Source organism: Ruegeria sp. BHSB196 (genome assembly GCF_059613135.1).
Map to the genome: position 1 here is coordinate 110,669 of NZ_JBXWRY010000004.1, position 44,201 is coordinate 154,869.

Genomic DNA, 44,201 nt, shown 5'->3' on the forward strand with positions numbered 1-44,201 from the left:
GACGCAGATCACCGGCACGCCCAGCCGAATGCCGTCGGTCGAAGCCAATCGACGAGCGGTGGCGCGCGCATAGAGCCGCCCGACTGGTTTGAGCATTCGCGCGCGCCAGTCGAGCCGTCCGGGCGGCGTGTTCCAGAAGTCAGGCGCCCGCATGATCAGGCCTCTGCCTGTCGAGATGATCCTGGATCAAGTCGATCAGTTGGTCGGTCTGATGTGCGCCGTCGCTGACAACTTCCCATCCGGCCAGCGCCATGTTGGCCGCCTTGTCCGGCGCCAGCAGATCGACGACGCATTGCCCTAGTTCCTCGGCCGAACGAACGACCCGGGATGCGTGAGCGTTGGCCAGACGCGCATAGGCATCGGTGTGTTTCCCGACATGGGGCCCATGAATGATGCCCGATCCCAGCGCCACGGCGTCCAGCGGGTTCTGGCCGCTGGCGCCGGATTCAAGGGAACTGCCCATGAAGGTTAGCGGCGATATCCGGTACCACAACCCCAGATCCTCGGGATAGGCGCACAGAATGACCTGGGTCGTATCCTCGATCGCGTCGCCCGCATCCCAGTCGGCGCATCGCAGGTCCATCGCTTCGAGACGTTGGCGCAGCGGCGCGATCTGGTCCGGGTCGGACACGTGCAGAACGAGCACCAGCCGGTGCAGCAGCCGCAAGGCATCCCGGTGCGCGGACAGAACCGAAATGTACTCGCGGTCTTGAACCCACGCCGCCAGCCAGACCGGACGGCTGGCAAGGGCGTGGTTGGCTTCGATCAACTCATCCTCGGGCCAGGATGGCGGGTTCGGGCTTATCTGCAACGGTGCCGAGATGGAGACCTTGGCAAACGGCACACCCAGCCTGCGGATCTGCCGTGCCTTTTCTTCGGTCGTGGCGAGAATTGCCTGAAAGCAGTCGAGTGTGTGGCGTGGGATTTCCGGCAGCCAGCGGCGGCTGCGGGGAACCACGACATTCGTGTCCGCTTCAAGCAGCACCAGCGGGACACCCCGCTCCGCCGCGTCGGACACGAGATTTGGCAAAAGGCCGCCGCCGGCCCACAACCCCATGTCCGGCCGCCAATGTGACAGGAACTTTCGCACCTCACGCCCCGTGTCTTCCGGCAGGGGAATTACGGGCCGGACGACATCGACCCATTCCGCGATATCGGCATCGGTCGGGGCGGTGAAGAGCAGCGACAAGTCGGGTCTTTGCTGCTGCAACCGCTGCGCAAGATCTTTCAACGGGTGAAGCCGGTCGCGCGAACCGGCATGGATCCACAGCAGCTCGCCATCAGGCCGCGGCAAATCCGCATCGCCATTCCGCTTCGATCCGCGCCAGGACAGAACCCGATAGGCGGCAAGGCTGAGAGAACGGGAACGCTTCATGACGGCGCCCAGCCGCTTTCGGGCTCAAGTCTGGCAAACAGCAATGCGTGAAGCGACGTGCCGGCCGCCACGACCCCGTTGAGCCGAGGATAGGCGTTGTTGAACCGCAGCGGTTGCCCGGACCTGTCGGTGCATTTCCCCTGCGCCTCGCGCAGGATCAGGTCTCCGGCGGCGATGTCCCATTCCCAACTCGGGCGCAGGGTCAGCATTCCGTCGAACCGCCCTTGCCCGACCAACGCCATTCGATAGGCCAGCGAGGGCCGATACACGCGGTGGAAATCCGGGGCATGTCCGTCACGCCAGTGGCGGCCTGCGAGGTTCGGTTTCGCGGCAAGGATCTGGGCCGTCCCAAGGTCGGTTGCCCGCGTCGTCGCGATGGGCCGGCCGTTCAGCGTTGCGCCCCGTCCCGCCGCCGCAGCATATAGCAGATCCCGCATCGGCAGATAGATCACCGCCGCCGTCACCACGCCCTGTTCGGCGACCGCAATGGAATGGGCCCAGGTTCTGGACCCTTCGGCAAAACTGCGTGTTCCGTCGATCGGGTCGATGATGAAGACCCGGTCGCGCGCCATGCGCTCGGCGCTGTCCTCTGACTCCTCGCTCAACCACCCATAGCCCGGGCGGGCCGCCAGCAGCCGATTTTCCAGCATGTCGTTGACTGCGATATCGGCCTCTGTCACCGGGCCGGCGCCCTCTGGCTTGTCCCAGCGCTGCGCGGTATGGCCGGAATAGCGGGTCGCGATCCGCCCGGCTTCCTTTGCCGCGTCGATCAGCAGGGACAGGTCAGTTGCCGGCAATGGTCATCCCTTCGATGAGGAGTGACGGGACCACGCGCGACAAGTAGCTGCGGGCGTCGTTGGCCGGGACGATGCGCAGCAGCATGTCGCGCAGGTTTCCGGCGATGGTGCATTCGTTGACGGGATAGGCGATTTCGCCGTTTTCCACCCAGAATCCGGATGCGCCGCGGGAATAGTCGCCGGTATTGGGATTGATGGTCGAGCCGATCATCGACGTGACCAAAAGCCCCGTACCCATCTCCTGCATCAGCTCGTCGCGGGAGTGCGCGCCCTGGGTCAGGCTCAGGTTCCAGTTGGCGGGCGATGGCGGGCCGGACACGCCGCGCGCGGCGTTCCCTGTCGCACCCATGTCCAGCTTGCGGGCGCTGGCAAGGTCCAGCGTCCAGCCGGTCAACACGCCGTTTTCGACGATGGCCCGGTTTCGGGTCGGCAGTCCCTCGGCATCGAACGGGCGGGAGCCGGAGACGCGCGGGCGGTGTGGTTCTTCGGTCAGCGACAAGCGTTCGGGCAGAACCTGCTCACCCAGGCTGTCCTTGAGCCAGGACGCGCCGCGCGCGATGGCCGCGCCGTTGCTGGCCGACAGCAGATGCCCGATCAGCGACGAGGAAATGCGTTCGTCGAACAGAACCGGAAAGGTTCCAGTCTTTGGCTGGCGCGCGCCGCTGAGTTGCACCGCCCGCTCGCCAGCGCGGCGGCCGATTTCATCGGCATCGCGCAGATCGCTCTGAAAGGTGCGGCTGTCGGCGTCATAGTCGCGTTCCATGCCGGTACCCTCGCCCGAGATCGCAACGCAGGAGATCGAGCGGCTGGTTCTGGTGTATCCGCCTGAAAACCCGTTGGTCGCGCTCAGGTGTACCTTGTGCATTCCGTAACCGGCCGAAGCGTCGGACACCTGCGTGACGCCACCAACCGACTTGGCCGCCGCTTCCGCAGCCAGCGCATCCTGCATCAGGGCTTCGGCCGCGGGTTCCGGTGCCGGGTCGCACAGCTGCAACGCTTCCAGATCCCAGGACTTGGCGAGCTGCGCAGGATCGGCGAGGCCGGCATAGGGGTCTTCGGGCGCTTCACCGGCCATGGCTACGGCGCGCTCGGCCATCGCCTTGAGGGTGTCCGGACGGCTGTCGGAACTGGATACGATGGCCTGCCGTTTTCCGAGAAAGACGCGCAGGCCCAGATCCAAACCTTCCGATCGCTCGGCTTTTTCCAGTGCGACGTTGCGGACTTCGACCGAGATGGACGAACCGCCGATCACGATGGCATCGGCCGCTTCGGCGCCGGCCTTTCTTGCGGCATCCAGCAGGGCATGGCTGATATCTTCTGGTGTTCCGGTCATGCGCACTCCGTTTCCTGTTCTGGACCTAGCCTTGCGCCGTTTGCGTCGCAAGGCCCGAACCGCAAGGAACCGAAGCGTATTTGACCGCCGTTTGTCGGGATTTCAACGTCCGGGCACCTTGCCGGCTTCGTATCGAAGCAATTTGAATCGGCAAGACGGCTTCAAGGAAATAGGGCCGCCGAACCGGCGGCCCCGGTAACTGCGGCGGCTGAGCCTATTTGATTCGCTGGCCGTTGGCCGAGATGTGGCCCTGTTCGTTGATCTCGATCTTGGAGTTCAGCGTATCGGGCGCATCGCCCGGAACCGCCAGCATGCCCATCATCATCCGCGCGCCCATGGCGTCGTCTTCGGACAAAAGACCCATACCGATCAGCTTGTCGATCAGGGCGTTGGCGCCAACCAGTTGCAGGTTGGCTTCTCCGGACGGCGCGGGCATGCCGTCAAAGGCTTCGAGGTTCGAATTGTCGAACTTGAAGTCGCCTGTACCCGTCAGCTTGGCGCCGACCATGGAAATGATCAGCTCGTTGATCTTCAACGTACGCAGTTCGCCCGGTGCCGCATCGGTCGCTTCCAGGGTTTCCGCAACCGCCGGGTCAAGAAAGTTCACCGCGACCTTGGCAGTGCCGCTGGCGTCCAGCGCAATGGTCGCCGGGTCGCGCGGCAGGGCGCCTGCCGGGTCGAACATGCCCCAGATGATGTCGGACATCGTGAAGTCGGTCATGCTCATGGCAAAGGAAAACGGCTGATCTTCTTCGGAAGCCTGCACCGGGATGTCGAATTTGATCCCGGCCTGCGCCATCGCCAGTTCGACGGGGAAGGGCAAGTCCTGCGCGGTCACGGCCAGTTCCACACCACGCTGAGCGATGTCGTAGCTGATTTGCTCGGCGCTCATCGCGACAGCGAACTCGCCGCCCTCGGAGCGGCTGGTCATCGCGAACTCCTCGCCTTCGCCCGCCCCCGAAATCTCACTGGAACCCGATTCGAAGGCAAAGGTGCCATCGAAGTCGAACCCGGCCTCGATCATGCTCTGGTAGTCCGCTGCGTTGAAGTCGGTCGGAATCGTTCCGGTCCCGACAAAGCTGAGCGTGTTAAGCGCGCCCTTGATCTTTCCCTTGTCGTCGGCATCCGGGTCGTCGAACGCAATGTCATAGCTGAGGGTTTCGGCCGTCATGTTCTGGTCCAGATCGCGCATCTCTCCGATCTGCATCCGCGAACTGCCGGAAACATTGGTCATTTCCATCCGCGCCGACAGCGCCTCGGGTGGCATGGTTTCGCCATCCGCCTCGATCGACGTCAGCGCGACACCCGCCCTGGCCGCCGAGTAGTCATAGGTCATGTCCTCGGGCGAGCCGGAAACGACCATGTTCATGTCGTCATGGGAATAGGTCAGTTCGACGCGAAACTCCTCGCCATCGGCCTTTCCGTCCACGATCAGCGGAAAGGACGGCGGAAAGCCGATCGTGACTGTGCCGTCGTCGTTTTCGGTCAGCGTCAGGGTCGGGATGGTCATCGAGAACTGTCCGTCTTCTTCCGGCAGCTGCATCGTCATGGCCATGTTCGTGATGGTCGTCACGGCGCCCGAACTGCTTTGGTCGCCGCTCACCACATAGCCCATGCCGCCCAGATAGGATTGCCAGTCGGCCCAGACGGTTTCGGCGGTCAACTCGGCGAACGCGCCCTGGGCTGCGACGGCATAGGCAATCACGGCGCCGCAGCTGCGGCGGAGAAGAACAGACATAAGGGAACCCTTCTTTTCAATTTTCGCGGGCATCGTCGGGGTTGTAGGGGCGGGCGTCAAGGGGGCAAGGGCTGGACCCGTTCCCCCTTTGCGGGCTACGACTTGGAGCAAGTCGAGACAGCAAGGGACATCTCCATGGATATGCAGGGCAAAACCGTATTGATCACCGGCGCGAGCCGCGGAATCGGGGCCGAAGCCGGGCGCGTTTTTGCCGCAGCGGGCGCCAACGTGGCGTTGGTGGCGCGCAGCCGCGACAAGATCGAGGCGCTTGCCGCCGCGCTCGGCGACAACGCCTTGGCCCTGGCTTGCGATGTCGGCGACTTTGCACAGGTGGAACAGGCCGTCGCCGATTGCGTGGCACGCTTCGGCGGGCTGGACGTTCTGATCGGCAATGCAGGTGTGATCGAACCGATCTTCCACCTGTCGCGCGCCGATCCCGCCGCCTGGGGCCGCGCCATCGACATCAACCTCAAGGGTGTCTTTTATGGGATGCGGGCGGCGTTGCCGGTCATGCGGGCCGCGGGCGGCGGCACGGTCCTGACGGTTTCTTCCGGCGCGGCGCACAACGCCGTCGAGGCGTGGAGCCATTATTGCGCTTCCAAGGCAGGGGCGGCGATGCTGACCAAATGCCTGCATCTGGAGGAGCGACACCACGGGATCAGGGCCATGGGCCTGTCGCCCGGAACCGTCGCGACGCAGATGCAGAAGGAGATCAAGGCCAGCGGCATCAATCCGGTCAGTCAACTGGATTGGGAGGTTCACATTCCGGCCGACTGGCCCGCGCGCGCGCTGTTATGGATGTGCTCGGAAGATGCCGACGAATTTGTCGGAACGGAAATCTCTCTGCGCGGCGAGGACATTCGCAAGCGGGTCGGGCTGACATGATCGATCTGACCAAGGAGGACGGCCTTTGGGTCGTCACGCTCAACCGACCCAACAAGGCCAATTCCTTGACCGAGGCGATGCTGACCCAGCTTGCCGACATCGCCGAGGCGGCGGTGGACGCCAAGGCCCTGATCCTGACGGGCAAGGGCAAGGTGTTCAGCGCCGGGGCCGATCTGGACGAGGCGCGGTCCGGACTCGCGACGTCAGATGTCTGGGAAAGGTTGTCCGGCGCCATCGCTGCCCTGCCCTGCCTGACCGTGGCGGCGCTGAACGGTACGCTGGCCGGTGGGGCGAACGGCATGGTGCTGGCCTGCGACCTGCGGATCGCCGTGCCCGAGGCCAGGTTCTTCTACCCGGTGATGAAGCTCGGCTTTCTGCCCCAGCCCTCGGATCCCGAACGCATGGCGGCCCTGATCGGACCCGCGCGCACCAAGCTGATTCTGATGGCCGGCCAGAAGATCACCGCCGAGGAAGCCTATCAGTTCGGGTTGGTCGACCGGATCGTGGCGCCGGAGATATTGATGGAAACGGCGCGCGCACTGACCGCGGATTGCGTGGCCGCAAAACCGGAAATCGCGGCGGGTATCGCCGGTTTGTGCAGATGAGGCTATCGGGCCTTCGTCTGCGAGCCGCGGATCCGTCAGCGCTTGCGCGGTTCTATGCGGAGGCGTTCGGCATGACCGCCCGCCGCGAAGACAATGCCTGGCGGGTGGGTTTTGAAGGCGGTCGCGATGCGGATCTGGTCTTTAAACCTGGCGGCGGCGGTTACGCGCACGACCGCGGCCAGCGATACTGGAAGATCGGCATCACAGTGCCGGACGTGGATCGTGCCGCCCTGCACCTCGAAGCTCTGGGTGTGGCCGTCAGCCCGCCGCACCAGTTTCTGGACATCGGCTACATGTGCCACCTGAACGATCCCGAAGGCTTCGTGATCGAACTGCTGCAGCACGATTTTGAGGGCAATCGGCCGGAAACCAAGCCCGCCCCCTCCAACCCGTTTGCCAATGCCTGCATCGGCCAGATCACTCTGCGCACGGGTGACATTCTGGCCGAGGAACGGGTCTGCAAGTCTCTGGGAATGCGGCTCTTGTCGCTTCAGGAAGTCGCCCCGCGCGGCTTTGACCTGCACTTCTATGCTTTCACTGACGAATATCCGCCGAACCCCGACCCGTGGTCGGTGGAGAATCGGGAATGGCTGTGGAAAAGGCCCTATACCACACTCGAGTTCCAGCACATTGCAAAGGCGTCCTTCGCGCCCGTTCCCGACTATCTGGGGCTCGAGATCGAGGGGTTGCCTGCGGCCACGCAGGACGCATTCGGAACCCCCCTGTTACCAGCCTAGCGCGGGCGGCGTTTTCCGGGCACCTTGGAGCGAAACCCGGGCGGCCGTTTCAGCACCCATCGCCGAAACTTCTCCAGACGCGGATGATTGCGCAACGCCTCGATCGAGCTGAAATCGCGGGCCAGCTCGGCCTCGGTCAGGGTTGCGTGGATTTCCTTGTGGCAGATCTGGTGCAACAGAACCGTCGGCCCGCCCTTGCCTCCTTTGAGTTTTGGGACCAGATGGTGCAGGCTGCCGTTCCCTTCGGGGATCGGGCGGTCACACAGTGGGCAGATGGGATCGGTCATGGCCAGTTCCGTTGGATGCCTGGCCAGAAGACTTCGCCGTTCCGGGCGGCGGTTGCAAGGGATGAGGGATGGCACGCGCAGCAGTGATCGGTGCAGGTCCGGCGGGCTTGATGGCGGCCGAGGAACTGGCGAGGGCCGGCCATGCGGTGGTCGTAGCCGAGGCCAAGCCCACAGTCGCGCGCAAGTTTCTGATGGCCGGCAAGTCGGGTCTGAACCTGACCAGAAACGAACCTTTCGAGCGGTTCATGCACTCCTATGACGAAGCCGCGGACTGGCTGCGCCCGATGATCGCGGATTTTGACGCGCAGGCCGTGATGAGCTGGGCGCAGGGCCTGGACCAGAAGCTGTTCACCGGCTCCACGGGCCGGGTTTTTCCGGTCGTCATGAAGGCGTCGCCACTGCTTCGCGCCTGGCTGCACCGTCTTGAAGCATTGGGTGTCCAGATCCGGACCCACCATCGCTGGAATGGGTGGGATGGTGCCGATCTGTCCTTTGATACGCCCGGAGGGCGCGAGACCTGGGCCGTCGATGCGACTGTCCTGGCGCTGGGCGGCGCAAGCTGGTCGCGGTTGGGATCGGATGGGGCATGGGCGCAGATACTGGCCGGGCGCGGCATTGCCGTTTCGGAATTTGCCCCGGCGAATGCCGGACTTTCGGTGGTCTGGTCGCCACACATGCGGCCGCATTTCGGCGCGCCGCTCAAGGGCGTGGCGCTGTCGGCCGGGAACACGACGACACGGGGCGAAGCGGTCATCTCGGAACGCGGGCTTGAAGGCGGCGGCATCTATGCCATCTGCAAGCCCGTCCGGCAGGGATCGCCCTTGCATGTCGATCTGTTGCCGGATCTGACAATGGACGAAATCGCAAGCCGCCTGGCAAGGCCGCGCGGCAAGGCCAGTCTGTCGAATCACCTACGCAAGACACTGAAACTGGGGCCGGTTCGCATGGCCCTTCTGATGGAGTTCGGCCGTCCCTTGCCGGACGGTGCGGATCTTGCGCGCCGGATCAAGGCGCTGCCGATTGCCCATGCGGGTCTTCGCCCGATGGACGAGGCGATTTCGACTGCCGGTGGGGTTGCAAGGTCCGAATTGGACGACTCCCTTATGCTGAAGGCACTGCCGGGTGTCTTCTGCGCCGGAGAGATGCTGGACTGGGAAGCGCCGACCGGAGGGTATCTGTTGACCGGATGTCTGGCGACCGGGCGCTGGGCCGGACGGTCGGCCGCAGATTGGTTGCATCAATGCCGTGGCCGTCAATCCGCCGTCGCCAAAGCGCCCATGCGCTGAAACGCGGGCCGTTGGCGCATTTCGCGCGCGTAGGCGCGCAGGACATCCGAGTTCATGGGAAAATCGGCACCGCGCGCCCAGTTCATGCAGTGAACGCAAAGAATGTCGGCAATCGTCATTGTCCCGCCTTGCAGAAACGGCCCCTCGAACCGGTCGCCCAGACGCCGAAGATTGCGGTCGAACTCCCATTTCGCCGATTCCACGATCTCGGGCACGCGCCTGTCTTCGGGCAGCACGAACATGTGCTTGGCCGCGGTCCAGAGCACCGCGTCAAACTCATCGAGAAGTGCGAAGAACGACGCATCCTGCTGGGCCCGATCCGTCGTTCCTGCCGGATAGGTGAAGGCGCCGTGCTTGTCGGCCAGATAGGTCATGATCGCGCTGCTGTCAGAAATCACCGCGTCGCCGTCCTCCAGAACCGGGATCTTGCCCGATACATTCAGTGCAAGAACCTGGGGGTCGTGCGGCCCGACATCAACAAAGTCGTAGGGCTGCCCCAACTCTTCCAGCAGCCAAAGCACGCGCGATGCCCGGCTTTTGACGCGTCCGTAAACCTTGTACATTCAGCAGCCCCCGAGAATTGCCTCTGCCCTACACCATGGCTGACGGCGCATTGCCGTCAAGCGCAACGCCCCGTCAGCGCCCGTCAGCGTGATCGCGCAAGCATGGCCAGGCGGATCATCGCCCGTTCCACCAGCGCCATGGCCGGAGCGGTCTGACCGGCCGAGCGCAGCGCGAGATCGGTGTCCGTCAGAATCGTCAGCGCGGTTTCAAGTTTCTGTGCACCCCATCCTTGCGCCTGACGGATCAGCCGGTCGCGGCGTTTGCCGAATACCGGTGGGCGCAGTCGGCCGATCCCCTGCGCGGCGCCTTTGGGGTCCGAGGCGCAGGTATAGAGCGCCCTGAAATGGCGCGTTGCACCGATGCAAAGGCTCACGGCATTCGTTCCCTGCGCCTGCAGACGACGCATCAGCGGGCCGATTTCAGCTGCGTTTCCCTCGGCAACAACATTCAAAACGTCATCCAACGCGGCCTCGGTCGAACTTGGCGCGCAGGCGGCGATGTCATCCAAGGTCAACGCGCTGTTGTCTCCATATTTGTACAGCGCCAGCTTTTCCACCGTCTGCGCAAAGTCTCCGGGCCCCAGATTCGCGGCCAGACCCACCAGCGCCGACATGGATTCCTGCGGCAGATCGGTCAGGCCGGCGCGCCTCAGCGTGCCTTCGATCTCGGACCGGGTCGGCGGATCGTCATAGATGCCCACCGCATAGGCGTTGGGATGGGATTCGAATGCCTTGCGTATCTTGGAACTGGCTTTCAATTGCCCGCCCGTGACGACAATCTGCGCGTCACCCGGCGACCATTCCCCGAGCGCGGTCAGGACCGGCTGCGCCACCGCGTCGGATGCGTCATCGACAAGCACAGCGCGTTGCCCCGGAAAAAACCCCACCGCCTTGACCGCATCCAGAAGCACGGCCGGATCACTTCGCAATTCGGTGCCGGGGATCCGTGTCAGGCGCATTTCCTCTTCGGCGTTCGGTCCCAGAAGGGCCGCGATCACCTGCTGCCGCTTCAGGGCAACCCGCATGGCGTCCGCGCCGTAGATCAGCACCCCGGTCTTGTTCACATCCGGCTTGGCGAAATAGCCCTCGGCCTCGCGCGCGTTCAGCTTCATGCCGGCGCGCCCAGCGTCGCATAGAGCTGGTTGGTCACCTGATCGGCCAGCATGTCCATCAACCGCCGGCGCGCATCCCGTTCCGAAGCCAGCGTGTCCACGGTTGAACCTGACGCGGAATAGCTCACGAAATTGTTCACCGTCCCCGAGGCCAGCACCGCGCCGGACTCGGTGCCGCTCAGGGAATAGTTCACGCGGCCGACGATGCTGTACCGGGTGGTTTCGTTGGTTGCGGTGATCGCCTCGCCTTGAACGGCGGTCGAGACATTGACGTTCAGCGCATATGCGCCGCCGGACGCCGCGCTGCGACCGAGCCTTTGTTCCAGATTCTCAACCAGCAGAAAGGAGTTCACGTCGCTGGGCGCGGAAACCACGGTCCGCCCATAGAGTTCCGAGCCGCTGCCGCCCGGCGCATAGACCGGTTGGAACCCGCAGGCCGCAAGTGCCAGCGGGACCATCAGCAGGGATCTTCGGTCAAACAACGACATTCACGATCCGGCCCGGTACGACGATCACCTTCTTTGGTGCGGCGCCATTCAGCGCCCGCTTCACAGCTTCGGTGCTGAGCGCGATTCTTTCAACCTCGGCCTTTTCCAGATCCTTGGCAACGCTGATCTCGGCGCGGCGCTTGCCGTTGATCTGGATCGGCATCGTGATCGTGTCATCGACCAGCATGGCTTCGTCGGCAACCGGCCAGGGCGCTGTCGCGACCAACCCCTCACCGCCCAGCATGTGCCAGATCTCCTCGCTCAAATGCGGGGTCATCGGCGACATGAGCTGTGCAAGCGTCCTGGCCGCCTTAGTCTTGGCCCGTGTCCCGGCCCCGGATTTCGAAAGGGTGTTCGTAAAGGCGTACAACCGGGCGATCGACGCGTTGAACCCGAAGGATTCGATGCCGACGGTCACATCGTGGATTGTTTTGTGCATCTCGCGCAGCAACACCGAATCCTCGTCATTCGGGGCAACGTCGGACTCCGCGATCTCCGAGGCGATGCGATAGACGCGGCTCAGGTGCTTGTGTGCGGCTTCGGCCCCGGCGGCGGTCCATTCCACGTCGCGCTCGGGCGGTGAGTCGGACAGTACGAACCAACGCGCGGTATCCGCGCCGAAGGCCGAGATGATCGGCACCGGATCGACCACGTTCTTCTTGGATTTCGACATCTTGGCCGAGGGGATGACTTCGACAGGTTCGCCAGTGGCCTTCAGCTTACCGTCCTCGACATCCTCGGGGAGGTGATAGACCGGTCGGCCCTTTTCGTCGCGGGTCTGATAGATCTCGTGCGTCACCATGCCCTGGGTGAACAGGGCATCGAACGGTTCGATGGCCTTTTGGGGCAAATGCCCGGTGATGTGCATCGCGCGCGCGAAGAACCGCGAGTAAAGCAGGTGCAGAATCGCGTGTTCGATGCCGCCGATATACTGATCGACGTTCATCCAGTACTCGGCCTCGGCCAGATCGGTGGGCGTTTTGGCGTGCGGCGCGGTGAAGCGCGCGAAATACCACGACGAATCGACGAAGGTGTCCATCGTGTCGGTTTCGCGCTTGGCCGGTTTGCCGCAGGACGGGCAGGCACAGTCGCGCCACGTCGGGTGACGGTCCAGCGGGTTGCCCGGTTTGTCGAAGGTGACATCGTCGGGCAGGCGGATCGGCAGGTTTTCTTTCTTTTCAGGCACCACGCCGCAATCATCGCAATGCACGACCGGGATCGGACAGCCCCAGTAGCGCTGGCGCGACAGGCCCCAGTCGCGCAGACGGTACTTGGTGACGCCCTTGCCCCAGCCGGCCTTCTCGGCAAAGTCGATCGTGGCGTCGATGGCTTCCTGGCCGGTGGCCTCGGTCAGCCCGGCGAAGTGGTTGACCCAGCGCACCATTTGTTCCTTGGGCGGTACGAAGGCGGTGTTTTCCACCGGCGTGTCGTCATCCAATGCAAAGAAGGTGTCGATCACCGGCAGGTCGTACTTGCGGCAGAAATCCAGATCGCGCTGGTCATGCGCGGGGCAGGCAAAGATCGCGCCGGTGCCGTAATCCATCAGGATGAAATTGGCGATCCAGACCGGCAGTTCCAAATTGGGGTCGAGCGGGTGCTTGACCCTGATCCCAGTGTCAAAGCCCAGTTTCTCGGCGGTCTCGATGGCCTCTTCCGTCGTCCCGCCCTTGCGGCATTCCGCAACGAATTCAGCGACTTCCGAACGCTCTGCCTCAAGTTGTCTGGCAATGGGGTGGTCCGGCGAAATGCCGACAAAGGACGCCCCCATCAGCGTGTCCGGCCGCGTGGTATAGACGGCGATCGGATCGCCGCCATCCGTGCGCGCGAAGGAAAACTCCAGCCCACGCGATTTGCCGATCCAGTTCTCCTGCATCAGTCGAACCTTGGCAGGCCAGTTGTCCAGCGTGTCGAGCGCGTCGAGGAGTTCTTCCGAGAAGTCGCTGATCTTGAAGAACCATTGCGTCAGTTCGCGCCGCTCGACTTCGGCCCCTGACCTCCAGCCCTTGCCGTCGATCACCTGTTCGTTGGCCAGAACCGTCATGTCCACCGGATCCCAATTGACCACGGCATTCTTGCGATAGACCAGACCGGCATCGAGCATGTCGAGGAAAAGCGCCTGCTGCTGTCCGTAGTATTCGGGATCGCAGGTGGCGAATTCGCGGGACCAGTCGATGGAAAGCCCCAAAGGCTTCATCTGCCCGCGCATGTCGTCGATGTTCTTGTAGGTCCACTCTTTCGGGTGTCCACCGATGGCCATCGCGGCGTTTTCCGCAGGCATTCCGAAGGCGTCCCAACCCATCGGGTGCAACACGTTGTGGCCGGTTGCCAGCCTGTGGCGCGCGATCACGTCGCCCATCGTGTAGTTGCGCACATGCCCCATGTGGATGCGGCCCGAAGGGTAGGGGAACATCTCGAGCACGTAGTATTTCGGTTTGTCCGCCGTTCGGGTGGCGGTGAAGATCCCGGCGTTGCTCCAGGCTTCTTGCCATTTTGCTTCGATTTCGTTGGCAGAGTAGCGCGACATCGTGCGGTCCTTCATGAATGAAAACGCCGGGCGGAAACCCGGCGTGGTGATAGAGCGAATTGGCGCGGGTTTCTAGAGTTTGTCGTCGGCAATTCTTAGCTGACGGGCGCGTGACAGAATTGCATCTTCGACGGCGCGCGCGGTGGCCGGGCTCACCGATCCGCCGCCATTGGTCTGCAGAGCCACGGACAAGGAACGCGCGTCAAGCGCCGGATCCTTGATGTGCACCGTCGCGCGATACGAGCGTCCGCCGCCCGGCGGACGGCCGTAGCCGGTGACGATCACGCCGGTAAACGGGTCCACGGACTGGACGGGCAGAAAGCTCAGAACATCCAGCGAGGCGGCCCAGAGGTATTTGTTCACATTGCCGGCCTGCTCGGATCGGTCAGGTCCGAAAACGTCCCAAATTGACGATCTTTCATAGGCTTGCGGCGCACTTTCTCGGTTGTTCGCGATGACGCCGCCGTCATTCGGCGGGGCGTCCGCGATGCTGATTCCACCGCCGCGCGTGCCACACGCGGCCAAGCCAAAGCCGAGGCCAAGAAGCAGGGTGATCTTGAGTGTTTTTGCGAACGTCATCCGAGGCTCCGGCCAAGCAGTGCGTGCAGAAGTCCTACAAAAGCGCGCCGATATGGGCAAGTCCGTATAAGGTGCCGGAATTGCGAAGGCGCGGCGGGTATTCAACCGGGTGAATGTCAGTGTGGCAAAGCTGCACCATCCAAAACGACTTTGGCGGCTCGTGGCGTCCGGCCCTTGCCAAAACGGGTGCGAAAGAGCGAAACCCCTGTCCATACCCACGCCGGATTCTCCGGTTTGGGCGTATGATTGAAAACCGAGGGAAACAAGATGAAAAAAGTTCTCTTCGCAACGACTGCGCTGATCGCTACCGCAAGCGTCGCAGCAGCAGACGTTCGCCTGAGCGGCTATGGCCGTTTCGGCTTGGACTACAATGACGCCAACGGCACCAACTCGAACGGTGTTTCGTCGACCACCATCACCAGCCGTCTGCGTCTGCAGGTGGACATGTCGGCCGAGACCGACGGCGGTGTCGGCTTTGACGCTCGTTTCCGTGCCCAGGCAGAAAGCCGTGACAACGCGCCGGGCGGCGCAATGTTCAACGGTGCGCGTTTCGGCGTGTTCTATGAAGGCCTGCGTGTGAACGTCGGCAACATCATCGGCGCGGTTGAAAACATGCCCGGCCTGTACCTCGAAACCCGCACCGCAGGTGTTGGTATCGACGGCGCCGGCTTCTACTCGGTCGTTGCAAACGTCAACGACGAGTTCTTCAACTGGGACGCATATTCGTCGGCAGGCACCGGCTCGAACGGTGTTGAAGCACTCTACACCGCTGGCGGCTTCGTGGGTCACATCTCGTACTCCAAGCGTAACGACAGCAACAATGGCGCAACTGCAAACGCAGCACCGGGCGCACCGGCCCGCGCAGCCATCATGCTGAGCTACAACTGGAACGACTGGACCTTCGCTGGTGCCTATCAGGACAGCGACTTCCTGTGGGAAGACAAAGGCGTTGTTGCAGTCGCTTATGACGGCGGCAACTGGGGTGCACGCGTTGCATATGCCGACAACGACGGCATCGGCAAGTGGGGCATCTACGGTAACGTCGACATCGGCGCCGCTTCGAACCTGCTGGCCTTCGTCACCGACGAAGACGCAGTTTCGGCAGCCGACGTTGCAGCCGGCCGTGGCGACAACCGTGACGGTGTTGCGGGCTCGAACGAAAACGAAGGCACCACCTACGGTCTGCACTACTCGTACGACTTGGGCGGCGGCGTTTCGTTCGAAACCGGCTGGCGCCGTGCGTCGAACGACAACGACACCTTCCAGGCTGGTGTGTACTTCAGCTTCTAAGCTGTACACCGCTTGACGGTATCGAATGTGGGCAGGTCTTCGGACCTGCCCTTTTCATTTGCGCCAACATGGTGTTTTTCTGCCCGCAAAGCGCAGATCGAGGAATTCCATGTCGCTGCAAGACATCACCGCCCGAATTTCCAAAGCCGAAGCGGAGGCTGGCCGCCCGAGCGGTTCGGTCAAGCTGATCGCCGTTTCCAAGCTTCAACCCGATGACCGCGTCGAGGAGGTTCTGAAGCTCGGCCATCGCTGCTTTGGCGAAAACCGCGTTCAGGAGGCTGCGGGCAAGTGGCCGGGCTTTTTCGAGCGATATGACGGGATCGATCTGCACCTGATCGGCCCATTGCAGACCAACAAGGCGCGGCAAGCTATGGAATTGTGCCATGCGATCCATTCGCTCGACCGGCCCAAACTGGCCAAGACCATCGCGCGCCTGGCGCAAGAGCTTGGCAAATGCCCGGATCTGTTCATCCAGATCAACACCGGCGAAGAACCGCAAAAGGCGGGCGTGATGCCGGCCGAAGCGGATGCGTTCATTGCCGAGTGCCTGGCCATGGACCTGCCGGTTCACGGGCTGATGTGCATTCCGCCTGTCGATGAGGAGCCGTCGCTGCATTTTGCTTTGCTGGCAAAGATCGCCGCACGGAACGGGTTGAACGGATTGTCGATGGGCATGAGCGGCGATTTCGAATCCGCGATTGCGCTTGGGGCAACCCATGTGCGCGTCGGGTCGGCCATCTTTGGCGAGCGGGTCAGACCGGTGGGATGATCAGGCGGGTGCCGGGGCCGATCCGTTCCGCGATCCAGCGCAGGTGATCGCGGCGGAACGCGACGCAGCCCTCGGTCGGAAACCGCGGCCGCCGCCATTGGTGCACGAAGACGGCCGACCCGCGGCCCGGTACCGCGCTTGGCCAGTTCCAATCGGTGATCAGCACCAGATCATACAGCGGGTCGGGGCGACGAAGCTGTTCGTGGCCGTACGGGTGCGGGGCTTGAACCAATTGATTGTAAAGCGGATCACGCACATCGTCCGACCAGAGATCGCGCGGCCCTATGGGTCGCGCCCAGCGCGCAGGGCGCGTCATGCGATCCGCGCGGTACAGCATGGCGGTGATCCGGTGCGTGCCGGCGGGCGTCGCCCCGTCACCCTCGCGCTTGTCGCGGCTCACGCCGCCCCGACCGATGGCACAGGGGAAGACATAGCCGCGAAACCGGGCGCCTTTCGGACACAAGACCAGATCGAAGGGCGTCACAGCAGATGGCCGGACTTTGTGGCCTTGGTCGCAAGGTACCCACGATTGTGCGCGGTCTCACCGACCTTGAGGGGCACACGCTCGGTCACGGCTATACCCGTCCGCTCCATCATGGCGATCTTGGCCGGGTTGTTGGTGAGCAGCCGGACCGATTTGAAGCCCAGCGACCGCAGGATGTCCGAGCCAAGGCGAAAGTCCCGCTCGTCATCCTCGAAGCCGAGCCGGTGATTGGCTTCGACGGTATCAAACCCCTGATCCTGAAGGAAGTAGGCGCGCATCTTGTTGGCCAGCCCGATTCCGCGCCCTTCCTGATTGAGATACAGCAGGACACCCGCGCCTTCGGCACCCATCTGCGCAAGGGCGCCGCGCAATTGCGGGCCGCAGTCGCATTTCAGGCTGCCCATCAGATCGCCGGTGAAACACGCCGAGTGCAGGCGGGCCAGAACCGGCTTCTCGCGGTCGGGTCGCCCGATCTCAACTGCGTAATGCTCTTCGCCGCCGTCATCGGGGCGGAAAACGTGCAGACGCCCGGCCTCGGACACCTCCATCGGAAGCCGGGCCGCGACGACCTCGCGCAGTGGGCTGCGATCCGCGATGTGCGGCGCAGCCTGGGCGTGATCGATGCGGGTCAGACCGTGCGACCGGGCAAATGTTGCGCCATCCTCGATCGGCAAGACCACCGCTGCGGGAAGCAGGCGGGCGGACTTGGCCAGGGCAATCGCCATGCGGTGCAGGCTGGCATTTCCTTGCCGCTCGCTGATTAGTGGGCCTTTCATGGGGGTATTCAGGTCGTCCGACGGGTCGGCCACGGCCTGCACCCAGGACATTTCGGCATCCGCCGGGATGACCACCCGGGCCAGATCGCCGTCATAGGCCCGCGCCTTGAGCGTTTCGGCCCGCCGATCCGTGATGGCCACGACCGGCACGCCGCCGAGCGCCCGCAGGTCGGCCAGCCTTTGGACGCCGAGCGTTTCCGCCGCCAGCGCCAATGCGCCATGCCCTGCATCGTCGGTCAACACGACCGGCAATCCCATACGCAGATCGGCCCGCGCGCGGGCCAGCAATTCGGTTATGTCCGGAAAGAGACTCATGCGCTTTCACCTGAAATATCCTGCGCTTTACCTATTCCCTCCGGACTCAAAAGTGAAACATTTACCGAGCGACGGACACGAGGGCGTGAGAGATTTGCAGCAAATCTTGCGAACAGACTGCGGCGCGCTCAAGTGATCAAAAAGCCAAGGAGGACTGGGATATGGCTCAGCTCAAGAAAATCCTGCTTGTGGATGACGACGAGGATCTGCGCGAGGCGCTCAGCGAACAACTCGTCATGACCGAGGATTTCGATGTATTCGAAGCTGCCGACGGGCAGGGTGCGCTGGAGCGGGCCAAGGAGGCGATTTATGACCTTGTCATCCTCGATGTGGGGCTGCCGGATACCGATGGGCGCGAACTCTGCCGCCTGATGCGCAAGCAGGGGGTCAAGAGCCCGATCATCATGCTGACCGGCCATGACAGCGACGCTGACACGATCCTGGGTCTGGATGCCGGCGCCAACGACTATGTGACCAAGCCTTTCAAGTTTCCGGTGTTGCTGGCACGCATCCGCGCGCAACTGCGCCAGCACGAGCAATCCGAAGACGCGATCTTTGTCCTTGGCCCCTACACGTTCAAGCCGGCGATGAAGATGCTGATCACCGAGGACGACCGCAAGATTCGCCTCACCGAGAAGGAAACCAACATTCTCAAGTTCCTGTATCGCTCGACCGAGGGCGTGGTGCCGCGCGACGTGCTGCTGCACGAAGTGTGGGGCTACAACGCGGGCGTCACCACCCACACGCTGGAGACCCACATCTATCGCCTGCGCCAGAAAATCGAACCCGACCCCTCCAATGCGCGCCTTTTGGTCACAGAGTCGGGTGGATATCGGCTTGTGTCTTGACTGGGCATGGATTGACCTGGATCAAAGTGATACCTTGGGCGCAACTTTAGATTTCAAGCAACCCGCGCATGTCCGGGTCATGACATGCACCTCCCTGTTGGACTGACCCCGGCTTAACGCCGGGGCCTTTTTTTGCCATACAGTCCCCGAGGCCGGGACAAGCTAAAAAAGATCGGTCAGATACCCTGCAATGGACCGCCGATTGCGGTAGCGCAGCGGCAGGCGGCACGCTAGTTTGCCGCGACCGACAACGAGGAGCGTCCCGGCCCATGCCCTTTACCCTTGCCACATGGAACATCAACTCGATCCGTCTGCGCGAATCCATCGTCTTGAAATTGCTTCAGGAAGAAGCACCGGATGTCCTGTGCCTGCAGGAGTGCAAGTCTCCGGTCGAGAAGATTCCGACGGAGAGCTTTTCGGAACTGGGCTACACGCACCTGATCGCGCGGGGGCAAAAGGGATACAACGGCGTCGCCATCCTGTCGCGCCTGCCGATCGAAGATCTGGGCGACAAGGATTTCGCCGGGCTGGGTCACGCGCGTCATGTCGCTGGACGGCTGGAAAACGGGGTGACGATCCACAATTTCTACGTTCCGGCCGGAGGGGACGTTCCCGATCGAACGGTGAACGAGAAATTCGGCCAGAAACTCGACTATCTGACCGAAATGCGCGACTGGTTCCGGTCCGAAAGGCCGGAAAAGGCGATCCTGGTCGGTGATCTGAACATCGCCCCGCGCGAAGACGACGTTTGGTCGCACAAGCAATTGCTCAAGATCGTGTCCCACACGCCCATCGAGGTCGAGCATCTCGGCCAGACGCAGGAAGCGGGACGCTGGGTCGACATCACGCGTCAGGACATTCCCCAAGGGCTGCTCTACAGTTGGTGGTCCTACCGCGCACGGGACTGGGACGCGGCGGACAAGGGGCGGCGGCTGGATCATGTGTGGGCCACGCCTGATGTTTCGAATGCCGGCCATTCCAGCCGCATTCTGCGCGACGCCCGCGGTTGGGATAAGCCCAGCGATCACGCGCCGGTCTTTGCGACTTTCGATTTGTGAGAAAACAGCGCGCGCAACTCTGCTCTTGGTTTCCGCCTCGGGCAGTTGCATATAGGGGCGAGGTTCGAACCGGAGAGTTGTTGCCATGGACATTCTGAACGGCGCAGGCGCGCCCACAGCCACCGATCTGATCAAGGATGGGACCGAGGCGACCTTTATGGCCGATGTGGTCGAGGCATCGCAGGAAACGCCGGTCATCGTCGATTTCTGGGCGCCCTGGTGCGGCCCGTGCAAGACGCTCGGCCCGATGCTGGAAGAGGCCGTGAAAGCCGCCAAAGGGGCGGTGAAGATGGTCAAGATCAACGTCGATGAATCGCAAATGATCGCCGCGCAGTTGCGCATCCAGTCGATTCCCACCGTCTATGCGTTTCACAAGGGGCAGCCGGTCGATGGGTTCCAGGGGGCGGTGCCCGGGTCCGAGATCAAGGCATTCGTTGATCGGGTGATCGAGGCCGCGGGCGGGCAAAGCCCGGGTGGCCAGTTGGACGATGCGGTTCAGGCCGCCGAAGAGATGTTGGCCCAGGGGGCGGCAGTGGATGCGGCACAGACATTTGCGGCCATCCTGGGCGAAGATCCGAAACACGCTGCCGCCTATGGTGGCCTCGTGCGCGCGCACATCGCGCTGGGCGACCTGGATCAGGCCGAAGCCGTGCTGAATGGTGCGCCGGCGGAAATCTCGCATTCGGCGGAACTGGAGGCGGCCCACGCCCAGTTGCAGCTGGCCCGTCAGGCAGCCGATGCCGGTCCAGTGGCGGATCTGACGGCCGCGGTTGAAGCCGACCCAGACAACCACCAGGCGCGGTTCGATCTGGCACAGGCGCTGCACGCAAACGGCAATGTCGAGGCCGCTGTGGAGCAACTGCTGGAACTGTTCCGCCGGGATCGGGAATGGAACGACGGCGCCGCAAAAACGCAGCTGTTCACCATTTTCGACGCTCTCAAACCCAACGATCCGGTGGTTCTGAACGGGCGACGAAAGCTCAGTTCGATGATATTTGCCTAAAGCCCGATCAGGGCTACACTCCGATACATGATGCACCCCGCCGACCTGCCGGACACGGTGTCCGTATTCCCATTGCCCGGCGCGCTCTTGTTGCCGCGGGCCCGGTTGCCGCTGCACATTTTCGAGCCGCGTTATCTCCAGATGCTGGACGATGCTCTCAAGACCTCCGAGCGGTTGATCGGAATGGTGCAGCCGAATCCGTGCCAGAGCAACGGAAGCAAGTTGCACATGATCGGGTGCGCAGGGCGCGTGACGCAGTTTTCGGAAACCGAAGACGGGCGCTATCTGATCACCCTGACCGGCATATCCAGGTTCCGGATCAAGGCAGAGCTAGATGGTTTTACGCCCTATCGTCGCTGCGCGGTGTCCTGGGATGGGTTCGAGCGGGATCTCGGTCGTCCCGAGGATGATGGGGGGTTTGACCGCTCGCGATTTCTGCGCTTGCTCGAAAGGTACTTTTCGGCCCGCCATCTGTCCACCGATTGGGACTCCCTGAAGGATGCGGATGACGAACTGCTGGTCAATTCCTTGTCCATGCTTCTGGATTTCGATCCGGAGGACAAACAGGCCCTGCTCGAGGCGCCTTGTCTTTCGACACGGCGTGAGACCTTGGTGACACTGATCGAATTCGCCTTGCGCGGCGGATCAAGCGAGGAAACCCTGCAATGACGGATACCCAAATCGGATTCGACCGCCACATGCTCGAGGCGCTGATCTGTCCGCAGACGCATACGACACTTGAATACGATTCCGAGCGGCAGGAACTGGTGTCCAAGGCTGCCGGCCTCGCCTTTCCGATCCGGGACGGCATTCCCGTGATGCTGGTGGACGAAGCGCGGGCGTTGGAGTGAGGGGCCGGACTAGATCGCGCGCCCCTGCAACAGTTTGGGCAGGTCGCCGGTAAGGCCCGCAGCCTCGCGCACGAAACCACGGCGCAGGCTAGGGACGGATCCCACGATTCCCATCCCAATGTCGCGACCCAGGCGCAGGATTGGATTGTCGTTTGAAAACAGTTTGTTGAAAAAATCCGTAGCCAAAGCCAGCGTGGCTGTGTCGAACCGGCGCCATTCCTGATACCGCTCAAGCACGGGTGTCGAGCCGATATCTTCGCCACGCCGCCCGGCCAGCGTCAGCACCTCGGCCAATGCGCCGACGTCGCGCAACCCCGCGTTCAGACCCTGACCTGCGATCGGGTGCATCCCATGCGCCGCGTCGCCCACCAGCGCCAATCGATCCCCGATGAAAGAGTTGGCGATGGTCAGGTTCAGGGGATAGGTGAACCGGTCGCCCTCAAGCTTGATATCGCCGAGGAAATCGCCGAAGCGCGGGCGCAGAACCTGGATGTATTCCGCCTCGGGCATGGCGTTGATGCGATGTGCCATCTCGGTCCGCTCGCTCCAGACAATCGAGCTGCGGTTGCCTGTCAGTGGCAGGATCGCCAGCGGTCCCGGCGGCATGAAGAACTGGTGGGCGATGCCGTTGTGCGGCAGGTCATGCGCAATGGCGCAAACCAGGGCCGTCTGGCCATAGTCCCATCCGGTGCGTTTGATGCCGGCCCTTTCGGCCGTTCCGCTGCGGCGGCCGTCGCACCCCACCAGCAGGTCGGCTTGCAGCCGCTGACCGTCATCCAAAGTCACGGTCGCGCCGTGCGGTCCGGTTTCCTGTCCTACTACGGATTCCCCACTGATCCGGGTGATATTCGGGACTTGCGAAACCGCATCCAGAAAGGCCCGGCGCAGGTGGCGGTCTTCGACCATGTACCCCATCGGGCCTTCTTCGATTTCCGCGTGATCGAAATGCATGAAAAAGGGCGACGGGCCTGCGCCCGCATGGCCGTCCGTCACCTTGATTTCGAGCATCGGCTGCGCATGCTCGTCAACGTGGTCCCAGACACCGATGGCCCCGAGCAGCCTCTGCGAGGCCAGGGCCAGCGCATAGGCGCGCCCATCGAACCTTGCGTTTCGTCGCACGTTCTCGGCCAGTGCGTCGATCAGCGTGACCGAATGACCGGTCTGCGCCAGCGCCAGTCCGAGGGCCGGGCCGTTCAGGCCGCCACCGATGATCAGGATTTCCGCGTGCTTTTCCATGAGCTGCAATATGCTGCCTCAATCGGGATTGTCCATGGGCCGTCCTGTCGCTACCGTCGCCACGGCGCAAAGGGAGGGTGCGATGCAGGACTGGCTGACGATGACGGCAAGCGACCTGGGCCGCGGAATCGCGCGGGGCGAAATCGACCCTGTGGAACTGACCGAAACATGTCTGACGGCCATCGACGCCCATCCCCATCGCGACCGCATCTATGCCCGCGTCACCCATGACCGCGCCCGCGCCGAGGCACACGCTGCCCGGGAGCGCGCCCGCCTGGGCTTGCGGCGCTCTCTGCTCGACGGGGTTCCGATCAGCTGGAAAGACCTTTTTGACACAGCCGGAATTGGCACCGAGTCCGGCTCGGCCTTGCTGAAGGGACGTGTGCCCGAGTCGGACGCCGCCGTCCTGTGCCATGCAACCGCGCAGGGCGCCGTCTGTCTTGGCAAGACGCATATGAGCGAACTTGCCTTTTCCGGTCTTGGGCTGAACCCGGTCACGGCGACGCCACCCTGCATCCACGATGAGACCGCGGTGCCGGGCGGATCGTCATCGGGGGCGGCGGCCTCGGTCGCCTGGGGCCTCGCGGCCGGTGCCATCGGGTCTGACACGGGCGGTTCCGTCCGGATCCCGTCGGCCTGGAACGATCTCGTCGGGCTCAAGACCACGCCGGGGCGCCTCAGCCTGGAAGGCGTGGTCCCGCTTTGCCTGAAGTTCGACACCGTGGGTCCGCTTGCCCGTTCGGTCGAGGACGCGGCGCAGCTGCTGGCGCTGCTGGAAGGAGGCTCGCCTGCCGATTTGCGGGGCGCGACGTTGAAGGGGCGCAGATTCGCGGCCCTGCAAACCGTGGCCCTTGACGACATCCGCGATGCTCCCGGCGCGGCCCATGAGCACGCCTTGACCCGCCTTTCCGCGGCAGGCGCGGAAATCGTGCCTCTGGCGGTCCCCGAACTGGCCGAGGCGATGGCCCTGTCGGGTGTTCTGTACACGACCGAAGCGTACGGTTTGTGGCGCGACGTCATCGAAGCCAGCCCCGAGGTCATGTTTCCTGAGATCCTGGAGCGGTTTCGGGCTGGAAAGAACTTTTCTGGCCCCGACTACGTCGCCGCCTGGGCCAAGCTGGAAAACTGTCGCGCCGCCTGGGACGCGGCGACGTCCGGATTCGATGCGGTCCTTGCGCCCACCGCGCCGATCACGCCGCCCAATCTGGAGCGGCTGATGAACGATCATGACTACTATGTCACCAACAATCTTCTGGCGTTGCGGAACACGCGGATTGCGAACCTAATGGGGTTGGCCGCGCTCACCTTGCCCACCGGAAATCCGGGGTGCGGGCTGATGATGATGGGCCATCCGCACTCGGAAGAGGCGCTGTTGCGGCTGGGTGCGGCCGCCGAATCGGCTCTGGCCTGAATGCCACAATCCCCTGTTTGCACACCGCTTTGTCTGGACGCACAGGGGTGCCGCCTGTAACTTGAGCCAAAACGGGGCGCAACGATCCCGTATTGAGGCAGTCAGATGGATTTTCCCGAGCGGTTTTCGAACCTACCGGCCTATGCATTCCCGCGTCTTCGCGCCTTGCTCGACCATCACGAGCCGGGCGGCGATGTCGTGCATATGACCATTGGCGAGCCGAAGCATGCGTTTCCCGAATGGGTCGCGGATGTGATCATGGAGAATGTGGCTGGGTTTCAGGGCTATCCGAACAACGACGGCACGCCCGAACTCCGCGCCGCGATCACCGACTGGATACAACGCCGCTATGGTGTCGCGCTGGACCCCGAAACCAATGTGATGGCCCTGAACGGCACGCGCGAAGGGCTGTACAACGCCGCCATGGCGCTTTGTCCCGAGCAGAAAAACGGGCGCAAACCGGTCGTCCTGTGCCCGAATCCGTTCTATCAGGTCTATATGGTCGCTTCGATTTCGGTCGGCGCCGAGCCGGTTTTCGTTCCGGCCACCGCCGCGACCGGGCACCTGCCGGACTATGCCGGTCTGCCCGACGAAGTGCTGAACCGAGCCGCCGTGGCTTATATCTGTTCGCCCGCAAATCCGCAGGGCGCGGTGGCTTCGCGCGCGTATTGGGCTGACCTGATCCGGCTGGCCGAACGGTACGATTTCCGGATCTTCGCCGACGAGTGCTATTCCGAAATCTACCGGTCCGAGGCGCCGACCGGCGTTCTGACCGTGGCCCGCGAACTGGGCGCGGATCCTGAACGAATCACCTTGTTCAATTCCTTGTCCAAGCGGTCGAATCTGGCGGGCCTGCGTTCGGGGCTGATAGCGGGAGGGCCGGAAACGATCAAACGGGTCAAACAGTTGCGCGCCTATTCCGGTGCACCGCTGCCGTCACCGCTGCAGGCCGCTGCGGCAAGGGTCTGGGCCGATGAAGCGCATGTCGAGGAGAACCGGGCGCTTTACCAGGACAAGTACCGCATCGCGGACGAGGTATTTGCCGGTGTTCAGGGATACATGCCGCCCGAGGCCGGGTTCTTCCTGTGGCTGCCGGTGGACGATGGCGAGCAGGCCGCCATGAAACTCTGGCGGGAAACCGGCGTTCGAGTATTGCCGGGCGCCTATCTGGCCCAGGGAAAGCCGGGTCAGAATCCGGGTGAGGGATTTATCAGGGTCGCGATGGTGGCCCCAAAAACAGAGGTGCAGCGGGGCCTGATCACGCTTCGCGACTGCATCTACAAGTAAGGTACGAGGGGTAGCATGGCATCATACAACACGCGTAGCCGCGATCCGTTGCTGGACAGCAAGATGCAGGCGGCGATCGAAAGGCGGGGCAAGGAGCTCATCGGGATCGCTTTGTTCCTGTTGGGGCTGGGCGCAGCCGCGATGATCGCGTCCTACACACCGGACGATCCGAATTGGATGGTTTCGACCGACGCTCCGGTTCAGAACTGGATGGGACGGCTGGGTGCTTCGATCGCCGCGCCGCTCTTCATGATCGTCGGGTGGGGCAGTTGGAGCGTTGCACTGGTGCTGATCGCATGGGGTATCAGGTTCGCGCTCCATGCGGGCGAAGAACGCGCCATCGCCCGCCTGATCTTTGCGCCGATCTGGATTGCCGTGGTTTCGGTCTATGCCGCGACCCTCGTTCCCGGCCCGGAGTGGCGGGCCACGCACAGCTTTGGGCTGGGCGGCCTGTTCGGCGACACTGTCATGGGCGCACTGCTGATCCTGTTGCCGATTTCGTCCCATGTCATGGTCAAGCTGATGTCGCTGGGCATGGCGGCGGGCATGCTGGCGTTGGGCGTCTTTGTTCTGGGTTTCACCATGGCCGATGTGAAGCGCGGGTTCCGCGCCTTCCTTCTGGGTCTGGTGATGACCTATGACGGTGTGATGACCTTGCTGGGCCGCGGTGCATCGGCCACGGCGCAAGCGGCGCGGGAGCGCCGGGCGCGTTGGACCGAGCACCGCATGGCCTCTCGCGCCATGGCGGCGGATGCCGCTGCCGCAGATGCGGCGACCTATGCCGATGACCTGATCGAAGAACCTGCCTTGGAAATGCCCCAGCCCGCGCAGGCGCCCAGAACCGGCCTGTTGGGCAGGATGCCGGGGCTGATCCGCCGACCGGAGCCCATGCCGCAGCCGGAGCTGGTTGAACCGGAACCCGTGACAGGATTCGACGACATGCCCGGTGACGACCGGATCCGTACAAAGATCGCGGCCGCCGTGCAAAGCCGCAAGGTCGCTGCCGGGATCGCCGCGCCCGAGCCCGATCCTGCCCGTCCCCTGACCAAGGGCCGCGGCCGTGGTCCCGAGCCGCTGATCCTGAACCCGCATCGCGGCGGCAATCTGCCGCCGGAGCCGCCCCTGACCGCGGCTGCCGGTCTGCCTCCAGAACCGCCCCTGACAGCGCGCGCATCGCAAGACGCTGCACCCGGAGCGGAGCATGGGCAGCTGCCAGACGCCGACTTTGAAACGGACTACGGCATCGAGCCTCTGATCGAAGAAGAGACAGCGCCGCGTGCCGATACCGCTCGGGTGCCGGTTCCGGTTGCCGAGCCGCGCAAGCCGGTTGTCGCCCAACCGGTGCGCCGAATGCCGCAACCCTCGCGCCGCGCGCAGGCCGAGGCGCAACCGGCCCTTTCTTTCGAGGATCAGCATTCGGATTTCGAACTGCCGCCGCTGAGCTTGCTGACCAACCCCTCGAACATCCAGCGCCATCACCTGAGCGACGAGGCGCTGGAGGAAAACGCGCGGATGCTTGAGAACGTGCTGGATGATTATGGCGTGAAGGGAGAGATCGTCAGCGTCCGCCCCGGCCCGGTTGTCACCATGTACGAACTGGAACCGGCGCCTGGCCTCAAGGCCAGCCGGGTGATCGGTCTGGCCGACGACATCGCGCGCTCGATGTCGGCCCTGTCGGCGCGGGTGTCCACCGTGCCGGGCCGGTCGGTCATCGGCATCGAACTGCCCAACGACAATCGTGAAATGGTGGTCCTGCGCGAAATTCTGGCCAGCCGCGATTTCGGCGACGGCAACCAAGCGCTGCCGCTCGCGCTGGGCAAGGATATCGGCGGTGAATCCGTGGTGGCCAACCTGGCAAAGATGCCGCACCTGCTGATTGCGGGGACAACCGGCTCGGGCAAGTCGGTGGCCATCAACACGATGATCCTGTCGCTCTTGTACAAGCTGACACCGGATGAATGCCGTCTGATCATGATCGACCCCAAGATGCTGGAACTTTCCGTCTATGACGGCATCCCGCACCTGCTGTCCCCCGTCGTGACCGACCCCAAAAAGGCGGTGGTCGCCCTGAAATGGGTCGTGGGCGAGATGGAGGACCGCTATCGCAAGATGTCCAAGATGGGTGTGCGCAACATCGCCGGGTACAATGGCCGGGTAAAGGACGCCCTGGCCAAGGGCGAGCTGTTCAGCCGCACGGTCCAGACCGGGTTCGACGACGAAACCGGAGAGCCGATCTTCGAGACCGAGGAATTCGAGCCCAAGGCCATGCCCTATATCGTCGTCATCGTTGACGAAATGGCCGACCTGATGATGGTCGCGGGCAAGGAGATCGAGGCCTGCATCCAGCGCCTGGCGCAGATGGCGCGGGCCTCGGGGATCCACCTGATCATGGCGACGCAGCGGCCCTCGGTCGATGTGATCACCGGGACCATCAAGGCCAACTTCCCCACCCGGATCTCGTTCCAGGTGACGTCGAAAGTGGACAGCCGCACCATCCTGGGCGAGATGGGGGCCGAGCAGCTTCTGGGCCAGGGCGACATGCTGTACATGGCGGGCGGCGCCAAGATCACCCGCTGTCACGGGCCATTCGTGTCGGATGAAGAGGTGGAAGAGGTCGTGAACCACCTCAAGCAGTTTGGCCCGCCGGACTATGTGGGCGGCGTGGTCGAAGGGCCGGATGAGGAAAAGGCCGACAATATCGACGCCGTTCTCGGCCTGAACACGGGCGGCAACACGGATGGCGAAGACGCGCTGTACGACACCGCCGTGGCCATCGTGATCAAGGATCGCAAATGCTCGACCTCGTACATCCAGCGGAAACTTGCCATCGGCTACAACAAGGCCGCGCGACTGGTGGAGCAGATGGAGGAAGAAGGCATCGTTTCGCCGGCCAACCACGTCGGAAAGCGCGAAATTCTGGTGCCCGAACAATAGGGGCATTCCCAAGCGGGGGCAGAGCGCCTATCTGAACTGGCATGAAACAAATCGTCCTTGCCATTGCGCTGTCTCTCGCCGCGCCTGCGGCCTGGGCGGCAGACAAACTGCCGCTGTCGCAGATCTCCAGCTACCTGAACGGGCTCGACACCGTTCAGACCACGTTTACGCAGGTCAACGATGACGGCTCGCTCAGTACCGGCAAGCTATGGTTGCAAAGGCCGGGGCGGATGCGGTTCGAATACGACCCGCCGAACCAGGCGGTGGTACTGGCCAAAAGCGGAACCGTGATCATCCACGATCCGAAGTCCAACCAACCGCCCGAGCAATATCCGCTGAGACGCACGCCGCTCTCGATCGTCCTGGCGCCGCGCGTGAATCTCGATCAGGCCAACATGGTTGTGGGTCACGATTTCGACGGAACGTCCACGATCGTGACGGCCCAGGATCCCCAGAACCCGGACTATGGCAAGATCGAGCTTATGTTCACCGCTGATCCCGTCGAACTGCGGAAGTGGGTCGTTCATGACAGCGCCGGAACGCGCACGACGGTGATCCTTGGGCCTCTGGCCAAGGGCGACAGCCTCAACCAGAACCTCTTCATCGACGGCGAGCCGGGCGTTTCGACCGACCGCTGAGACGCCCGGGTTTGGCGCGGATCAGAGTCGGCACGCCGCCAGTTGCTGGCGATAGAGTTCGGCGCGGTCATCCACATTGTCCGCGACCCGAAGCAGCCAGGACTTGGCATTGTAGCTGCCCCGTGCATATCCCGCATGGCCCTCGTGATAGGCCAGATACTGATTGCGGGTGTCCGTCGGGTGGATGCCGTTCTTTTCCCAACTCTTGTTCATGTACCAGCCGACGAAATCCGACGCGTCGCGGATGCGATCACGCTTGGCGCGGCGCTGGCCGGTTTCCTTCTGGTATTGTTCCCATGTCCCGTCGAGCGCCTGGCTGAAGCCATAGGCGCTGCTTTGTCGTCCCATCGGGATCACGCCCAGAACGAATTTGTGCGGGGTACGGGCGTCTGCCCGATACCGGCTTTCCTGATAGATCGTGGCCATCTGGACGTGGACCGGAACGCCCCACTTGCGTTCGGTCGTTTTGAAAGCCTTGATGTAGTCGGGGCGCTCGCGGGCTATGCTGCAGGCATCATCAAGGTTGCGCGGCGGAGTCTTGGACCCGCCGCTACAGGATGCCAGCATCAGCACCGCCAATAGCGCGCAAAGAGATCTGCTCATGTGCCTCTTGCCTTTTTGGGCAATGATAGCCCATTTTCCGGGCGGGCGGAATCACAAACGCCTCAGTGCCAAGCCTGGCGCGCAATGTGTCGCAATTCTTTCCGGGGATGTGGGATCGGCACAACAGTCCGGAATCAAAGAACATTTGGCAAATGCCCGCGCCGTCGTCCGGTGTGACTGTCCCGACAGGGTTCACAGACTGTTTCCGCCAATTTCGGTTCAATTGTTGGACATTTGTGCGTCATCGGCGCTAAAAGAGGGGTTGGGGGCTGAAATTATGTTGAAGACACAAGCAAAGTACCACCTTGGGCAGGTGGTTCGCCACAAAAAGCACCCCTTCCGAGGGGTGGTGTTTGACGTGGATGCGGAATTTTCGAATACGGAAGAATGGTATCAAGCGATTCCCGAGGACAGCAGGCCGGCGAAGCAACAGCCGTTCTATCACCTGCTGGCGGAAAACGACCAATCCTATTACGTCGCCTATGTCTCGGAACAGAACCTGATCGAGGACCATTCCGGCGAACCGGTCGATCATCCGGATATTCCGGACATGTTCGGACCGTTCCAGGACGGGACGTATCCGCTTCACTTCCAGCTGAACTGAGAGGGTCGGGCTAGTATCCCAAGGCGCAACCGTCCTTGCGCGGGTCGCTGGCACCTTCCAGGACGCCGTCCTCACGGATGCGAATGGCCTGCGCGCCGCCAATCGGTGAATCGGGGATCTCAATCCTGTGGCCAAGCCTGGCCAGATCCTGCCGCACGGCCTCCGGATACCCACGTTCCACTTTCAAGGTGCCGCCATCCGCAAAAGCGCGTGGTGCATCGATTGCCGCCTGCAAGCTCATGCCGGCATCCACAAGATTGGACACGAACCGGGCGTGGCCGATCGGCTGATACCCGCCCCCCATCACGCCAAACGGCATTGATATGCGACCATTCTCGCACACCATGCCCGGAATGATCGTGTGCATGGGGCGCTTGCCGCCGCCGTATTCGTTCGGATGACCCGGCACGAGGCAGAACCCTGCTCCGCGATTGTGCAGCAGGATGCCGAATTTCTCGGACGCGATGCCCGATCCGAAACTGTGATAGATGGAATAGATCAGCGATACCGCCATTCGATCACGGTCCACGACCGTAATGTACACAGTGTCCTTGTGCACGGCGTCGGTCATCGCCGCAGGATTGGAGATGGCCCTGTTGGGGTCGATCAGGGCGGCCAGCCGCTCGGCCGTCTCGGGTGCCAGCAGGTGATCAAGCCGGTTCATATGCTCCGGATCCGCGACAAACCGGTTGCGCGCGTCATAGGCGAGCTTTGCGACCTCGGCCTCGATATGTGCGCGTTGCGCGCCCAGGGGGTCCATCGAGGCCATGTCGAAATGGCGCAGAATGTTGAGCAGCAGCAAAGCGGTCGCGCCCTGGCCGTTCGGCGGGTGCTCGACGAGTTCCACGTTCTTGTAGGCCGTGCGCACGGGGTCGGTGGACGTGCATCCGGTGTTTGCAAAATCTTCCAGACTGTGGTCGCCGCCCAAGCCGTTCAGCGTGGCCACCATGTCTTCCGCGACTTCGCCGGAGTAATAGGCATCGCGCCCCGCGCGGGCGATCCGGCGCAAGACCTCGGCCTGTTGAGGCGCGCGAAAGACCTCGCCGGCCTCGGGAACCTTGCCGCCGACCAGATAGAAGGAGCGCGCAGCACCTTGCAGCGTGCTTGCGCCCGACGCCCAGTCGAAGGCCACGCGCGCAGCGACCGGAACGCCGGTTTCGGCATAGTGAATCGCGGGCTGCAACAACGCATCGAGGCCCAGGCGACCTTCGGTTTCCGCAAGATGGCAGAACGCATCGACCGCGCCCGGAATTGTCACCGAGTGCGGACCGGCGAGCGGCATGGCGTCGTATCCCCGGTTTCTCAGGTCCTGGGGGTCGGCCGCGGCCGGTGCCCGGCCCGATCCGTTCAGGGCGCGGATTCGGGTTTCGCCCGGCCGGTTGTAGAGTACAAAGCAATCGCCGCCGATGCCGGTCATTTGCGGTTCGCACAAGCCCAGCAGAACAGCACCGGCAATCGCGGCATCCATCGCGTTCCCGCCGCGTTTGAGAATGTCGAGTGCCACTTGGGCCGCGAGCGGATGTGAAGTTGCGCACATTCCGTCAGAGGCAAGAACTTCGGAACGTCCGGGCAGGTGGAAATCGCGCATCGTTCAACTCTCCCACAATGGCGCGGCGAACCTAGACTGCGTTCGTCCAAAGTCCAACCGCATTTGCAGGGGAGGGGGGTCCTCGGCGCCGCTCACGTGTGGGGGCTGTGATGCCTGACGCCGAGGGAAGCTATCTTGAGCTACGGTTTCATTGTTTCCCGGATTTGCGGCGTGACCATGGTTCGATCTGGGCGTTATTGTGGCCGACGCGGAAAATCCTTCACGCTTCGCTCCGTTCGAAACGCAGCGACAGGTAGTTGCAGCCGTTCCTGCGTTCGTAGCGGATTTCACTGGCGATCTGGCGAATCAGAAACCACCCGAACCCACCCTCCGGGAGATCATGCAGGCCGACTTCGGTATTCGCCGGTTCGCCCGGTGGTATCCTGCCGTCCGGCAGGGGAAGGCCCGTATCCGAAATCAGGATGTCCAACCGGTCCTCCAGAAGGAAGCACTGGATCTGGACCTTGGCGGGTTCAATCCCCGCATAGGCGTGTTCGACCACGTTGTTGATGGCCTCGGCCAGCGCAATCCGGACGTCTCCGGCCCGGTCCTCGGACAATCCCGACAGCCTGAGATGGCCGGCAATGGTTGAAATGCCGGCGCTGGCTTCGGCTTCGGTCGCGGGAAAACTCAGTTCGAACGGTTCCTGCCCAGGTCTGCCATCCACAGCGGCGATCTCCCCACTACTGCCGGGTCGTGTTTGCGTTCAACGCATCGTCCAGCGTCGCGAACAGGTTGAACACGGTGTCCATGCGCGTCAGGCGAAAGACCTTGTCGACCATCGGCGAAAGTCCGGCCAGGTCGAGACGCCTTTGCTCGCCCAACTGCTTCATTGACGCCACGATTGCCCCCAATCCGCTCGAATCGATGAACTCCACAGCCGTCAGATCCAGAATGACCCGGCGCGGCCCGCCATCCGTCGCGCCGCGCATGTCCTCCTTGAACTGGATCGCCACCGCAGCGTCGATCCGGTCGGCGTCAACCGTGATCACCTGCACATCGCCGGTTACGGTGCTGGACAGGGCCATGCCTGACAATCCTCCAAAAAAGCGCGGTCGTTCCGTAGAAATACGCTAGACGCGATTTCTTACCATTCGGTATTCAGGCAACAGGATCAGGAGGGTTTTCCAGATGAAGGAAGTTGTCATCGCCGGTGCCTCGCGGACACCGATGGGCGGATTCCAGGGCATGTTCGATGGGCTAAGCGCGGCGGAACTGGGCGGGACGGCCATAAAGGCCGCGCTTGAGGGCGCCGGGGCCAGCACCGTGGACGAGGTCTTGATGGGATGCGTTCTGCCTGCAGGACAGGGCCAGGCGCCTGCGCGCCAAGCGGGCTTTGCCGCCGGTCTGGGCGAAGAGGTTCCGGCAACGACCCTCAACAAGATGTGCGGGTCGGGCATGAAGGCGGCGATGATGGCGTTCGATCAGATCGCGCTGGGACATGCCGACACGATGGTCGCGGGCGGAATGGAAAGCATGACGAACGCGCCGTACCTGCTGCCCAAGATGCGCGGCGGCGCGCGGATCGGTCATGCTCAGGTGGTCGATCACATGTTCCTGGACGGCCTTGAGGACGCCTATGACAAAGGCCGCCTGATGGGTACCTTTGCCGAAGACTGCGCCGAAGCATATCAGTTCACTCGTGAAGCCCAGGACGAATACGCCCTGCAGTCGCTTTCAAACGCGCTGGCAGCGCAGGACAGCGGCGCCTTCGATGGGGAAATCGTGCCGGTGACGGTCAGGACGCGCAAGGGCGAGGAAATCCAGTCGGCCGACGAACAGCCCAGATCCGCCCGGCCCGAGAAGATTCCGACGTTGAAACCCGCCTTCCGCAAGGATGGCACTGTAACGGCGGCAAACGCGTCTTCGATTTCCGATGGGGCCGCGGCGCTGGTGCTAGCTTCCGCCGAAGCTGCCGAAGCGCAGGGCCTCGGCGTACGTGCCCGCATCGTCGGTCATGCCAGCCATGCGCAGGCGCCCGGGTTGTTCACCACGGCTCCGGTTCCCGCGGCGCGCAAGCTCCTCGACCGGATCGGCTGGAAAAAGGACGATGTCGATCTCTGGGAGGTCAACGAAGCCTTCGCGGTGGTCCCGATGGCGTTCATGCACGAGATGGGCCTGCCGCGCGACAAGGTGAACGTCAACGGCGGCGCCTGCGCCTTGGGCCACCCGATCGGCGCCTCCGGGGCACGTATCATGGTCACGCTGCTCAACGCGCTGGAAAAACGGGGGCTGAAACGCGGCGTCGCCGCCATCTGCATCGGCGGTGGAGAGGGGACCGCGATCGCGATTGAGCGGATTTGACCGTTCGCCGCGTCTGCAATGCGGCGCGGTGATATGCGTGGCAGGCTCCACGGGGCTGGCGCCTGACCTGCAGACAAGGGGCTGTGTATGACCGCCGACTACGAAACGCTTGCCAAGACCATCGCCGCCTTGACCGAGGGCGAAACGGATGAGATCGCGCTGATGGCTACTGTCGCCTGCGAGGTTCATCATTCCGACGACCGTTTCGACTGGACAGGGTTCTACCGTGTTACCGAACCCGGTCTGCTCAAGATCGGCCCTTACCAGGGGGGGCATGGCTGTCTTGTCATTCCGTTCGGCAAGGGTGTCTGCGGGGCCGCTGCCCATACGGGCGAAGTGCAGCTGGTGCCGGATGTGGAGGCATTCCCCGGCCACATCGCATGTTCCGCCACGACCCGGTCGGAACTGGTGATTCCGGTTCGAAATGCGACGGGCGAGATCATCGCCGTGTTCGATATCGACAGCGACCGGCCCGACGCATTCGACAAGGCGGATGCCGAGGCGCTGGGCGGGATTCTGTCACAGGTTTTCGCGCGTTAGATAGTAGAACGCCACGGCTTGCAGCCCGACGATTGCCAAAAGCCGGAACGAGAAATTGCGCTTTCGGGTTTTGTGGCGGAACATCCAACGCCCCAGAACCGCGCCGGGGCTGCCGCCGAGTGCTGCAAGACACAGAAGCGTCCGTTCGGGCACGCGCCGACCTTTGCGTCGCGACCACAGTTTGTCCCATCCAAAGGCCAGAAGGGTCAGGCCATTGATGGCCCAGAGATACACCACGACGATCCACATGCGGCGGGAATAGTGCGGCTGCCACGGGACCGCAATGAAAAAAGGCTTGGAATTTTCACCGATTCGAGGCATCGTGAAATTCAAAGAGGAATTTTCACGGAAATTGGAGCGGCAGTTGAACAGCCAGGCCCCCCACAGTGCCACGCTCGGAGCCGACATTCGCGCGCTGCGCAAGGCCCGCGGGCTCACCCTGAGCGAGATCGCGGCCCGCCTGGATCGGTCTGTCGGCTGGCTCAGCCAGGTCGAGCGGGACATGTCCGAGCCTTCGATTTCCGATCTGCGTCAGATCGCCGAATGCCTGGGCGTGCCGATGTCGATGCTGTTCGCCCATTCGGCGGTTCCGGCCGACGAACAGGGCTATGTCGTGCGGGCAGGATCGCGCCGACCGATGGGATCGGGCGAGGAAGGATTGATCGAAGAGCTTCTTTCGCCCGACCTGACCGATGATTTCGAGGTGGTGCATTCCACCTTTCGACCCCGGTCCCGGATGCAGACACCGGCCAACCGCCCGACGCAGGAGGTCGGGTACATGGTCTCGGGCCGGCTGGATCTGACCATCGGAGACCGCGCATTCACCGTCGGGCCGGGCGACAGTTTCCGGATCAAGCATCAACCATATCAATGGGCGAACCCTTATGACGAGCCCGCAGTGGCGGTCTGGGTCATCGCCCCGCCGGTGTACTGATGAGCTTTGAGGCGTGGACCATATTCGCGCTGTTCTGGGTGATCTTTGTCACCACCCCAGGGCCCAACGCCGTCAATTGCATCTCGAACGGAATGAGCCTGCCGTTTCCCAAGGCGATGCTGGGGGTGCTGGGGATTCTGACCCAGGCCAGCGCGTTTCTGATCCTTTCGGCACTGGGGATCACGGCTCTGATCGCGGCCTCGCCTGCCGGATTTCTCTCGGCCAAACTGATCGGCGCTGGGTTTCTGGTCTGGCTGGGGGTGCGCGGCTGGATGACCGCAACCCGACCGGCACCGACCACCGAGCGGCCCGCGCGCCGCGTCTACGTTCATGCCCTGGCCATCGCCACGATCAACCCGAAAAGCGTTGCGGGCTATCTCGCGGCATTTTCGCAATTCGTGCAGCCCGGCGTCCCGATCTGGCAGCAGATGGCGGTGATCATGCCGACGGCACTGATCATCACCACGCTCAGCTACACCGGTTACACCTTGTTGGGGGCCAAGATGGGCAAAACGGCGCTGGGGGCGGTCTTCAACACCTGGGTGCGCCGCGTCCTGGCCGCCTGTTTCATCATCTACGGTGTGTTGCTCGGCACGAGTGCCGCACCCACAGCCAGAGGATAGTCCGATGCATACCGGTTCCTGCCTTTGCGGTTCCGTGGCCTTTTCGGTCGACGGCGCGCTGTCCGCGCCGACAATCTGCCATTGCGGTCAGTGCCGCCGTCAATCCGGCCATGTCTGGGCGTCCACCTGGACCCATCAGGACAATCTTCACTTTGAAGCCGGTGACACGCTGACCTGGTTCCGTGCCTCAGGCATAGCCAGGCGCGGGTTCTGCAGCAGGTGCGGAACGTTCCTGTTCTGGCAGCACAATGACGAGGACACGATCTCGATTTCGATGGGCGCGCTGGACGCGCCGACCGGGTTGACCCTCGCGCGCCACATCTTCGTGGTGGACAAGGGCGATTATTGCGACATCACGGACGACCTGCCGCAAGAGGCATGACAGACAGGGAACTGCGACAATGAGTGATTTTCCGACAAAGGCCCGCGTGGTCATCATCGGTGGCGGCGTGGTGGGGACATCGTCCCTTTATCACCTTGCCAAGAAAGGCTGGACCGACTGCGTCCTGCTGGAAAAGAACGAGCTGACGGCCGGCTCGACCTGGCACGCGGCGGGCAACGTGCCGACGTTTTCGACCTCCTGGGCGATCATGAACATGCAGCGGTATTCGACCGAACTCTACGCACGCCTGGGCGAAGAGGTCGATTATCCGATGAACTACCACGTGACCGGCTCGATCCGCCTGGCGCACAGCAAGGAGCGGATGCAGGAGTTCCAGCGTGCCGCCGCCATGGGCCGCTATCAAGGCATGAACATCGAGATCCTGACGCCGGAAGAGACCAAGGCACGTTACCCGTTCCTTGAAACCCACGACATCGTCGGTTCGCTCTATGACCCGCATGACGGCGACATCGACCCGGCTCAGCTGACCCAGGCGCTTGCCAAGGGCGCCCGCGACATGGGGCAGAAGATCCTCCGCTTCACGCCCGCCATCGGCGTGACGCAGCATCGCGACGGCACCTGGACCGTGCACACGGAAAAAGGCGACATCGCCTGCGATTACGTGGTGAACGCGGCCGGATACTATGCACAGCGCGTCGGCGAATGGTTCAAACCGTTCGGTGGCCGCACCGTGCCGATGATGGTGATGAGCCATCAGTACCTGCTGAGCGAGGAGATTCCTGAGATTGAAGCCTATTCGAAGCAGACCGGAAAAAAGCTCCCCCTGCTGCGCGACGTGGATGTCTCCTATTACCTGCGGCAGGAGAAGAACGGGTTCAACCTCGGACCATACGAGCCCAACTGCAAGGCGCATTGGGCGACGCCGGACGACCCGATGCCGGACGATTTCAGCTTTCAGCTGTGGAACGACGACCTCGACCGGATCGAGGACATCGTAGCGGACGCGATGGAGCGCGTTCCGGCCCTGCGCGCTGCCGGGGTTTCGCGCGTGATAAACGGTCCGATTCCATACGCCCCCGACGGGAACCCCCTGATCGGCCCGATGCCCGGCGTTCGCAACGCATTCGAAGCCTGCGTCTTCACCTTCGGCATCGCGCAGGGGGGTGGCGCGGGCAAGGTGCTGGCGGAATGGATCGTCGACGGCCATACCGAATGGGACATGTGGGCTTGCGACCCGCGCCGGTTCACCGACTATACCGATCACGACTATTGCGTGAAGAAGGGGATGGAGGTCTATGGCAACGAATACGCCATGCACTTCCCCCACCACGAATGGCCTGCGGCGCGCGACAAGAAGGTCTCGCCGGTGCATGACAGGGTGAAGGAACTCGGCGGCGTGATGGGTGTCTACAACGGCTGGGAACGCGCCAACTGGTTCGCGCAGCCGGGCGATGACCTGTCATTGGCGGCGACCCATACCTGGGGCCGGTCCGGCCCCTGGGAGCAGCGGATCAAGGAAGAGTGCGAGGCGGTGCGGGATGGCTGCGGGGTGCTCGATCTGCCGGGGTTCTCGCGGTTCAACCTTTCGGGCGATGGTGCGGCGGAGTGGCTGCGCGGCCTCACAACAGGGGCCCTGCCCAAGGTCGGGCGCATGAACCTGATGTATTTCTCGGACCACCGTGGCCGTATTCTGACGGAAATGTCCTGCCTGCGCCACGCGGACGACTCCTTTACGCTCATCACCGCAGGCGCCGCACAATGGCACGACTTTGAACTGTTGCGCAGCGCATTGCCCGCCGGTCTCAGCCTCACCGACCACACGACCGAATACGGCACGATGATCGTCACCGGCCCCAAGTCGCGTGCGCTGTTCGAGGCAATCGGGACCGAGGCCGACCTGTTCCTGCCCTGGCTTTCGCATCAGCCGGCCAGCGTTGCGGGTCAACCGTGCGCGCTTGCGCGCGTGTCCTTTGCCGGGGAACTGGGATGGGAGGTTCATTGCGCCAACGAACACCAGCCGGCAATTTACGAGGCGATACTGAAAGCAGGGGCCAAACCGTTCGGGATGTACGCGCTGAACGCGCTCAGGATCGAAAAGGGCTATCGCGCGTGGAAGGGCGATCTGTCCACGGACTATTCGCTGCTTGAAGGCGGGCTTGACCGGTTCATCCGGCTCGACAAGCCGCAGGATTTCCCGGGCAAGGCGGCGATCCTTCGCGAAAAGCAGCAGGGCGTCAGAAAACGCTTCGTCACCCTGATCGTCGAAGCAGGCGAGGCGGACGCGCCCTATATGTCCTGCATCTGGCACGGTGACGAGATCGTGGGCGAAACCACGTCGGGGGCGTGGGGGTACCGGGTCAACGCTTCGGTCGCCCTGGGCATGGTCCGCTCCGACCTGGCGGTGCCGGGCACCGAGCTTGAGGTGGAAATCTACGGCGAAAAACGCCGCGCAGTGGTACAGGAGGATCAGCCGCTGTGGGATCCCGCGAACGAGCGGCTGAGAGCCTGACCACGAAGAGGAGCCGGACATGGGCAAGCGTCATGCGAAATTGAGGCCGGTGCGGCCTCATCCGGACGACGACTGAGAACTGGACAGCCATGACCTTGCCCGAAACGATGTCAGGCGTTTACCTGTTGGGCCATGGCGGCCCGGAAATGCTGGAGTGGCGCGAGGATATCCCGGTGCCGGTGCCCGGACCGGGACAGGTACTGGTGCGCGTGGCCGCGGCAGGGGTAAACAACACCGACATCAACACCCGCGTTGGGTGGTATTCTCCGGACGTGACCGGGGCAACCGATGCGGTCGATCAGGATGTCGAAGCCGGTGGCTGGGGCGGCGCACTGTCGTTTCCCCGCATCCAGGGCGGCGATCTGTGCGGAATCGTCGAGAGGGTCGGCCCGGGCACCGGTTTCCGGCCGGGCCAGCGCGTGACCTGTCCGATCAACCTTCCGCGCCCCCGTCCTGGGAACCCGGCCGGTTTCATTGCGCTTGGCTCGGAGATGGACGGGGCATTTGCCCAGTTCTGTCTTCTGGACGCCGATGACTTGTACGACGTATCGGACTCGCCGCTTTCGGATGTTGAAATCGCGGCAATCCCCTGCGCCTTCGGAACGGCCGAAAACCTGCTGACCCGGGCGGGCGTGGCCACCGGGCACAAGGTTCTGATCACCGGGGCCTCGGGTGGCGTGGGGCTGGCTGCCATTCAACTGGCCGCGCTGCGCGGGGCCAGCGTCTGGGGCGTGACCGCCGCAGCCAAGGCCGACGCGGTCAAGGGCCAGGGTGCAACCGCAACCTTCGATCGCGAGGCACCGGTGCCCGAGGCGATGTTCGACGTGGTCATCGACGTGGTCGGAGGCCCCGCCTGGCCCGGCTTGATCCAGGCGCTGAAACCGGGCGGGCACTATGCCGTCTCGGGCGCTATTGCTGGCCCGATCGTGCAGGCCGATTTGCGTGACATCTATCTGCGCGACATCACCATCCACGGCTGCACGCACCAGGCGCCCGAAGTGTTCGGGCGCCTCGTCTCGCTGATCAACGCAGGCCGGATCAAGCCGCTGATCTCCGGGACATATCCGTTGCGCGACATCGCCAGAGCACAGGCGGATTTTCAATCCAAGACATTGCCGGGCAAGCTCGTTCTCATACCTTGAAAGGGTGCACACATGGCCGACATCACTCTTCTGGATGGTTCCATCGGACAGGAACTTGTGAAACGCAGTGGCGACCGGGCGACACCGCTGTGGTCGACACGTGTCATGATCGACCACCCCGATCTGGTGGGTGAGGTACATGCCGACTATTTCAGGCGCGGCGCGACCATCGCGACGACCAACACCTATGCCGTGCACCGCTCGCGCCTCGCCAGGGTCGGAATGGAGAATCAGGTGGCCGCGCTGATCGACACCGCGCTGCGTCAGGCCGAACGCGCCCGTCCTGCGGGCGGCCGGATCGCGGGATCCCTAGGTCCGCTGCTGGCTTCGTACCGCCCCGACCTGAACCCCGATCCGGAGGACGCGGCCGGGAAATACCAGGAACTCGTGGAACTGATGGCCCCGCGCGTGGACCTGTTCCTGATCGAAACGGTTTCGTCGCTCCAGGAGGCCGAAGGCGCGCTGCGCGGCACCCAGGGGTGCGGCAGGCCGGTCTGGCTGGCTGTAACCGTAATGGATGACGATGGTACCCGCCTGCGGTCGGGTGAGCCTTTGGCAGATGTGACCCGGATGGTCGAGCGTTTCGATCCAGAGGCGATCCTGACGAATTGCTCGCGGCCCGAGGCGATTCCCGCGGCGCTCGACATCCTGCGTACGATGGGCAAACCCTTTGGCGCCTACGCCAATGGGTTCACCCGCATCTCAGAAGCATTCCTTGCCGATGCGCCCACCGTTGACGCTCTGGAACAGCGGCAGGATCTTGACCCGGTTGCCTACGCGGATCAGGCCATGGGCTGGATCGGTCAGGGGGCGACGATCGTGGGCGGGTGCTGCGAAGTCGGCCCGGACCATATCGAAGAACTTGCGCGCCGCCTGCGCACCGCCGGGCATCGAATTGTCTGAGGTCGAAGGCCATGACCGACCGGAGCACGCACGATCAGACCACACAGGCCGGGCGCAGGTGGGTGATCGACATCATCGTGGCCGACGGCTTCGTCCTGATCGAACTTGCCGGCATCGTTGACGTGTTGCGCATCGCCAACCGCGTCTGTCCGCAGCCGGCCTTCGAATACCGATACCGGTCTCTCAGAGGAGGTGCGGTTTGCAGCCGCGCGGGGGCGTGGGTCGCGACAACCCAGATCCCTGCACAGCCGGATGCCGATTACGCTTTTGTCATTGGCAACTCCGACCCTGACCATCCGGACCTTTCTTTGTCCCGCGTGATCTCGAACTACACATATCGCGGCGCGCAGGTGTTCCTGCTGGCCGAAGCGGCCAGCCGTTACATCAGGGACAAGGGCGCCCCCGATCATGCGACGCATTGGGAGAACGCCTTTTTCCTCAGCGAGCGGAGCGCGGGTTTCAACGCGCGGTTCTCGATTGCCACCGAACATGGGCCGGTCGTGACCTGTGCGGGCATGGGCGCGACCGTCGATGTGACGCTGGCGCTGATCGGTCGCCACATATCCGGCGCGGCCAAGATGACGGTGGCCAACGTGATGCTGCACGAAAACATCCGGGACTTCGGCTCGATGCAGCCGTATTCGGGGATACGCAGTACCGAAACCGGGGACGACAAGCTGGACCAGTGCATCAAGATCATGCAAGCCAATGTCGAAGACCCGGTTCCGATAAAGGAGATCGTCGGGGCATTGGGCCTGTCCAGCCGCTCGCTCGAGCGCAAGTTCCAGAACAAATTCGGCGTGACACCCAACCAGTTCTATCGCGAAATGCGCCTGTCCAAGGCCAACAACCTGTTGTTGAACACATCGCTCACCGTTCGTGAGATCGGGTTGGCCTGCGGATTTCCGAACGGGTTTTCTACGATCTACAAAAGTGTCTACGGACTCACACCACTCGCCGTCCGTCGACGGCGCCGCCGCGTAGGCGGACGATGATTATCGCAGGCTTTGTGACGCTTTTGAGGAATTTCCTGCCGCGTTTCCGTGGCACGATAACGCAGATCTGAAGATTCGGAGTCATCGGCATGGTTGATCTTCCCACCAAGGCCCGCGTGGTCATCATCGGCGGCGGCGTCATCGGATGCTCGGTTGCCTACCACCTGACCAAGCTGGGCTGGACCGACGTTGTGCTGCTGGAGCGCAAGCAGCTGACCTCGGGCACCACCTGGCATGCGGCGGGGCTGATCGCGCAGCTTCGACCGTCGTCGAACATGACCAAGCTGGCGAAATACACGCAGGAGCTTTACGGCAGGCTTGGTGAGGAAACCGGGATCGAAACGGGCTTCCGCCGCACCGGCTCGATCAATGTCGCCCTGACCGAGGAACGCCGCGAGGAACTGTTTCGCACTGCCGCCATGGCGCGTGCCTTTGGCGTCGAAGTGCACGAATTGACCACCGCCGAGGTCAAGGAAAAGTACGAATACCTCAACACCGACGACGTGACCGGCGGCGTGTGGCTGCCGCTGGACGGGCAGGGGGATCCGGCCAATATCGCTCTGGCGCTGGCCAAGGGAGCCCGCCAGCGCGGCGCGTTGATCAAGGAACGGGTCAAGGTGACCGGCATCACCCGCCAGGGCCGCCGCGTGACCGGTGTGGACTGGACCAGCGACGACGGCGCGGCGCAGGGCCGTATCGAGGCCGAGATGATCGTGAACTGCGCCGGCATGTGGGGGCACGAGGTTGGCCGCATGGCGGGGGCCAACGTGCCGCTGCATGCGTGCGAGCATTTCTACATCGTGACCGAGGCCATCCCCGGCCTGAAGCAGATGCCGGTGCTGCGCGTTGCGGACGAATGCGCCTATTACAAGGAGGACGCGGGCAAGATCCTGCTGGGCGCCTTCGAGCCGAAATCCAAGCCCTGGGGCATGAACGGTATTCCGGACAGCTTCGAATTCGATCAGTTGCCCGAGGATTTCGACCATTTCGAACCGATCCTGGAAGCCGCCTGCAGACGGATGCCGATGCTGGCAGAGGCGGGCATCCACACGTTTTTCAACGGTCCGGAAAGTTTCACGCCCGACGACGCCTATCACATCGGTCTAGCGCCCGAGCTGGACAATTTCTGGGTGGCGGCCGGGTTCAATTCGATCGGCATCCAGTCCGCCGGCGGGGCGGGCATGGCGCTGGCGCAATGGATGGAGGACGGCGAAAAGCCCTTTGATCTGGGCGATGTGGACATCGCACGCATGCACCCGTTTCAGGGCAACAGGACGTATCTGGCCGAGCGGGTTTCGGAAACGCTCGGTCTGCTTTACGCAGACCATTTCCCGTATCGGCAGATGGCCTCGGCGCGGGGGGTTCGCCGCAGCCCGTTCCATCATCACTTGCAAGAAAGAGGGGCGGTGTTCGGCGAAATCGGCGGTTGGGAACGTGCCAACTGGTTTGCAGCCCAGGGTCAGGAGCGCGAATACCGCTATTCGTGGAAGCGCCAGAACTGGTTCGAGAACTCGGCCGCCGAACACCGTGCCGTGCGCGAAAACGTCGGCATGTACGACATGACCTCGTTCGGCAAGTTGCGGGTCGAAGGGCCGGATGCCGAAGCGTTTCTGAACCACATCTGCGGCGCAAATCTGTCTGTGCCGGTGGGCAAGATCGTCTATACGCAGTTCCTGAATTCACGCGGCGGGATCGAGGCGGACGTGACCGTCACCCGGCTGAGTGAAACCGCCTACCTTGTCGTCACCCCGGCCATCACCCGTCTTGCCGACGAAACACGGATGCGGCGCTTGGTGGGTGATCGTCGGGTCGTTGTCACCGATGTCACCGGGGCAGAGAGCGTTTTGGCAGTGATGGGGCCGAATTCGCGGGAACTTCTCAAGAAAGTCTCGCCCAACGATTTC

The 44,201-nt window shown here is 63.2% G+C and carries 45 protein-coding genes (1 of these 45 cut by a window edge); 26 read left to right on the top strand and 19 right to left on the bottom strand.

The annotated features are described in order from the left end of the window. The 5 genes from lpxK to AC2FNJ_RS04590 form a co-directional block, all read right to left on the bottom strand. A protein-coding gene (gene lpxK, locus AC2FNJ_RS04570) for a tetraacyldisaccharide 4'-kinase (RefSeq protein ID WP_496762780.1) crosses the window boundary here: on the bottom strand, positions 1 to 153 show its 5' portion. Its footprint begins 846 nt before the window's first position; 153 of the gene's 999 nt are visible here — the first part of the coding sequence; it begins with the start codon at positions 151 to 153; its stop codon lies off the left edge, out of view. Then, positions 140 to 1,375 (bottom strand): 3-deoxy-D-manno-octulosonic acid transferase, encoded by a 1,236-nt coding sequence (locus AC2FNJ_RS04575; protein ID WP_496762781.1) that lies wholly within the window; start codon positions 1,373 to 1,375, stop codon positions 140 to 142. Before AC2FNJ_RS04575 ends, lpxK begins: the two co-directional genes overlap by 14 nt. Continuing rightward, positions 1,372 to 2,172 (bottom strand): 3'(2'),5'-bisphosphate nucleotidase CysQ, encoded by an 801-nt coding sequence (locus AC2FNJ_RS04580; RefSeq protein WP_496762782.1) that lies wholly within the window; start codon positions 2,170 to 2,172, stop codon positions 1,372 to 1,374. The genes AC2FNJ_RS04575 and AC2FNJ_RS04580 overlap by 4 nt, the downstream gene beginning before the upstream one ends. Then, complete coding sequence (locus AC2FNJ_RS04585; protein WP_496762783.1) at positions 2,159 to 3,505, bottom strand: TldD/PmbA family protein; 1,347 nt, start codon at positions 3,503 to 3,505, stop codon at positions 2,159 to 2,161. The genes AC2FNJ_RS04580 and AC2FNJ_RS04585 overlap by 14 nt, the downstream gene beginning before the upstream one ends. A 214-nt stretch (positions 3,506 to 3,719) precedes the next feature. After that, positions 3,720 to 5,243 (bottom strand): DUF2125 domain-containing protein, encoded by a 1,524-nt coding sequence (locus AC2FNJ_RS04590; RefSeq protein WP_496762785.1) that lies wholly within the window; start codon positions 5,241 to 5,243, stop codon positions 3,720 to 3,722. A 135-nt stretch (positions 5,244 to 5,378) separates the two neighbouring features. Between AC2FNJ_RS04590 and AC2FNJ_RS04595 the strand changes: the two genes are divergently transcribed. From AC2FNJ_RS04595 to AC2FNJ_RS04605, 3 genes are read left to right on the top strand one after another with little or no spacing between them, the layout of a single operon-like run. Beyond that, complete coding sequence (locus tag AC2FNJ_RS04595) at positions 5,379 to 6,128, top strand: SDR family oxidoreductase (RefSeq protein WP_496762787.1); 750 nt, start codon at positions 5,379 to 5,381, stop codon at positions 6,126 to 6,128. Next, positions 6,125 to 6,733: an enoyl-CoA hydratase/isomerase family protein gene (locus tag AC2FNJ_RS04600; RefSeq protein WP_496762788.1), complete on the top strand. Its 609-nt coding sequence runs from the start codon at positions 6,125 to 6,127 to the stop codon at positions 6,731 to 6,733. The genes AC2FNJ_RS04595 and AC2FNJ_RS04600 overlap by 4 nt, the downstream gene beginning before the upstream one ends. Then, positions 6,730 to 7,470, top strand: a complete 741-nt coding sequence (locus AC2FNJ_RS04605) for a VOC family protein (protein WP_496762790.1) — start codon at positions 6,730 to 6,732, stop codon at positions 7,468 to 7,470. The genes AC2FNJ_RS04600 and AC2FNJ_RS04605 overlap by 4 nt, the downstream gene beginning before the upstream one ends. Here AC2FNJ_RS04605 and AC2FNJ_RS04610 read toward each other — a convergent pair. Beyond that, entirely contained in the window at positions 7,467 to 7,757 is a 291-nt protein-coding gene (locus AC2FNJ_RS04610; RefSeq protein WP_496762792.1) for an HNH endonuclease, read from the bottom strand. The genes AC2FNJ_RS04605 and AC2FNJ_RS04610 overlap by 4 nt on opposite strands. 68 nt (positions 7,758 to 7,825) lie before the next feature. Here AC2FNJ_RS04610 and AC2FNJ_RS04615 point away from each other — a divergent pair, with 68 nt between their 5' ends. Beyond that, positions 7,826 to 9,043 (top strand): TIGR03862 family flavoprotein, encoded by a 1,218-nt coding sequence (locus AC2FNJ_RS04615; protein ID WP_496762793.1) that lies wholly within the window; start codon positions 7,826 to 7,828, stop codon positions 9,041 to 9,043. On the opposite strand, the gene AC2FNJ_RS04620 is transcribed toward AC2FNJ_RS04615, so the two are convergent. The 5 genes from AC2FNJ_RS04620 to AC2FNJ_RS04640 form a co-directional block, all read right to left on the bottom strand. Beyond that, positions 9,010 to 9,606, bottom strand: coding sequence for a glutathione S-transferase family protein (locus AC2FNJ_RS04620; protein ID WP_496762795.1), 597 nt, complete (start codon positions 9,604 to 9,606; stop codon positions 9,010 to 9,012). The genes AC2FNJ_RS04615 and AC2FNJ_RS04620 overlap by 34 nt on opposite strands. Positions 9,607 to 9,689: 83 nt before the next feature. Continuing rightward, positions 9,690 to 10,718, bottom strand: a complete 1,029-nt coding sequence (holA, locus tag AC2FNJ_RS04625; protein ID WP_496762796.1) for a DNA polymerase III subunit delta — start codon at positions 10,716 to 10,718, stop codon at positions 9,690 to 9,692. Further along, positions 10,715 to 11,206, bottom strand: a complete 492-nt coding sequence (lptE, locus tag AC2FNJ_RS04630) for an LPS assembly lipoprotein LptE (protein WP_496762798.1) — start codon at positions 11,204 to 11,206, stop codon at positions 10,715 to 10,717. Before lptE ends, holA begins: the two co-directional genes overlap by 4 nt. Next, a complete protein-coding gene (gene leuS / locus AC2FNJ_RS04635) occupies positions 11,193 to 13,730 on the bottom strand; it encodes a leucine--tRNA ligase (protein ID WP_496762800.1) in 2,538 nt (845 codons plus the stop codon). The genes lptE and leuS overlap by 14 nt, the downstream gene beginning before the upstream one ends. 72 nt (positions 13,731 to 13,802) lie before the next feature. Continuing rightward, entirely contained in the window at positions 13,803 to 14,309 is a 507-nt protein-coding gene (locus tag AC2FNJ_RS04640; protein WP_496762802.1) for a DUF3576 domain-containing protein, read from the bottom strand. Between the two features lie 267 nt (positions 14,310 to 14,576). Between AC2FNJ_RS04640 and AC2FNJ_RS04645 the strand changes: the two genes are divergently transcribed. Together AC2FNJ_RS04645 and AC2FNJ_RS04650 are read left to right on the top strand one after the other, a co-directional pair. After that, positions 14,577 to 15,599: a porin gene (locus AC2FNJ_RS04645; protein WP_496762804.1), complete on the top strand. Its 1,023-nt coding sequence runs from the start codon at positions 14,577 to 14,579 to the stop codon at positions 15,597 to 15,599. A gap of 109 nt (positions 15,600 to 15,708) precedes the next feature. Continuing rightward, the gene (locus AC2FNJ_RS04650) at positions 15,709 to 16,368 is read left to right on the top strand and encodes a YggS family pyridoxal phosphate-dependent enzyme (RefSeq protein WP_496762806.1); all 660 of its coding nucleotides are present in this window, start codon (positions 15,709 to 15,711) and stop codon (positions 16,366 to 16,368) included. On the opposite strand, the gene AC2FNJ_RS04655 is transcribed toward AC2FNJ_RS04650, so the two are convergent. Both AC2FNJ_RS04655 and ribA read right to left on the bottom strand, forming a co-directional pair. Beyond that, entirely contained in the window at positions 16,352 to 16,852 is a 501-nt protein-coding gene (locus AC2FNJ_RS04655; RefSeq protein WP_496762808.1) for a L,D-transpeptidase family protein, read from the bottom strand. The genes AC2FNJ_RS04650 and AC2FNJ_RS04655 overlap by 17 nt on opposite strands. Beyond that, positions 16,849 to 17,943, bottom strand: a complete 1,095-nt coding sequence (gene ribA / locus AC2FNJ_RS04660) for a GTP cyclohydrolase II (protein WP_496762809.1) — start codon at positions 17,941 to 17,943, stop codon at positions 16,849 to 16,851. The genes AC2FNJ_RS04655 and ribA overlap by 4 nt, the downstream gene beginning before the upstream one ends. 161 nt (positions 17,944 to 18,104) lie before the next feature. On the opposite strand from ribA, the gene AC2FNJ_RS04665 reads away from it, so the two are divergent. The 5 genes from AC2FNJ_RS04665 (at position 18,105) to AC2FNJ_RS04685 (ending at position 21,703) form a co-directional block, all read left to right on the top strand. After that, positions 18,105 to 18,791, top strand: coding sequence for a response regulator transcription factor (locus tag AC2FNJ_RS04665; RefSeq protein ID WP_496762811.1), 687 nt, complete (start codon positions 18,105 to 18,107; stop codon positions 18,789 to 18,791). A 269-nt stretch (positions 18,792 to 19,060) separates the two neighbouring features. Next, positions 19,061 to 19,849 (top strand): exodeoxyribonuclease III, encoded by a 789-nt coding sequence (locus AC2FNJ_RS04670; protein WP_496762813.1) that lies wholly within the window; start codon positions 19,061 to 19,063, stop codon positions 19,847 to 19,849. An 85-nt stretch (positions 19,850 to 19,934) separates the two neighbouring features. Beyond that, the gene (trxA, locus tag AC2FNJ_RS04675) at positions 19,935 to 20,852 is read left to right on the top strand and encodes a thioredoxin (protein WP_496762814.1); all 918 of its coding nucleotides are present in this window, start codon (positions 19,935 to 19,937) and stop codon (positions 20,850 to 20,852) included. A gap of 27 nt (positions 20,853 to 20,879) precedes the next feature. Next, positions 20,880 to 21,521: an LON peptidase substrate-binding domain-containing protein gene (locus AC2FNJ_RS04680; protein WP_496762815.1), complete on the top strand. Its 642-nt coding sequence runs from the start codon at positions 20,880 to 20,882 to the stop codon at positions 21,519 to 21,521. Then, entirely contained in the window at positions 21,518 to 21,703 is a 186-nt protein-coding gene (locus AC2FNJ_RS04685) for a Trm112 family protein (RefSeq protein WP_496762817.1), read from the top strand. The genes AC2FNJ_RS04680 and AC2FNJ_RS04685 overlap by 4 nt, the downstream gene beginning before the upstream one ends. Before the next feature lie 9 nt (positions 21,704 to 21,712). Here the strand turns inward: AC2FNJ_RS04685 and AC2FNJ_RS04690 are convergent, their stop codons facing one another. Further along, complete coding sequence (locus AC2FNJ_RS04690; protein WP_496762819.1) at positions 21,713 to 22,939, bottom strand: FAD-dependent monooxygenase; 1,227 nt, start codon at positions 22,937 to 22,939, stop codon at positions 21,713 to 21,715. A gap of 82 nt (positions 22,940 to 23,021) precedes the next feature. On the opposite strand from AC2FNJ_RS04690, the gene AC2FNJ_RS04695 reads away from it, so the two are divergent. From AC2FNJ_RS04695 to AC2FNJ_RS04710, 4 genes are all read left to right on the top strand, one after another. Beyond that, on the top strand, positions 23,022 to 24,350 hold the full coding sequence (locus AC2FNJ_RS04695) for an amidase (RefSeq protein ID WP_496762821.1): 1,329 nt from the start codon (positions 23,022 to 23,024) through the stop codon (positions 24,348 to 24,350). Between the two features lie 105 nt (positions 24,351 to 24,455). Further along, positions 24,456 to 25,637 carry an aminotransferase class I/II-fold pyridoxal phosphate-dependent enzyme gene (locus tag AC2FNJ_RS04700; RefSeq protein ID WP_496762823.1) on the top strand — a complete coding sequence of 394 codons (1,182 nt, stop codon included), beginning with the start codon at positions 24,456 to 24,458 and terminating at the stop codon, positions 25,635 to 25,637. A gap of 15 nt (positions 25,638 to 25,652) precedes the next feature. After that, the gene (locus AC2FNJ_RS04705; RefSeq protein WP_496762825.1) at positions 25,653 to 28,571 is read left to right on the top strand and encodes a DNA translocase FtsK; all 2,919 of its coding nucleotides are present in this window, start codon (positions 25,653 to 25,655) and stop codon (positions 28,569 to 28,571) included. A gap of 41 nt (positions 28,572 to 28,612) precedes the next feature. Continuing rightward, the gene (locus tag AC2FNJ_RS04710) at positions 28,613 to 29,209 is read left to right on the top strand and encodes a LolA family protein (RefSeq protein WP_496762826.1); all 597 of its coding nucleotides are present in this window, start codon (positions 28,613 to 28,615) and stop codon (positions 29,207 to 29,209) included. A 21-nt stretch (positions 29,210 to 29,230) separates the two neighbouring features. Here AC2FNJ_RS04710 and AC2FNJ_RS04715 read toward each other — a convergent pair whose 3' ends face one another. Further along, positions 29,231 to 29,812 carry a transglycosylase SLT domain-containing protein gene (locus AC2FNJ_RS04715; RefSeq protein ID WP_496762828.1) on the bottom strand — a complete coding sequence of 194 codons (582 nt, stop codon included), beginning with the start codon at positions 29,810 to 29,812 and terminating at the stop codon, positions 29,231 to 29,233. A 277-nt stretch (positions 29,813 to 30,089) separates the two neighbouring features. Here AC2FNJ_RS04715 and hspQ point away from each other — a divergent pair, with 277 nt between their 5' ends. Beyond that, a complete protein-coding gene (hspQ, locus tag AC2FNJ_RS04720) occupies positions 30,090 to 30,416 on the top strand; it encodes a heat shock protein HspQ (RefSeq protein ID WP_496762871.1) in 327 nt (108 codons plus the stop codon). A gap of 10 nt (positions 30,417 to 30,426) precedes the next feature. Here the strand turns inward: hspQ and AC2FNJ_RS04725 are convergent, their stop codons facing one another. The 3 genes from AC2FNJ_RS04725 to AC2FNJ_RS04735 all read right to left on the bottom strand — a co-directional run bounded on the left by AC2FNJ_RS04725 (position 30,427) and on the right by AC2FNJ_RS04735 (position 33,032). Continuing rightward, positions 30,427 to 32,004, bottom strand: coding sequence for a gamma-glutamyltransferase family protein (locus AC2FNJ_RS04725; protein WP_496762829.1), 1,578 nt, complete (start codon positions 32,002 to 32,004; stop codon positions 30,427 to 30,429). Positions 32,005 to 32,224: 220 nt separating this feature from the next. After that, a complete protein-coding gene (locus AC2FNJ_RS04730; protein WP_496762831.1) occupies positions 32,225 to 32,671 on the bottom strand; it encodes an ATP-binding protein in 447 nt (148 codons plus the stop codon). Between the two features lie 16 nt (positions 32,672 to 32,687). Beyond that, positions 32,688 to 33,032: an STAS domain-containing protein gene (locus tag AC2FNJ_RS04735; RefSeq protein ID WP_496762833.1), complete on the bottom strand. Its 345-nt coding sequence runs from the start codon at positions 33,030 to 33,032 to the stop codon at positions 32,688 to 32,690. A 103-nt stretch (positions 33,033 to 33,135) separates the two neighbouring features. On the opposite strand from AC2FNJ_RS04735, the gene AC2FNJ_RS04740 reads away from it, so the two are divergent. Together AC2FNJ_RS04740 and AC2FNJ_RS04745 are read left to right on the top strand one after the other, a co-directional pair. Beyond that, positions 33,136 to 34,308, top strand: a complete 1,173-nt coding sequence (locus AC2FNJ_RS04740; protein ID WP_496762834.1) for a thiolase family protein — start codon at positions 33,136 to 33,138, stop codon at positions 34,306 to 34,308. An 87-nt stretch (positions 34,309 to 34,395) separates the two neighbouring features. Next, a complete protein-coding gene (locus tag AC2FNJ_RS04745; RefSeq protein WP_496762836.1) occupies positions 34,396 to 34,848 on the top strand; it encodes a GAF domain-containing protein in 453 nt (150 codons plus the stop codon). Here the strand turns inward: AC2FNJ_RS04745 and AC2FNJ_RS04750 are convergent. Further along, positions 34,828 to 35,169 (bottom strand): DUF1294 domain-containing protein, encoded by a 342-nt coding sequence (locus AC2FNJ_RS04750; protein ID WP_496762838.1) that lies wholly within the window; start codon positions 35,167 to 35,169, stop codon positions 34,828 to 34,830. The two genes, AC2FNJ_RS04745 and AC2FNJ_RS04750, sit on opposite strands and share 21 nt — an antisense overlap. A gap of 43 nt (positions 35,170 to 35,212) precedes the next feature. Here AC2FNJ_RS04750 and AC2FNJ_RS04755 point away from each other — a divergent pair, with 43 nt between their 5' ends. The 8 genes from AC2FNJ_RS04755 to AC2FNJ_RS04790 form a co-directional block, all read left to right on the top strand. Then, a complete protein-coding gene (locus AC2FNJ_RS04755; RefSeq protein ID WP_496762839.1) occupies positions 35,213 to 35,782 on the top strand; it encodes a helix-turn-helix domain-containing protein in 570 nt (189 codons plus the stop codon). Beyond that, complete coding sequence (locus AC2FNJ_RS04760; protein ID WP_496762841.1) at positions 35,782 to 36,405, top strand: LysE family translocator; 624 nt, start codon at positions 35,782 to 35,784, stop codon at positions 36,403 to 36,405. The genes AC2FNJ_RS04755 and AC2FNJ_RS04760 overlap by 1 nt, the downstream gene beginning before the upstream one ends. Before the next feature lie 4 nt (positions 36,406 to 36,409). Beyond that, positions 36,410 to 36,787 (top strand): GFA family protein, encoded by a 378-nt coding sequence (locus AC2FNJ_RS04765; RefSeq protein WP_496762843.1) that lies wholly within the window; start codon positions 36,410 to 36,412, stop codon positions 36,785 to 36,787. Positions 36,788 to 36,806: 19 nt separating this feature from the next. Further along, complete coding sequence (locus AC2FNJ_RS04770; protein ID WP_496762845.1) at positions 36,807 to 39,257, top strand: GcvT family protein; 2,451 nt, start codon at positions 36,807 to 36,809, stop codon at positions 39,255 to 39,257. A gap of 89 nt (positions 39,258 to 39,346) precedes the next feature. Next, complete coding sequence (locus tag AC2FNJ_RS04775; protein WP_496762847.1) at positions 39,347 to 40,399, top strand: alcohol dehydrogenase family protein; 1,053 nt, start codon at positions 39,347 to 39,349, stop codon at positions 40,397 to 40,399. Between the two features lie 12 nt (positions 40,400 to 40,411). Then, the gene (locus AC2FNJ_RS04780) at positions 40,412 to 41,302 is read left to right on the top strand and encodes a homocysteine S-methyltransferase family protein (RefSeq protein WP_496762855.1); all 891 of its coding nucleotides are present in this window, start codon (positions 40,412 to 40,414) and stop codon (positions 41,300 to 41,302) included. A gap of 11 nt (positions 41,303 to 41,313) precedes the next feature. Next, positions 41,314 to 42,297: a GlxA family transcriptional regulator gene (locus AC2FNJ_RS04785; protein ID WP_496762864.1), complete on the top strand. Its 984-nt coding sequence runs from the start codon at positions 41,314 to 41,316 to the stop codon at positions 42,295 to 42,297. A gap of 89 nt (positions 42,298 to 42,386) precedes the next feature. Then, positions 42,387 to 44,201: FAD-dependent oxidoreductase (locus AC2FNJ_RS04790; RefSeq protein WP_496762866.1), on the top strand; the 1,815-nt coding region annotated here is incomplete at its 3' end.

Bases quoted from the DNA above. Each gene is read 5' to 3' on its own strand.
- AC2FNJ_RS04575 (WP_496762781.1), bottom strand. From the start codon at position 1,375: ATGAAGCGTTCCCGTTCTCTCAGCCTTGCCGCCTATCGGGTTCTGTCC.
- AC2FNJ_RS04585 (WP_496762783.1), bottom strand. From the start codon at position 3,505: ATGACCGGAACACCAGAAGATATCAGCCATGCCCTGCTGGATGCCGCA.
- AC2FNJ_RS04590 (WP_496762785.1), bottom strand. From the start codon at position 5,243: ATGTCTGTTCTTCTCCGCCGCAGCTGCGGCGCCGTGATTGCCTATGCC.
- AC2FNJ_RS04595 (WP_496762787.1), top strand. From the start codon at position 5,379: ATGGATATGCAGGGCAAAACCGTATTGATCACCGGCGCGAGCCGCGGA.
- AC2FNJ_RS04600 (WP_496762788.1), top strand. From the start codon at position 6,125: ATGATCGATCTGACCAAGGAGGACGGCCTTTGGGTCGTCACGCTCAAC.
- AC2FNJ_RS04605 (WP_496762790.1), top strand. From the start codon at position 6,730: ATGAGGCTATCGGGCCTTCGTCTGCGAGCCGCGGATCCGTCAGCGCTT.
- AC2FNJ_RS04610 (WP_496762792.1), bottom strand. From the start codon at position 7,757: ATGACCGATCCCATCTGCCCACTGTGTGACCGCCCGATCCCCGAAGGG.
- AC2FNJ_RS04615 (WP_496762793.1), top strand. From the start codon at position 7,826: ATGGCACGCGCAGCAGTGATCGGTGCAGGTCCGGCGGGCTTGATGGCG.
- AC2FNJ_RS04620 (WP_496762795.1), bottom strand. From the start codon at position 9,606: ATGTACAAGGTTTACGGACGCGTCAAAAGCCGGGCATCGCGCGTGCTT.
- holA (WP_496762796.1), bottom strand. From the start codon at position 10,718: ATGAAGCTGAACGCGCGCGAGGCCGAGGGCTATTTCGCCAAGCCGGAT.
- lptE (WP_496762798.1), bottom strand. From the start codon at position 11,206: ATGTCGTTGTTTGACCGAAGATCCCTGCTGATGGTCCCGCTGGCACTT.
- leuS (WP_496762800.1), bottom strand. From the start codon at position 13,730: ATGTCGCGCTACTCTGCCAACGAAATCGAAGCAAAATGGCAAGAAGCC.
- AC2FNJ_RS04640 (WP_496762802.1), bottom strand. From the start codon at position 14,309: ATGACGTTCGCAAAAACACTCAAGATCACCCTGCTTCTTGGCCTCGGC.
- AC2FNJ_RS04645 (WP_496762804.1), top strand. From the start codon at position 14,577: ATGAAAAAAGTTCTCTTCGCAACGACTGCGCTGATCGCTACCGCAAGC.
- AC2FNJ_RS04650 (WP_496762806.1), top strand. From the start codon at position 15,709: ATGTCGCTGCAAGACATCACCGCCCGAATTTCCAAAGCCGAAGCGGAG.
- ribA (WP_496762809.1), bottom strand. From the start codon at position 17,943: ATGAGTCTCTTTCCGGACATAACCGAATTGCTGGCCCGCGCGCGGGCC.
- AC2FNJ_RS04665 (WP_496762811.1), top strand. From the start codon at position 18,105: ATGGCTCAGCTCAAGAAAATCCTGCTTGTGGATGACGACGAGGATCTG.
- AC2FNJ_RS04670 (WP_496762813.1), top strand. From the start codon at position 19,061: ATGCCCTTTACCCTTGCCACATGGAACATCAACTCGATCCGTCTGCGC.
- trxA (WP_496762814.1), top strand. From the start codon at position 19,935: ATGGACATTCTGAACGGCGCAGGCGCGCCCACAGCCACCGATCTGATC.
- AC2FNJ_RS04680 (WP_496762815.1), top strand. From the start codon at position 20,880: ATGATGCACCCCGCCGACCTGCCGGACACGGTGTCCGTATTCCCATTG.
- AC2FNJ_RS04685 (WP_496762817.1), top strand. From the start codon at position 21,518: ATGACGGATACCCAAATCGGATTCGACCGCCACATGCTCGAGGCGCTG.
- AC2FNJ_RS04690 (WP_496762819.1), bottom strand. From the start codon at position 22,939: ATGGAAAAGCACGCGGAAATCCTGATCATCGGTGGCGGCCTGAACGGC.
- AC2FNJ_RS04695 (WP_496762821.1), top strand. From the start codon at position 23,022: ATGCAGGACTGGCTGACGATGACGGCAAGCGACCTGGGCCGCGGAATC.
- AC2FNJ_RS04700 (WP_496762823.1), top strand. From the start codon at position 24,456: ATGGATTTTCCCGAGCGGTTTTCGAACCTACCGGCCTATGCATTCCCG.
- AC2FNJ_RS04705 (WP_496762825.1), top strand. From the start codon at position 25,653: ATGGCATCATACAACACGCGTAGCCGCGATCCGTTGCTGGACAGCAAG.
- AC2FNJ_RS04710 (WP_496762826.1), top strand. From the start codon at position 28,613: ATGAAACAAATCGTCCTTGCCATTGCGCTGTCTCTCGCCGCGCCTGCG.
- AC2FNJ_RS04715 (WP_496762828.1), bottom strand. From the start codon at position 29,812: ATGAGCAGATCTCTTTGCGCGCTATTGGCGGTGCTGATGCTGGCATCC.
- hspQ (WP_496762871.1), top strand. From the start codon at position 30,090: ATGTTGAAGACACAAGCAAAGTACCACCTTGGGCAGGTGGTTCGCCAC.
- AC2FNJ_RS04725 (WP_496762829.1), bottom strand. From the start codon at position 32,004: ATGCGCGATTTCCACCTGCCCGGACGTTCCGAAGTTCTTGCCTCTGAC.
- AC2FNJ_RS04735 (WP_496762833.1), bottom strand. From the start codon at position 33,032: ATGGCCCTGTCCAGCACCGTAACCGGCGATGTGCAGGTGATCACGGTT.
- AC2FNJ_RS04740 (WP_496762834.1), top strand. From the start codon at position 33,136: ATGAAGGAAGTTGTCATCGCCGGTGCCTCGCGGACACCGATGGGCGGA.
- AC2FNJ_RS04745 (WP_496762836.1), top strand. From the start codon at position 34,396: ATGACCGCCGACTACGAAACGCTTGCCAAGACCATCGCCGCCTTGACC.
- AC2FNJ_RS04750 (WP_496762838.1), bottom strand. From the start codon at position 35,169: ATGCCTCGAATCGGTGAAAATTCCAAGCCTTTTTTCATTGCGGTCCCG.
- AC2FNJ_RS04760 (WP_496762841.1), top strand. From the start codon at position 35,782: ATGAGCTTTGAGGCGTGGACCATATTCGCGCTGTTCTGGGTGATCTTT.
- AC2FNJ_RS04765 (WP_496762843.1), top strand. From the start codon at position 36,410: ATGCATACCGGTTCCTGCCTTTGCGGTTCCGTGGCCTTTTCGGTCGAC.
- AC2FNJ_RS04770 (WP_496762845.1), top strand. From the start codon at position 36,807: ATGAGTGATTTTCCGACAAAGGCCCGCGTGGTCATCATCGGTGGCGGC.
- AC2FNJ_RS04775 (WP_496762847.1), top strand. From the start codon at position 39,347: ATGACCTTGCCCGAAACGATGTCAGGCGTTTACCTGTTGGGCCATGGC.
- AC2FNJ_RS04780 (WP_496762855.1), top strand. From the start codon at position 40,412: ATGGCCGACATCACTCTTCTGGATGGTTCCATCGGACAGGAACTTGTG.
- AC2FNJ_RS04785 (WP_496762864.1), top strand. From the start codon at position 41,314: ATGACCGACCGGAGCACGCACGATCAGACCACACAGGCCGGGCGCAGG.